This is a genomic window from Sphingobium sp. TomTYG65 (assembly GCF_055395525.1).
The window spans coordinates 111,378-167,317 of the sequence record NZ_AP027331.1; the positions used below are offsets into that span (position 1 = coordinate 111,378).

Genomic DNA, 55,940 nt, shown 5'->3' on the forward strand with positions numbered 1-55,940 from the left:
GTGCTGGCCGGCCATGCGCTGCGCTATGTGCGCCGTTATGTGGCGCCGATCGATGATGGCGCGCCCCTGCCCGATTTCGACGTCGTGATGGAGATCGACTTTGCCGACCGCGCCGCGCATGACCGCTGCCTTGCCGCGCTGGCCGAAACGGCGGTGGCGCAGGAAATCGCGGAGGACGAGGAAAGGCTGTTCGACCGCGCCGCAATCTTGTCTTTCACCGTCGAGGAATGCGAAAGCGTGCTAGGATCGAATGATGCTTGATCGAACATCTTCAACCAGGATCGAAACAGGAATGTCGCAGAATTTCTACCGGGTGACCAGGGCGGGGGAGATTGCCGACCGATCGTTGCAGGCCTTCATCGTCAATGGCTGGCCGGTGCTGATCGTGCGGGACGAGGGCAAGTTGCATGCGCTCATCAACCGCTGCTCGCATCAGGCGGCGAGCTTCGCGCCCGACGGGCGGGTGCGGCGCGGCGCGATCATGTGCCCGCTGCACGGCGCCCGGTTCAAGCTGGAAAATGGCGAATGCATGGGCGGCGCGGATTACAAGCCATTGATGCGCTTCGACCTGCGCGAAGATGGGGAAGGCTGGATCGAGGTGGCAGTACCCGATGAAGCGCCCGGCGCGGAACATCTGCCGGTGACGCCGCTGGGTTGAGGGGAAGGTCAGCTGTCGGACAAAGAGGGGCGGGGTTATTCTCCGCCCTTTTTCCTGTCCTTCGCCCATGCAATACCCCGGCGCAGCAGATCGGAAAAGACCGGCAGGTCCCAGGCGCAGCGGTCGATCTGCGGCCACCAGTCCAGCGCGGGCTGCATGTCATAATGGCCCCGGCAATGGCCCAGCGTATTGTAGAGTACGGCGCCTTCGCCCTGCGGCTTGATATAAAGCACCGGATGCCGGTCATGCGCCCAGACATGTTCGTCAAAGCCGGTGGCGTCGCCCTCGAACTCCGTTTCCAGCAGGACGTGCAGGTCGCCATGCCGCTCCATCAGATAGAGTTCGTCCGTCGTCTCGAACGGCTCCACCCCCTGCGTCAGCAGATGATCAGGATCGGCAACCGTCACCTTATAGGGCGCGATCGGCGGATGGGCGATGAACTGCGTCCCCAGCGTCTCCATCATCAGCGGCGCCCAGCGCGGGCTGCCGTAAAGGCCGTTGTCGAAGAGGCGCAGGACCGAATTGGTGCCGTGCAGCGCATACCAGCGCCCACCATCCTTCACCCAGTTGCGCAGCGCCTCCTGCACCTCCAGCGGCGGGATGACGTCGCAGGTGTAGGTGATCAGGAAATCCGCCTCGCGGATCGCGTCGATATTCGCATAATCCTCAAAAACGCGGGTGCGCACGCGGGGGTCTTCGCCGAGCAGTTTCAGCAACTCCAGCCGGGCGAAATCGAAATCGTGATACAGCCCGCCCGCGATCAGGACGCAGTTGATCCGCGCCGGTCTTTCCTCGCTCATCCCATGCTCTCCGGTCAGAACTGCACCCGCTTGGTCAGGCCGCCGTCGACGACCAGGCTGGCCCCGGTCATGAAGCGGCAGGCGGGCGAGGCGACGAAGGCGATCGCGCGGCCGATCTCTTCGCCGGTGCACATGCGGCCCATGGGAATTTGCGAGAGGATGCTGTCATAAAATTCCGTCATATTGGCCTTGATCGCGGCCCATGGACCGTCATCGGTATAAATGGGACCGGGGATCAGGCAGTTGACGCGTATACCCTCCGCCGCATGTTTCTGCGCCAGCGCATTGCTGTAGTTGATGACCGCGGCCTTCAGCGCATTATAGGGCTGCGGCCCCATGAAATCCTCCACCGCGCCGGTCGAGGACAGGGTGACGATCGACCCCGCATCGGACTGTTGCAGGAAGGGAAGCGCCGCCCGGATGCCCCGTGACAGGGGCAGGATGTCGGCGTTCATGACTGCCTGCCATCCTTCGTCGCTGTCGACGCCCAGATTGGTGGAGACGAAGGAAATGAAGATGTCGCAGCCGCCCAGCGCATCGGCCGCCTCCTCGATGAAGGTGGGCAGGGCAACTGCGTCGCTGGCGTCCACCGCCTTGCCGAAGGCCTGCACGTCGAATCTCCTGACCGTCTCGATCACCCGGTCGACCTTTTCCTGCGTGCGGCCGCACAGGGCGACATGACAGCCCTCCTGCGCCAGAACCTCCGCCGCGTGGCGTCCGACGCTGGCATTGGCGCCGATCAGGATCGCTTTCCTGCCCTTCAGTCCCAGATCCATTGCACTCTCCCGACCGTAAAACCGCTTGTCGCCCGGCAGCATAATCGCCCTGTCGCGGGAGGGCACTGACGATTTCGCCAGTATAAGCGTCAAACCATGGAAATTGAGAGGGGGCGAAAGCGGCGCGAAGCCCTAAGGAAGGCGTGAGGAAGAGGAGGCATTGCTTCGCATGAAGACGATCGGCGGATATGTGCGGGACCATGGCGCCCGGCGGAGCAGCGCCGTCGCGCTGGTCTTTGAGGGGGGGGGAACCAGCTATGGCGAGTTGGACCGCCGCGCCAGCCGCATCGCCAACGGCCTGGCGGCGATGGGTCTTCAGCCCGGTGCACGGGTCGCCTACCTCGGCAAGAATCGGGACATTTATTTCGAATATTGGATGGGCGCGATCCGCGCAGGAATGGTGCTGGTGCCGATCAACTGGCGGCTCGCCCCGCCGGAGGTCGCCTATATCCTGCATGATTGCAGCCCCGCGCTGCTGCTGGCCGATCCCGAATTTCTGGCGCGGCTCGATCCCGCGCCCGGCTGCCCGGTGCTGCTGACCGAGGCCGGGGAGGGCGAACCGTTTGCGCAGTGGCGCGACCGGCAGGCTGAGGGCGATCCGCAGGCCGACGGCGGCTATGAGGATGTGGTGCTGCAACTCTACACCTCCGGCACGACCGGCAATCCCAAGGGCGCGATGCTGACCAACCGCAGCCTGCTCGCGCTGCGGGACGCGGTTCCGGCGGAGGCGCTGCCCGACTGGTATCGCTGGAGCACGGAGGATGTCGCGCTGGTCGCCATGCCGATCTTCCATATCAGCGGATCGGGCTGGGGGCTATGGGCGCTCCAGCATGGCGCGAAGGCCATTGTGGTGCGCGACTTCGACCCGCATCAGGTGCTGGACCTGCTCGTGCGCTATCGCATCACCAAGCTGATGATCGTGCCCACCGCGCTGCGGATCGTATGCGACGATCCCAAGGCGGCGGGTACGGATTTCAGCTTTCTGGAAACCATCTGCTATGGCGGCTCCGCCATTCCGCTCGACCTGTTGCGGCAGGCGATCGGCGTTTTCGGCTGTGGCTTTGCGCAAATGTACGGGATGACCGAGACGGCAGGCACCATCACCGGCCTGCCGCCGCAGGATCATGATGTGGACGGCAATCCCCGCATGGCCAGCGTCGGCCTGCCTCTGCCCGGCGTCGAGATCCGCATTCTCGGCCCCGACGGCGCGGAACTGGCGCGCGGCGAGGTGGGCGAGATCGCGATCCGCTCCGCCGCCACCATGACCGGCTATTATAACCGGCCGGAGGCAACCGCCGAGACGATCGACGCCGATGGCTGGCTGCGCACCGGGGACGCCGGGCGGCAGGACGCGGACGGCTATGTCTATCTGGCCGACCGGATCAAGGACATGATCATCACCGGCGGCGAGAATGTCTATCCGGCCGAGGTCGAAAATGCGCTGTTCAGCCATCCCGACGTGCATGACGTCGCGGTGATCGGCGTGCCCGACCCCAAATGGGGCGAAGCGGTGAAGGCGATCATCGTGCCGGTGGAGGGCCGCCAGCCCGATCCCGCCGCCATCATCGCCTGGGCGCGGGAGCGGATCGCGGCTTACAAGGCGCCCAAGTCTATTGCCTTCTGCGAAGCGCTGCCGCGCAATCCGTCGGGCAAAGTACTGCGCCGCCTGTTGCGGGACCAATATCGCTGACCTGCGATTTTCGGGAGTATTGGGCAAGGGCGAAGCCGCCTAGCCTGACAGACAGCAAGAAAAGGAGAGGGGCGTGAGCCGCAACTATTCAGGACCGCTGGAAGACCGAATCGCCATCCGCGAACTGATGGAAAGCTATGCCGATGCGGTGAACCGGCATGATCGTGAACTGATGACCAGCCTCTGGGCCGAGGACGGCCATTGGGACCTGTCTCACTATCCGGATCTGGGGATCGTGTCGGGCCGCGACAATGTGATGGACCTTTGGTCGAGCGCAATGCCGGGCTATCCCGAACTTTCCTTCATCGCCATGCCGGGCATGATCCGCGTGGACGGCGACACGGCCGAGGCGAGGACCTATTTTTCTGAAGTCTATACCGACCCCGAAAGCGGCAGGGATAGGCGTGCGCGCGCCTGCTACAATGACAAGCTCGTCAAGCGCGACGGCCAGTGGCGGTTCCAGGAGCGCATCTTCGGGATCATCCACCAGACCTGATCGCCTTTTTCGTTCCCCTTCAGCAGGAGATATGGCCCATGATCGTCGTGACCGGCCTTATTCACACCGACCCTGAAACCCTGCCGCGTCTTCTTGCCCGCCTCCAAGCTCTGTGCGAACCCTCGCGCGCGGAGGATGGCTGCATCTTCTATCATATGGGGGTGGAGGATGAGCGGAAGGGCACCATCATGGCGATGGAGGCGTGGCGCGACATGGATGCGCTGAACGTTCATCTCGCGCAGCCCGCCATCCTTCAGCTGCTGGCCGATTTCGAGGGCAAATACAGCAACGACGTGTCTTTGCATGCGGTCAGCGAAACGCAGAAGTTCGGCGCCTGAACGCAGGCAGGACACCACCGGTATCGATCTCTCCATAACCGTGCCGGTGGAGGGAAGGCCCGGGTCCTGGCCAGGACCTGGGCCTTCTTTCCAGCCTTCTTTGCTAGGGGCGCGACAGCCCCCACTTCCTCAGTGCGCGGTCATGCCGCCGTCGATCACCAGTTCGGATCCGGTCATGAAGCTGGCCGCAGGGCTGGCGAGATAGGCGATGCCCGACGCGATCTCGTCCGGCTGACCCATCCGGCCCAGAGCATGGCCGGCTGACACCGTCGCCCGCGCCGTTTCCTCATCCGGGAACACGCCCTCGGCCACGTAGCGGGCATAGATGGTGTCCATCATGCCCGTGTCGATGCCGCCGGGATGGACACTATTGACGCGGATCGGCTGCTTGAGCAGAGCAAACTCCAGCGCGGCGGACTTGCTGAACAGCTTCACCGCGCCCTTGCTCGCGCAATAGGTTGCCATCCAGGCTGCGCCGCGCAGACCGCCCACTGACGACAAGTTGATGACAGAGGAACCGCCTGCCCGATCCGCGCCGCTACGCGCCAGGATGGCCTGCGCGGCGCGGGTGCCCAAAAACACACCTTCGACATTGATCGTCATGCATTTGCGGAATTCGGCCAGGGTAGTGGCGGCAATGCTGTTGGTGACGGAAATCCCGGCATTATTGACGAGGATGTCGAGCCGGCCGAACTCTGCGTCAATCCTTTCGATCATGCCCGCCCATGCCGCCTCGTCCGTCACGTCGAGCGGCGCGTAGAGCGCCGCGCCCGGCACATCAGCCTGCGTTCCGATGTCGGTGGCGATCACCTTTGCCCCCGCTTCCGCCAGTGCGGCCACCGTCGCGCGGCCGATGCCGCCGGTGGCGCCCGTCACCAATGCGACTGCGCCGCCAAGGTCGGTCTTACCTGTCATTCTGTCTCTCCTGCTCTCAGCGCGCGGTCCAGCCGCCATCTACCACCACTTCGCTGCCGGTCATGTAGCTGGCATCGTCGCTGGCAAGGAAGGCGACCACCTTGCCGATCTCCACAGGTTGCGCCAGCCGTTTCACCGGCGTCGTTTCCGCCATCTGCGCGATCAGCTGGTCGGCGGTGACGCTGCCGTCCCGCTCTGCCCAGCGTTCGAACCCCTTGCGCAGCAGCGGCGTCTCGACAAAGCCGGGATGCACGCTGTTGACGCGGATCGGGATGCCCGCATCGGCAAATTCCAGCGCGTTCGATTTGGAGAATAGGCGAACCCCGCCCTTGGACGCATTATAGGCCGCGACCTCGCCCATGCCGACCAGCCCCATGATCGAGCTTATGTTGATGATGCTCGCGCCATAGGGTGTCGCTGCGCCGCCCTTCGCCAGCAGCGGCTGGAAGGTCTTGGTGCCCAGAAACACGGTGTCGAGGTTTAGCGTGATCAGCCGCCGCCAATCCTCCAGCTTCAGATCCTGGACCTTGCCGGTCAGGTCCGCGCCGACATTGTTCACCAATATATCGAGATGGCCGAAATCCAGCTCCACTTGCGCCCGCGCCTGCTGCCATCCCGCTTCACTGGTGGCATCCAGCGACAGATAGCGGGCGGCGGGCATCCGCTCGGGGACGGCCCGCGCGTCGGGCGAGTCGGGTGGGTCGAGATCGGTCACATAGACGATCGCGCCATCTGCGCTCAGACATTCGCAGATCGCCCGGCCGATGCCACGCAGCCCCCCGCTGACCAGCGCAATCCTGCCTTCCAGCCTGCCTGCCATACCGCATCCTCTCATACTTCTTTCTTACCCTTTCTCCTCGCCTGAGCGCGCACAAGCACCTGCTCTTTTTTGCAGGGTGACGGCGGCGGACGAAGGCTGCATGGATCGGACCTCACAAAAAATGGAGAGGACCGCCATGGACATGGAGCGTTATGCCGACATCAAGGCGATGGTGGAGCGCATCTATCAGCTGACCGGCACCGGCCAGTGGGACGCGGTGGAAACCATGCTGACCGACGATTTCGCGATTTTGGAAGCGGACAGCCTGCCCTATGCAGGCACCTATGGCGGCAAGGACGCGCTTCAGAAGCTCTATACCAAGGTCTTTGCCTATTGGGAGGATGCGTCACTGGAAACTGGCGACATCTGCGTGGGTCAGGACCATGCGATCGTGCTGGTGAAGGTTACGGCCACGTCCCGTCACAGCGGCGAGCGGCTGGAAATGCCTTTGGCGGAAGTTTTCCATATCCGCGGTGATAAGTTCAGCGGCATTACGCCATATTATTTCGACACGGCTTCGATCGCACGGGCCACCGGGCTGCTGCCCGCCTGAAGGAAGAGAGGAAGGCATGGCTAATTTGAGCGGCAAGGTCGCGCTGGTCACGGGCGGCACGGCAGGCATCGGGCGGGCGACAGTTGCGCGCCTTGTCGCTGATGGGGCCAAGGTCGTCTTCACCGGCTCCAACGCGGAAAAGGCCGCAAGCCTCGAACACGAAACCGGCGCGACTTTCGTGCGTGCGGCGGTGCAGGACCCGACCGACTGGGCAATCGTCGAACAGCTGATCCGGCGCGATTTTGGCCGGCTTGACGTCGCCTTCGCCAATGCCGGAACCGAAAAGGGCGACGGCGATATAGAAGCCGTTTCGCTGGAGGCGTGGAACGACATCCTCGCGATCAACCAGACCGGGGTGATGCTGACCATCAAGTCGGCGATCGCGATGATGAAGGACAATCCCGGTGGATCCGGCGGGTCGATCATCGTGAACAGTTCGATGAACGCCAATCGTGCGCTCAGCAATTATGTGACATACAGCGTCAGCAAGGCGGCGGTGATTGCGCTGGTGAAATCGGTCGCCATCCATTGCGGGCTGCAACGGCTCCATATCCGCTGCAATGCGATCCTGCCGGGCGTGGTCGAAACCGAACTGATCACCAATATCATCGCCAGCTGCCCCGATCCCGCCGCCGCTCGCGCGGCCTATGAGCGCATGTCGCCGATGGGGCGCATGGGTCGGGTGGACGAGATTGCCGGGCTGGTATCCTGGCTCGCCTCGGATGAGGCGGCGTTCGTGAACGGGGCCGAATATGCGATCGACGGCGCCACCACTGCCGGCATGACTGGAGTTTGATGCGCTGTGCCTGAGCTGCCGAAAAATCACGTCCTTTCGTCGAAGTTCCGGGGGGCAGTCCAGCTATGACTGCCCCGCAAAAGGAGAGCGCAATGGGACAGATAAATATTCACCCGCTGACGATGGACGGGCGCGATCCGTCCGCCCTGCGGGGCGATCCCATAACCGGCGACCGTTATACGTCTCGCGATTTCGCGCAGAAGGAGTGGGACCATATGTGGACCCGCATCTGGCATGTGGCGGGCCGCACGGCGGAACTGGAGGAGCCGGGCGACTATGTCGTTCATGACTTCATGCACGAAAGCGTCTTCTGCGTGAAACAGGAGGATGGCTCGATCAAGGCGTTCTACAATGCCTGCCGTCACCGCGGGCAAAGATTGGTATGGGACAGCAGTTCGGTTAACAGCTTCCAATGCCCCTATCATGGCTGGGTCTGGGGCAAGGACGGCGTGCTTCAACAGGCGCAGGACGCGCATGACTTCCCCCAGGGCAATCCCTGCGGAAAGCTGAAGCTCAAGGAATTGCGCTGCGCGACCTGGGGCGGCTTCGTCTGGTACACGATGGACGACAAGGCGCCGGAACTGCTCGACTATCTGGCGCCGATGCCGGACCTCTACAAAAATTATCCGATGGACACGGCAGTGCGGGTGTTCTGGATGAAGATCGACCTCAATACCAACTGGAAGTTCGCGACCGACAATTTTTCTGAAAGCTATCACACCCGCACAGCCCATCCGCAGGTGCCGCCGTGGATTGATCAGGATGTCGATACCGCCCGGCATGAAATGTATCCAGGCGGTCACGGCCGCACCGTACAGCCTATGCGCCCGTCGCTATCGGACCGACTACCCGAGGGTGTGCCGCATCCCTTCGATTTCATCCTGAGCGAGTGGGGCATCGATCCGGACGCCTATCCCGATTATGAAACAAAGGCGATGCAGGGCTGGCTCGACCTCAAGGCCGCCAAGCGCCGGCTTTGGCAGGAGCGCGGTTATGTCCATTATGCGCATATGGACGATGAGGAGATCACCGACAGCCCACATACGGTCATCTTCCCCAATGTCACCATATCCTTCCTGCCCGACAATCTGATCTTCTTCCGCACCGAGCCGCATCCCGACGATCCAAACAAATGCACCTTCGACCTGTGGTGCATGGCCTTCCCTGTTGCCGGGCAGACGGAGGTGGAATCGATCATGGCCGGGCGCCAGCCGTTACGCGAGGCGGAGTTCCAACATCGCGCCTTCGACAACGGCCGGGGCGTACCGGAAATCGAGGGACAGATCGTCTATCAGGACATGATGCTGGCCGAGGGGCAGCAGCGTGGCATGTATTCACGCGGTTATGAGGACGCCTATTTGACAGGACAGGAAACCCGCGTTCGCTTCTTCCACGAAGTGCTGAACGACTATCTGGAGGGGCGGCGCTAGGCGCGGCTGCAATTGCCTGGCCCGAATATCGCTCATGATATGCCAACTGTGCTATCTTGAACTTGAGAGTTATCGAGCTGGCGATAAGAGCAGCCCTCCTGCTCATAAAAGGGACCTTATCTAACGCCGCAGGATCACTCCGCGCGGGCAGGCACCGGGACGATGATGAAATGGTCGTGAACTTGCCGCTGATCCGGTGTGTCTAGCGGCTCTTTCAGGCCAGTCTGAAGCTCGCCGATGGTTTGTGCCGGCAAGGGGAGGGGGTGTTCGTGCGGATGTGTGGGCGCTTCGTGCCCATAGTCGCCGCCTGGCTCGGATGTCATCTCGATATGCGCCCCCATGACAGCGCAGATCGGATGCTTCATCGCAAAGGCTGCCACGCGGTCGACGCTGGCCCGATTTTCGTCGAGGAAATTGATTGGCACGTAAAGGCGACCGGGATAGAGCGTGTCGCCCGACCACAGGATCTTGAGGCGGGGATCGTAGATCATGATCGCGGCCGCCTGATGCCCGGGTGTTGGGATGACGCTGAGCGCGCGGTCGCCCAGATCGAATGTGGCAACCTCGTCGGGCCAGTTGGGGATGCCAAAAAAGCCGGCGACATCGGACGGTTTCAGGCCGACAATGATCGTGTCCGGGCGATCACGGAAGGCGGCGTCTCCGGCAACATGGTCGCCATGGCTGTGGCTATGGGCGACCACCAGCGGTATCGAGCGGCGTCCGTGAGCGGCTAGCCACTGCGCGATCAACCGGTCGATCGTTGGCCTGATCCTCCCACCTTCAGCTCCGGTGTCGATCAGCAATGCCCTGTCGCGCCCGAAGAGGAGATAGAGGAAGGGGGCTTCGAAGTTGGTCTTGACTGACTGACGGATGATGAAACTATCCTTGTCGAGCTGTTGGACCTGAGTGGCCGGCTCCTCGGGAAGCGTGCCGTCGATCCACTTCTCGGCCAGCAGCTTTGGCAGCGCTACACAGGCTGCCTTCGCGACAGGGGCATAGCCCGAGCCGCTCGCCATCAAGAGCGCCGCACTCAATCCAAGTCGAATCCTGCGCGCATCCGCGGCCATCGCCTTTTTCCCTTTCATGCAAAGGCAGCATCGCGATGATGCCGTCCACTCGCCGGGGCGCCATCCTTTCGGAATAGCGCCCCGGCAGCATTGTCAGATCAATATTTGAAGCGCGCTTCGATACCGAAGGTGCGCGGATTGATGACGGTCTGCTTATAGTAGCGCAGCACTACTCCATCGTTGAGGCCGACGCGCGAGCGGTCATTGGAGACGGAGGCCACTGCATATTTGTCGAAGATATTGTTCGCGAATAGGACAAGGCTGTAACGATCCGTCTCATAAGCGAGCGAGGCGCGGTGCAGCACATAGCCCGGGAGCTTGTCGCCATAGGCGCGATCCCAGCCGAGCCGCGTCACGACGTTGCCGCGATAGGTGGCCGTCCAGTCAGCCACCAGGTTACCGGCCATGAAGGGCATCGTGTAGGTTGCACCCAGGCTGCCGCTGTTCTTCGCTGAACCCGGAAGGCGATCACCCGACAGCGCGTCCAACTGGATCGGGGAGCTAGGATATGTGCCAGCTGGGTCGTTGACGGCAATGATCCCGGGAACATCCTCGGTCAGCTTGGCATTGGTATAAGAATAGGTTCCTTGGATCGACAGTCCTTCGATCGGCTTCGCTTGGAAAGATGCTTCGAACCCCTCCGACTTGGCCTTGCCGCCGTTGACGATGATGCCCACGATGCCATTGATGGTGGCGGAATTCACCTGAATACCGTCCCATTTGATATGGAAGACGTTAAAGTTGAACGTCAGCTGACGATCGAAAAGCTGGGTGCGGATGCCTAGTTCGGCGTTTTTCGTTGTGTCGGGCCCGTATTGGATTTCGTTAGGCAGCGCACACACATTCTGCTGCGTCAGATCGAGGGGCAAAACGCACGGCGCAACCGTGTTCGGACCGCCGATGCGATAGCCCTTGCTGTAGGTGGCATAGGCCATGATGGCGGGAGTGAAGTTGTAGGATGTATTGAATTTCCACACCCAGCCGCTCTTCTTGGACTTGCCGCCCGCAGAGGGTAGGTCATAAGGGCTGACGGGGTCGCCGAGCAGCGGGAGTACCGCCCGGCCGCTGACGTCAGACGTATAGCCGAAATAACGCACGCCTGCCGTCACCTGCCACTCGGGCATGATCCTCAGCGTGCCTTCTCCGAAGACCGCCTTCTCCGTTACCTTGGACTTGTTGAAGCTGTTATATTCGACCTCATCGGGATTGGGCTGCGTACCGAATGCCACCCAGGGGTGATTGGGCACATGTTCGGTATATTCGCGCAGGCGCTTCTGCTGATTATAGAAGCCGCCCAGCACCCAATTGAACGGGCCGCCATGTCGGGAGACGAAACGGACTTCCTGGTTGAACTGCTTGCGGCGATCATGACTTTCGTTCCAGCTCGAGAAAGCGGGGAAGGCTTCATAGCCATAGTCGAGGTCGAGCAGGAGGTCGGTATTGTCTGTCCGATCGTCGTTCTTCACGTCCGTATAAGCAGTTGTAGATACGAGATCGGCAATGTCTGCGATATTCGCGTTGATTTCCATTGCTCCCAAGTGCGCGCGGCGTTTCACCGGTTCGATATAGCGCCCCGCGCTTTGATATTTGCCCGTTCCGAGTACGCCGTCGCTGTTATATTGGCCGCCATCGGTTTTGGTCTGCTGAAACGCATAGGTGAAGTTGACCTTTAAATCCTCGCTCAACTGAAACAGCAACTGATTGCGCGTGGTGAAGGTCTTCTCAAAATTGAGGTCCTTCTCCTTTCTCAGGTTCGCGGCGTAGCCTGCGGGCGAGATGCTCGTTGGGCCATCAGGCTGCGGCAGCGAAACGCCTGGCGTCTGAAGCAGCAGTGGATAGTCGATGAAGCCGGGATCGTAGAAATAGCCTGTGGCCGATCGGAAGGCGATATGATCCCTGACGATCGGGATGTTGATAACTCCATCCAACTGATAGCCTAGCTTGCCGCTGTGGCTCTTACCGTACAGGCGGCTATGCACCTCGCCCTCGATCTTGTCGGTGTTGGGCCGGTTGGGAATATTGCGGATCGCGCCGGCCAGAGTGCCCAGGCCATAGAGCGTCCCCTGCGGCCCGAGCAGCGTTTCGACGCGTGCGATATCGAGCAATTTGAAATCGTAATAGAGCGGGACCTCGCCAAGATAGACGCCCAACGCAGTATCATAAGAGTTGCCAGTGGAGCTGGAATCCGAGGCGTTGAGGCCGCGCAGCACGATCGTTCCGGTCGAGCCTGGACCAGTGTCCGATATCGTCACGCCGGGCGTGAAATCTGCAATGTCGCGGATGTCGTCGATCCGCTGGCGGGCCAGTTGCTCCTGGCCGACGGCGCTGATGTTGATCGGCACGTCCTGGATGGAAACGGCGCGGCGAGTGGCTGTCACCACGATCTCGTTACCATCGCCGCTTGCGCCGTCAGCACCGTCCGCGGCGCCCTGTGCGAAAGCCGAAGTGGTCCCAACGCCCATAAGAATGGTGGCGCCAAGCAGTGTATTGCGAAACAATTTCCTAGTCACTTCGACCCCCTTTCAGTTGAGCCTCAAGTGACATCCTTCCCCTTGGCGCTCTGGCTAGGCCGGCACCTTGTGAGCCGGTTTCCGGCAAGTCTTCATCGTCATTCCCTGATGTGCGCAGTCTTTAATAAATGGAGCAGATCGGTCATCATTTGATCAGTTCGAACATCGTGCGACGGATCGGCAAGGCCGCAATCGGGGGCAGCGCTGGCGACTGGTGGCATAGCACCCGAGAGAGCAGAATTGCGAGCCGGCCTTCGATCCACGAACCCTCACTTCAAGCCGGTGGTTACCCGACCATTCACCCTTGGTTCCGCCGCTTCGATGAGCAGTCGCCTATACGGTATGGATATTACGTAACGCGTCAAGCGTAATAATTTTGCACTTGCTCAGTATGAACGCGACACTTGGGTGCAACGCACAATATGGCCATTTTCTTGCAGTGCGCGTCCGATCGAAAGTCAGCGGGGGAGTGGTGCCCGAGACAGGGACGGAGATTTTGAGGGGTCCCCTAAATGGCGAATCACAATATCGAGCGATAGATCGCGTGGGCACCGCCTAAGAGCCCGAATCGACCTATTTTGTTTGGTTCGCGCTTCGGGGGCGGGCATGTGGCGCAGTCGTAGCGCGGAAGCCCGGTGGCTACCAGAGCGCCGAGGCCCGGATTATCCGCCTTCGTGAACAGTATTACCTAAAATTGCAAAGGTAATAAATCCTAGTGGACAGGCTCATGCTGCTTTGCAATAGTATGCCTCGAAAGGGGACGAACGATGATCCGAATGTTCTGCAACGCAGGCCGGGCTGCTCTGATGGCCGGAGCGCTTTTGCTTGTATCCTGCTCGCAAGCGCCGGATGCCCCCTCCAAGCCGAAGACAGAGTTCAACATTGGATGGTCGATCTACGCGGGCTGGATGCCGTGGCCCTATGCCCAGCAGGCCGGAATCGTGAAGAAGTGGGCCGATAAATACGGCATCAAGATCAATATCGTTCAGGTCAACGACTATGTTGAATCGGTGAATCAATATACCGCTGGTAAATTCGACGGCGTGACAGTCACCAATATGGATGCTCTGACCATTCCTGCCGCTGGAGGAAAGGACACGAGCGCAATTATCGTCGGTGACTATTCCAACGGCAATGATGGCATCCTGCTCAAGGGTGCCGACAATTTTTCGGCGATCAAGGGTCGGCAGGTCTATCTGGTCGAACTTTCCGTCTCTCACTATCTTCTCGCCCGCGCGCTCGAAAAGTCGGGGATGAAGCCCACCGACATCAAGACCGTGAACACATCCGATGCCGATATCGTCGGCGCCTTTTCCAGCCCGGACGTAACCGCGGCCGTCGCATGGAACCCCCAGCTTTCGGTAATGAAGGGGCAGGCCGGTGCGAAGGAGGTCTTCAGCTCGGCCCAGATACCCGGCGAAATCCTGGATCTGCTGGTGGTCGATACGGCAACCCTGAAGGCCAATCCGAATCTGGGTAAGGCGCTGACCGGCATCTGGTTCGATACGATGGCGCTGATGAAGCGGCAGGATGCACAGGGCAAGGCGGCCCGCGCTGCCATGGCGAAACTGGCAGGCACGACGCCCGAAGTATTTGAAAGCCAGCTGGCGACCACGCACCTCTATGCCGATCCTAAATCCGCCGTAGCGGCAACTTCTGCCCCGGCACTTGTTCAGAGTATGGCGCAGGTGCGGGACTTCAGCTTCGCCCATGGCCTGTTCAAGGGCGCCGCTTCAGCCGATGCCGTCGGCATGAGCTTCGCCGGCGGAAAGACGCTCGGCGACGCGCAGCATGTGACACTACGGTTCGATGAAAGCTTCATGAAATTGGCTGCCGACGGAAAGCTTTGAGCCGTCCCGATCGATCCCCTCTGTAGGACGATGATGATATGCGTTGGGTGAATCGACATGTCAGCCGAGGCGATCGGTTGCTGCTGGGGGCGGTGCCGATCCTGCTGCTAGTCTTGCTCTATCTGTTCCTGGCGGCCCAGCGCCACGCCGTCAACCAATTTGACAAGATATTGCCACTGCCCGACGGCATGGCGAAGGCGATGGCAGACCTGCTTTTCCAGCCGGACCAGCTGACGGGACAGCTGCTCTTTTGGGCGGATACGCTGGCCAGCTTGGAGCGGCTCGGTATCGGCCTTGGCGTAGCGACGCTGGCGGCTCTTCTCGTCGGCCTAGTGCTCGGCGTCCTTCCACCAGTGCGAGCGACCCTCGGGCCCCTTGTAACGGGCATTGCCGTGATCCCGCCCATCGCCCTGCTCCCTATCCTCTTCATCGCCCTTGGCCTTGGCGAAACGGCGAAGATCGCGCTGATCGTCATCGGCATAGCGCCCGTCATGGTGCGGGACATCGCCGCTCATGTGGCCGCCTTACCGCGCGAACAGATCATCAAGGCGCAAACGCTGGGCGCGAGCAGTTGGCAGATCATGATCAGGGTCGCCCTCCCGCAGGCCATGCCGAGGCTTCTTCACGCGATCCGCTTGTCGCTGGGACCCGCCTGGGTTTTCCTGATTTCAGCCGAAGCGATCGCGTCGGACGTAGGCCTTGGCTATCGCATATTCCTCGTCCGGCGGTATCTCTCGATGGACGTGATCATTCCCTATGTCGCCTGGATCGCACTGTTGGCGGTGGCGATGGACCTCACCCTCACTTTCTTTAGCGAGCGCCTGTTCCCTTGGGCTCACGGAGCCAACCATTGAGCGCGCTCCTCTCCCTCCGCGACGTGTGGGTCGAATATGGCGACAAGATCGTGCTCGAACGGGTGTCGATCGATATCGAAGAAGGATCCTTCGTTTCGATCATCGGGCCTTCGGGCGCGGGGAAGAGCAGCCTGCTGCGCCTCGTCCTCGGCCAGGAGGCGGCGAGCCGGGGTTCGGTGCTTCTCGACGGGACGCCGCTTACGCCCGAGTGCGGGCCCGATCGGGGCGTGGTGTTCCAGCGCTACTCGGTATTTCCGCACCTGTCGGTCTTGCGGAACACGGTATTCGGGCTGGAGTGCGCCCAGTCGCCGCTGCTGGCGCGCCTGTTCGGTACGGCGCGTCGGGCGGCGGTCGAAGAGGCGACCGAAATGCTGAACGCCGTCGGCCTAGGAGATAGCCTTCACCTTTATCCAGCTCAGCTGTCGGGTGGGATGCAGCAGCGCCTGGCGATCGCACAGGCGCTAATCAAACGACCTCGCATCCTGCTGCTCGACGAACCGTTCGGCGCGCTCGATCCCGGTATCCGCGCCGACATGCACCGGCTGATCACTCGACTCTGGCGCGACTATTCGCTGACGATCATCATGGTGACGCACGACATCCGGGAGGCCTTCAGCCTCGGAACGCGGGTGCTCGCCTTGGACAAGCGTCGTCACGATCCGCATGCCCCGCACCGCTTTGGCGCGACCGCAGTCTATGATCTGGCTCTGCGCAAACCCGCGCCCGACACGGCCGTTGAAACGGAAGAAGCGGTAGTTTCGCCGGACGGCGAAAAGGACAATAAGGAGAAGATAGGACATGGTTAGCGAGCCTGCAGGCCTTGCGAGGCTGAGCATGAGCCTGCCGGCGGATCTGTTCCGGCAGCTCGACATGATGGTGGAAGAGCGTGGCCTGCCGTCGCGCTCGCAGCTGATCGCCGAACTTATCCGTCATGCGCTCGCCGAACATGAGGCCTTCACCCGTCCCGACGAGATGCTGGCCGGCACCATCACGATCGTCTATCGCGGCGACCGCGGCCGGGTGCGGCACCAGCTCGCCCAGACTCAGGCTGACTATCTCAAAGAGGTCATCTCCTCCCAGCACGTCTTCCTGGAGGATGACCAGTCACTCGAAGTCCTGCTGGTGCAGGGGCCTGCATCGCTGCTGAAGGAGCTGTGTGATGCGCTGAGGCGAGTGCGCGGCGTTCACCAGCTTCAGCTTGTAACGACGACCGCCCTGCTGCCCCCGCTCTATGACCAGAAATCCGTCAACCAAACAAACGGAGTTATGGCATGACGACTCTTGCCAACCCCAACGCAGCCCGCGACCACGCCCGCGCGATGGCGGGCACGGTGGTCGAAGCCATGCCGGTGCTTCCGCCGATCGCCCACGACTTGCCGGACGGCGTTTCCGCCGACGATCTTGTGTGGGAAGAAACGATCGCGGCAGGCGGCTATGCGACGCGGCGGCTGCCGCGGGGCGCCCGCCTGAGGCTGATCGACCTCAAGGGCGATGCCTGCGCTTCCCTGCTCATCTTCAATGCCGAAATGCCGACCGAACGCCTCAATGTCGCCGATACGGTGAAAGTGCAGTGGAACGCCTATCTCGGCCAGGGCAAGCTGCTGCTGTCGGACATGGGCCGTGTTCTCATGAGTTTTCTCGAAGACGGCGCGGGGACGCACGACACATTTTGCGGAACGTCGAATGTCACGACCAACGCCGCCAAATATGGCAATGGGGCCAATAGCGGCCCGGCGCCCAACGGTCGCGACCGCTTTTTGCTGGGCGCCGCCAAACATGGCCTTCAGCGGCGGGACGTTCACCCGTGCGTCAATCTGTTCAAGGGCGCGCGGATCGACGGCGACGGCAGTATAGTGCCGCAGATCGGGCCGTTTGCTCCAGATCGAAGCCTGGTGCTGCGCGCCGAGATGGACGTGATCGTGGTGATTGCGAGCTGCCCGCATGTTCTTGACCCGCGCCCGACCTGGACCGTGACGCCGCTTCGCGCGACCGCGTGGCGCGGTCCCGTCACTCCCGCGGACGATCCGATCCGGGTCGCCACGCCAGAAGGCCTGCGCGCCTTCGAGAATGTCGAAGACTATTTCCGCCGTTAAAAGGGGAACGCCTCAATGAGCGCCGATATTCACCTGTCCGGTCTTCCGGGCGCCGTCCTCCATGACGTTATCGTGCCAGCGCGAGCGCCTTGGCTGCATCATGTCGCAGCCGGCCAGACCCTTCGGATCGTCGATCTGGAAGGTAACCAGGCGGTCGATTTCCTCCTCTATTCCGCGCAGGACGATGCGGAGCGTTACAGCGCGCAGGATACCATCTCCGCCCAGCGCAATCTGTTCCTTCGCGAAGGCACCGTGCTGCGGTCGAACGAGGGGCGGGCGATGATGACCATCACCGCGACTTCGGTCGATTATCACGACACGATCGGCGGCGCCTGTTCCTGCGAGTCCAATACTTTGCGCTACGGCCACCACACCAAGGCCGAGCATGCCTGCGTCGAAAACTTCCTGGAGGCCAATTTGCGGGAAGGCAGGGGCAAGCGCGACATTGTTTCGAACATCAATTTCTTCATGAACGTGCCGGTGGAGGCCGACGGATCGCTGGGCATCGTCGACGGTATCTCCGCGCCCGGCCTGACCGTGGACCTGCGAGCGGAGATGGATGTCATCGTGGTGGTTTCAAACTGCCCGCAGATCAACAACCCGTGCAACGGTTTCAACCCGACCCCCGTACGCATGATTGTCGCCGCATGAGCTTCGATACCGTCCTCATCGCGAACCGGGGTGCGATCGCCACCCGCATCATCCGCACGCTCCGGCGAATGGGCTTGCGCTCCGTAGCGGTCTATTCGAAGGCTGACGAGGATTCCCTCCATGTTGCGCAAGCCGACGAAGCCGTCTGCATCGGCGGGGCGCGCGCGTCCGAAAGCTATCTCAACATCGAGGCCATATTGGATGCGGCCCGCAGGACGGGTGCGGGCGCCATTCATCCGGGCTATGGCTTCCTTGCCGAGAATGTCGAGTTTGCCGAAGCTTGTGCGGAGGCCGGCATCATCTTCATCGGCCCCACGCCGGACAATATCCGCACCTTTGGCCTCAAACATAGCGCGCGCGCTCTCGCGGCCGCGCACGATGTTCCGCTCGCACCCGGCACGGACCTGCTGAAGGACGAGGCGCAGGCGGTGCTCGCCGCGCGCGACATCGGCTTCCCGGTGATCCTGAAGGCGACGGCTGGCGGCGGGGGCATCGGCATGCGCGTCTGCGAGGACGATGCCGCCGTCCGTGAGAGCTTCGCCGCCGTCGCGCGTCTGGGTGAAAGCAATTTCGGCGACGCCGGCATCTTTCTCGAGCGTTACATCCGGCGCGCGCGGCATATCGAAGTGCAGATATTCGGTGACGGAGAAGGGCGCGTACTGCCGGTCGGGGAGCGGGACTGTTCACTCCAGCGCCGCAACCAGAAAGTTGTCGAGGAAGCGCCCGCGCCCCTGCTGCCCGAAGCGGTGCGCAGCGAATTGATCGCCGCCGCCACGCGGCTGGGAGAGGCCGCGTGCTATCAGTCGGCCGGAACGGTCGAATTCCTCTATGATGCGGAACGAGAAGAATTCTTCTTCCTGGAGATGAACACTAGGCTCCAGGTCGAACATGGCGTCACCGAGGAGGTGATGGGCATTGATCTGGTCGAATGGATGATCCGTGGCGCAGCCGGAGACTTCTCCTTCCTCGATAGAGAGCCGCCGCGCCCCAATGGACATTCCGTGCAAGTGCGTCTCTACGCCGAAGATCCTGCGCTCGATTATCGCCCGACCTCCGGCACCCTGACGGCAGTCACGTTTCCGCCCGACATTCGAGCCGAAACCTGGTGCATGGCGGGCAGCACCGTCAGCGCCTGGTATGATCCGATGCTCGCGAAGCTGATCGTCCACGCGCCCACCCGCGCGCAGGCCGTCGCGGCCATGCAGGCGGCACTCGACCAAAGCCGTGTCGACGGGATCGAGACTAACCTGCGCTGGCTCCGGGAGGTGGTGCGTTCGTCTCCATTCGTCAGCGGGGAAGTTTCGACCCGGCTACTTGATGGCATTGCCTTTCATCCGCGCAGCATCCAGGTCGTCAGTGGCGGCACGGCGACGACCGTTCAGGATTGGCCCGGCAGGCAGAAATTGTGGGCCGTGGGCGTTCCGCCATCCGGTCCGATGGACGATCAATCGTTCCGCCTCGGCAACCGGCTGCTGGGCAATGCGGAAGGCACGGCCGGTCTGGAAGTCCTCCATACCGGCCCGACGCTGATCTTCACTTCGCCTGCGCGCATCTGTCTCACCGGGGCTGATTTCAGCGCCAAGCTAGACGGGACGCCGGTGCCTCGCGGGGTCGCCATCGACGTCGGAGAGGGAAGGACGCTTACCCTTGGCCGGGTGACGGGCGGCGGCATACGCGGTTATATCCTCTTTGCTGGTGGTCTCGACATCGCACCCTATCTCGGCAGCCGCAGCACGTTCGAGCTTGGCCAGTTCGGCGGCCACGCCGCGCGCCGGTTGCTGGCAGGCGATACGCTGCATCTGGCCGACGATGCGGTTGGGCCTGCGCTAGCGGAAGTGGCCCTGCCCCCACTGACGAACGAATGGACCTTGCGTGTGCTCTATGGTCCGCATGGAGCGCCAGATTTCTTCACCGACGAGGATATCGATGAGATTGTCGCGGCGGAGTGGCAGGTCCACTATAACAGCAACCGGACCGGGGTCCGGCTGATCGGTCCCAAGCCCCGGTGGGCGCGCGCGGACGGAGGCGAGGCGGGTCTGCATCCGTCCAACATTCACGACAACCCCTATGCGATCGGGGCCGTCGACTTCACCGGCGACATGCCGATCATCCTGGGCCCGGACGGCCCTTCGCTCGGAGGTTTTGTCTGCCCCTTCGTGGTGATCGCCGCTGATCGCTGGATCATGGGTCAACTCGCGCCCGGCGACAGGCTGCGCTTCGTGCCAGTCGATGTCGAGGATGCGCGGACGGCGGATCTGCATCAGCGCAGGCTGATCGCGTCGGGCGCGGCGCATGGGGTTGGCCCGGCGCGTCCGATCGGCGCGCTCACGCCCATTCTCGCGGAAATTCCGGCCACCCCCGATCGCCCACGCACGGTCTATCGCCAGCAGGGCGACCGCAATATCCTGGTCGAATACGGCCCCATCGTGCTGGATATCGAGCTGCGGATAAGGGCGCACGCGTTGATGGCGGAACTTGAGCGGCTCGCTCCCGCCGGGATTATCGATATCGTGCCCGGCATCCGCTCCCTCCAGTTGCATTTCGACGGCGAGATCATGGATCAGCGCGCCGCCCTCGACATGCTGATCGCGGCGGAGGAGCGGCTTGGCGATCTGGCGGATTTTGTCGTCTCGTCGCGTATCGTCCACCTGCCCCTCAGCTGGCGCGATCCCGCCACGATCGAGACGATCGAGAAATATATGAGTGCGGTCCGCGCCGACGCGCCATGGTGCCCCGACAACATCGAATTCATCCGGCGTATCAACGGCCTTCCCGATGCCGCTGCCGTGGAGAATCTGATCTTCGAGGCGAATTATCTCGTTCTGGGCTTGGGTGACGTTTACCTGGGCGCGCCGGTGGCGACGCCGGTCGATCCGCGGCATCGGCTCGTCACCACCAAATATAATCCCGCGCGCACCTGGACGCCGCCCAATGTGGTTGGGATCGGCGGGGCTTATATGTGCATCTACGGCATGGAGGGGCCGGGCGGCTATCAGCTGTTCGGCCGCACCATCCAGATGTGGAATACCCATCGGCAGACCGACGCTTTCACCGAGGGAAAGCCCTGGCTGCTGCGCTTCTTCGACCAGATCCGCTTCTACCCCGTCAGTGCAGATGAACTTGTCGAATGGCGCCGGGACTTTCCCAGCGGCCGACGCTCGATCAGGATCGAGCCGTCCGAATTTCGCCTTTCCGATTATCGCGCGTTCCTCGCCGAAAACGCGAAGTCGATCGGCGAATTTGAGGCGCGGCGACAAACGGCCTTCGATGAAGAGCGCGCTGAGTGGCAGCGGAATGGCGAGTTCGACCGCATCGCGCATCTTGTCGAAGCGGAGCAGCCACCGTCGGATGCGGTCCAGATTCCGGATGGGACCGATCTGGTCGAAGCGCCGTTTGGCGGCAGCTTGTGGAAACTGCTCGTTGAGCCCGGCGACGAGGTCGATGCTGGCGAAACGATCGCGATCATAGAGGCGATGAAGATGGAATGTGCCGTTCATAGCCCCGGAGCGGGCAGGGTAGAGGCGCTCTATGTGCAGGAGCGGCAGTCGCTGCAGCCTGGCGCGCCGATGATGGCGTTGAGGAGGCACGCATGAGCGCTCTCGCCGGAAGCCAGCTGAGCCGCCGCAGCGCATCGGCGATCGCCGATGCGGTGAATGCGGCACGCATGAGCGCTGTTGCCGTGGCCGAGGAGACGATCGCGCGTCTGGCTCTTTATGATGCGATTCAGCCCCAAATCTGGATCAGCCGGGTCGCGCCGGATGCTCTGATCGAGGCCGCCCGCGCGGTCGATGCGCGAGTGGGGGCAGGCGAAGTGTTGCCTCTTGCTGGCGTCCCCTTCGCGGTGAAGGACAATATCGATGTCAAGGGGCTCGATACGACCGCGGCCTGCCCTGCCTTCACCTATCGGCCGAAAGCTTCGGCCACGGTCGTTGAGCGGCTGATCGCGGCGGGGGCGATCTGCGTCGGCAAGACCAATCTCGACCAGTTCGCCACCGGGCTTAACGGTACCCGAAGCCCGTATGGCAGCCCCAGAAACGCTTACAACCTCTCCTATGTGAGCGGTGGCTCCAGCTCCGGTTCCTCGGTCGCCGTGGCGGCGGGACTGGTCGCCTTCGCGCTCGGCACCGACACCGCAGGCTCGGGCCGCGTTCCGGCAGCTTTCCAGCATTTGATCGGCTTCAAGCCCAGCAAGGGTCGATGGAGCAACAACGGCCTCGTGCCAGCCTGCCGCACCCTCGATTGCATTACCGCCTTTACGAGCGACACAGCGGACGCACGATTGATCGATTCTGTCGTAGCCGGTTTCGACGCGGCCGAGCCCTATTCCAAACCGCTTGCCGACCGGGCAATCGGGCGCAAGCGGATTGGCATCCCCCGGCGCGATCAGCGCGCCTTCTTCGGCGATGCGCAGTCCGAATATCTCTACGATCAAGCGCTCGACAAGCTCGCCACCCTCGCCGAACTGGTGGAGATCGACTATGCGCCGCTACAGGAAGCGGCGCAGCTCCTCTATAGCGGCCCATGGGTGGCGGAGCGATCCGCGGCCATCGCGGACCTGCTCGCCGACCATCCCCACGCCATCGATCCCACGGTGCGCGAAGTGGTCGAGCCGGGACTGACAATAAGCGCCGTCGATCTGTTCAACGGCATCTACCGGCTTGCCGAACTCAAGCGCCACGCCGACACGCTTTGGGGAAGTATCGACCTGCTCGCCTTCCCCACGACCGGCACGACATACCGGGTCACCGAACTGAAGGCTGCGCCGATCGCGCTTAACAGCGCTCTGGGCTTCTACACTAATTTCGTGAACCTGCTGGACATGGCCGCTGTCGCCGTCCCCGCCGGCATAAGGTCGAATGGGACCGGGTTCGGCATCACCCTGATCGGTCCCGCTGACAGCGATGTTGCGCTGCTCGATACCGCCGACGCCTACATCTCGGCCGCGGATATTCCGCCGCCGCCACCGCTCGATCTGGAGGGCAAAATGGAAACCGTAAAACTCGCTGTGGTCGGTGCTCATTTGAAGGATATGCCGCTGCACTGGCAACTCACCTCCCGCGAAGCGAAGTTCGTGGGCGCGTTTAAAACCGCTCCCAACTACCGCCTCTATGCAATGGCGGACAGCGTGCCGCCCAAGCCAGCACTGGTACACAGCGAGGATGGCGGATCGATCGCGCTGGAGGTTTACGAACTGGGTATTGCCGAGTTCGGCAGCTTCGTGGTCGAGGTGCCCGCCCCACTCGCGATAGGCACGGTGACGCTGGCCGACGGCAGCAGCGTCAAAGGCTTCGTCGCTGAGCCGCGCGCGCTGGCGGGGGCCGAAGACATCACCTCCCTGGGCGGATGGCGCGCCTATATCGCGCAGCGCGCCTGATCTTCGCAAGGAAAGGTCAAAGCATGAAACGGCTCAGGAGATTGATCATGACAGTGGCGGCAGGATGTGCGGCGTCCACGGCCCATGCGGAGCAGGTGATCGAGGTGCCGGGCTTTGCGGATTTCCTGGCGGTCGATGGCGACAGCGTCTGGGCGACCAATGACGGACGGGTCGAGCGCTGGTCGCAGCAGGGCAAGCTGGCCGCCGTTACCATGGCGAAGCCATGTGGCGCGATGGCTTTGTCCGGCGGAGCGCTATGGGTAGCCGATTGCCATGACAATGCGCTGGTGCGGATTGACACGCAAACCGCGCAGAAGACCGCGACGATCCCCACCGGCATCGCCAACCCCAAGGGCGAACTGAATGTGGTCGCGGGCGCAGGATCGATCTGGGTCGCCAGCGATCAGAAGGGCATCGTGTCCCGCATCGACCCGGCGACCAATCAGGTGACGGCCACCATCCCCGTCAATCTGGGCACCCATTATCTGGCGTTCGGCTTCGGATCGCTCTGGGCGGTCAGCAGCGAGAGCCGCTCGATCCAGCGCATCGATCCCGCCACCAACAGCGTCGTCAAGACGACCGCACTCGGCAAGGAGCCTGGTTTCCTCGCCGCCGGGGAAGGCGGGGTCTGGGTTCAGGAACAGGGCGACGGCACGGTCGTCCGCATCGATCCGGAAACAGGCGAAGTGACTGGTCGGGTCAAAGTCGGCGCGGTTCTTAAATGGGGTGACATCGACACGGGCGGCGGGCTTGTGTGGCTGCGCACCACGGAGGATCAGACCTTTGTAGTGATCGATCCGAAGTCGATGAAGATCAGGGCGCGCGTGGGGAAAGCGGAGGGCAGCGGGGCGCTGCGCTTCACAGATTCAGGAATCTGGACCTCCGCGCATGATGTGCATACGCTGACGTGGTGGCCCGATCCCGCCAAGCTCGCGAAATAAGGGCGTCCGCGGCGTCACCGAGCGCCGCGGAGCAGAGTCTCAGCGAGCAGAAGCCAGTCGGACGGACGAGCCATCGCCAGCCTTGGCGAGCCGCGCTTCGATCTGAGTACGGATATCAGCCGCAACTGCCGTGCGGCAATCCCGCGCCTTGGATTCAAGAGCAAGGTGCACGCCCGCCATATGATCACCGCACACGGCCCGCGCTGCTTGATCCATCCGGATGGCGAGGCTCTGCTGGCCAGCGGCGGTCGAAAGGTCCAACCCTTTGAGATCCAGGATGGCCGCGTCCTGAGCGAAGGGGTTGCCACTGGTCGTGCCAGCGATTGCCGGGGTCGCGAAAGCGAAAACCGCCAGGCACATGAAGCCAATTTTCATCATCTTCTCCTGCGCGAGAAACGAGCGCCGCTCTTCGGCGGCCGGCGCGTAGATAAGCCCAGGAGAGAAAACTTACAATATCTATTCCGAAAATGTTATTTTATTACTTTCATGCGGTCGAGTTATTACTTGGCTCTGACTACAAGCATGGCGAGGTCCTCTGCATGGCCTAGCAACCCGATCGGTAGATCGGCGTCTTGGCTCGAGTCATCGACGGCGACCGTGATGGTCCGTGCCAAAGGCGCCGACCAGGAACGGACGACGTGGACGGGCAAGCGGATCCGCCAGTTACGGCGGCCTTCGACCTGCACCGTGTGACCATTGATGCTGACGTTGGAAGAGATGTTGTTCCGATCACCAGAGATTAGCAAATAATTTTCCGACTGAAGCTCCACCAGACGCGTCTGTGGTGAGGAGGTGGCGGCCGCTGGCTCCGCGAACGCCGAGGCTAACGCGATGCAGAAGGCGAAAGTCTCCAATTTTGGCATGGTCGCGCGCTTCCTTTCAGTCGATGGAGATGCCGGATCGTTCGAAGAAGCGCCGGACCGGCTCCAGAACCTGCTCATGCCGCTTCCACCGGGCGACGGAGTCGCGGTAGATGGGCCGGCGGACCTGCGCGGCGCTGGGAGTGGAGACCGGCGTATCGTTGGTGTGGAAGGACAGGCATTCATCCGCCCATTCCAGCCGGCAATGGGCGAGCAGGCGGCGGCTCTGGCCCTCCTGGTCCGCCACAAGATCCTCGTAGCCTACTTCGATGATCCGCCCGGGCAGGGCTTCGCGCCACAGGGTCATCAGCCGGTCGAAGCGGACATAATAGGCGGCAATGTCGAGAAGGTCGTAGCTATAGTCGTAATAGCGCGAACCGACCGCAAAGAGATTGCGGAAGTTGCTGAGCACCGTGTCCATCGGGTGGCGACGGAGGCAGACGATCTTGGCCGCCGGGAGAGCTTGCGCGATGAATCCGGCATAATGGAAATTGCCTGGAAACTTGTCGATGAACCTACGGCCAAGGTCGCGCCGGTGGTAGCTGGCGCGTTGCAGGAAGTCGCGGCCGATCGCGCCCATGTCGCTCTGGGCAGCCGCGACGATCGTTTCGGGGTCCATGACCGTGGGCGTGCGCGAGCCTGCCGCCTTTTTGACAGCGAGTGGCATGGCCTGCAGCTCGCCCGCGCTTTCGACGTCCGGATGAGACGAGAGAATACGATCGACCAGCGTCGTGCCGGTGCGCGGCATCCCGATGATGAAGATCGGCGCATCGCGGGGGGCGTTTTCCGCAGGCGCGGCTGCGACGCTGGGCCAGTTCGCCTCTATCGCGTCGAAGATCGCGGCATCGCGCGCGAATTCGTAATGCATCGTTCGGCGATGTTCGGCATTGACCGCACAGAGCCGGTCCAGCGCTTCGTCCTGCCTGTCGAGATCCTCGAGTTCCTTCGCCAGCGCATAGCCGAGCAGCAGCCTGTCCCGCACGTCCACCGTCACTGAGTGGGTGCTGGCCAGCCGCTCGACATGATTATGCGCCGGCGATTGCTTGCGCAGGCTGGAAAGAAGGTGATGGGCGCGAGCATGATCCGGCGCCAGGGCGATCAACGCTTCCAGCGCCGCTTCGGCCTCCTCCGTCCGACCGAGGAAGTTGAGCGTCACGGCCTGGTTGTAGCGGAATTGCCTGTTCTGCGGATCAAGCATCGCCGCTGCTGAAAAATGGCCGAGCGCCGCAGCATGGTCCCCAAGGCGAGCATAGACGCAGCCCATCGTGTCCCGGCTCAGGGCGTCGGCGGGCAGCGCCTGCTCTGCCTCCCGGAGCACCGCAGCAGCTTCCCCATCCTGACGGACGAGGGTGAAGAGCTTGGCCAGCTGCGCGCGATATTCGCCCTGGGGGCTGAGTTTGATCGCGCGGTCAAGATGCCGGATGCCGGCATGAACGCGCCCGACGCTCGATTCCGCGACGCCCAGGAGAAAGTGACCCTCTGCGTCGCCGGGATTTTCAGCGATCAGCGTTGCCGCCAAGCGTTGAGTGGCGTTGATGTCACCCCGGGCGAGCGCTGTGCGCGCTGCGATCGCTTGACCGGAGCGCGTCGCCGTCATGCCGCTGCCTTCACTCCCCGGGCTTCTCTATCCAGATCATTTGCCGGTCCGTCCGGGGCTGGCTGACTCGCCGCGCGTCGCGCCCTGTATTTCTCGATCATCGGCGCGAATGGGAATAGCGTCTGCTCCCAGATGGTCAGCCGCTTGCGGTCATCCTGCCCGACGAGAATGCCCTCACCCTCGCGATAGGTGCCAAAGATCCGGTCCAGCAGGATCAGGGAGTTGCCGTAATTGCAACGAGTGCTCTCATAGTCGGTGGAATGATGCAGGCTGTGATGCCTGATCGTTGTGAAGAAGAAGGAGTACCAAATCGGCGGGTCGGCGCGCACATTGGCGTGGGCGAAGGTCGAAATAACGCCGGTGGTGTTCAAGGCGGCGAATATGGCCGTCTTGTCCAGATCGAACAGGGCGACGACGCTCAGGCTGATCAGGAACAGTTCGATCGGGTTGCCGACGGCGCCCTTGGCTGCATTAAGCTGGGTGATGTGGTGATGCGGCGCATGGGTCAGCCAGAAAGGCGTCCAATTATGCATCAGCCGGTGCATCCAATATTGGCCGAATTCGATCAGGAAGATCACCAGGGCGACCTGCGCCAGCCAAGGCATGTGCGCCGCCCATGCCGTGTTCAGCCCCAGAGAGGCTTTGATCGCGGCGAGCGGCTCCTCAGCCAGCTTTTGCGTCAGCCAGGCGATCACGGTCGCGCTGAGGACTGAATAATAAAGGTCCGTCACGAACGCCCGCTTGTTCATGCGCCAGCCGGCATGACGTTCGTGCACCGCCTCCAGAAGAAGGACGGCGATCACGATGAGCGGAGAAGTCACGGTGAGAGCCCAGGGATGATCGACCAGAGCCTGGGGGCCGAAAGCCCAAAATCCCAGAACGATCGCGATCATGACAGGGGGGATCAGGCTGAATAGCCGGTCTTTTAGGCTCGTTTCCATGCCGCAGCTCCTGACAGTACATCTACACTGCGCTGCGCTGCGTCATGAAGGGAGGTGGAAAATCCAGATGAAAGCCATAGATCATATTTATGCCCTCTGCGCACGCACGCGTCGAATGACCTCATCCCAGAAAAGCTGCGTGGCTGTGTCGCGGGCGGGCTCCGACCGGGCGAGCAGGAAGATGTCGTAAGCGGGCTCGAAGTCCGCATACAGCATCGGCCACAAGCGCCCGCTTGCCACGTCGCTTGCCGCAGCCGCGATCGGAAGGAAACCGATCCCTACGCCCATATTGATAAGCCGCCGCGCCTCGTTGATGTCCTCCGCCAGGCCGCTCACCACGGTGCCGAGCCGATAGCGCCGCCGCAAATGGGTGATCGCTTCTATTTCATCATCTCCGGTCAGGACGAAGCCCTGATCCTTCAGCTCACCCAATCGGCTCACGCGATAACCGAAATAGGGGTTGCTGCGCGAACAATAGAGCTGCTGCCGTTCGATCAGCAGTGGCTCGTACATCAGGCTTCCGCGAACACTGCTGTCATAGCCTACGCCAATCTCCACTTCGCCTTGCTCCAAGGCGTCGAGAAGCTGCCGCCAGGGAGACACCCGGATTTCGATGTGGATGGCCGGATTGCGCCGGTGAAAGCTGGCGATCGCCTCGTCAAACTCGGCCGACACGAGGCCCGACACGATCTGGATGCGGACGATGCCTTCAACCCGCTTGGTTGCCTGCGCGATCACATGCGGCATCATTCGGGCCGATTCCAGCATGTCTTCGCACAGCGCCATCATCGCCTTGCCGGCCGCAGTCATCTCCACGCCGGTGGCGGTGCGGTGGAGCAGCGGCGTTCCGACATGGTCCTCCAACCGTTTGAGCGCCGCGCTGATGCTCGGCTGTTGTCGATTGAGCCGTCGCGCCGCCGCGCCAATACCGCCGGCGCGAACGATATCCACGAAGGTTCGCATGAGGTTCCAATCGACGCGATTGGCGAATTTCCTGTCGATCAGCGGCGTTCGATCGTTCATGCGCGTGTTGCCCCAGTGATAGAAGATCGCGGCTCGGCCTTAAAATAGGGGGTCTGTGACCCGACTCATAGATCAAATCGATGGAAATCATAGCATCGGCCCATCTATCGCTATGCCCGGGGTGATCTACGCTGCCCAGCCATGACACAGTCCCACATCCTGCCCCTCGTCGATATTTCGGATCTTGCCAGCCCCAGGCTTGAGGATCGGCTCGCCGTCGCGCGCGAACTCGACCGTGCCTGCGTGGAGGCGGGGTTCCTCTACATATCGGGGGCACAGATGGATGACGCCTTGTTCCGCAGGATCGTCGCTCGCGCGCAAGCCTATTTCGCGCTCGATATCCATACCAAGATGACAAGCTATATTGGCCGTTCGGAAAACCATAGCGGCTATGTGCCGGTGGGCGAGGAGCAATTCGCCACTGGCCAGTGCGATCTTAAGGAGGCGTTCGACGTCAATTGCGACTATATGTCCTCCGAAGGGCGGCGACCGCTCCTTGGTCCGAACCTGTGGCCGGAAATGCCCGGATTCCGCGAAGATGTTGAGGCTTATTATCGCCATGTGACAAGCATCGGGCGCCAGATTTTTGGCGCCTTCGCCCTGGCGCTCGGCCTCGACGAAGATCATTTCGACGCGCATCTGCGGAACCCGCCAAGCCAGCTCAGGCTGATCCATTATCCCTTCGACGCGACGGCGGAGGATCGTCCCGGCATTGGCTCGCATACCGATTACGAATGTTTCACCTTGCTGTTCGCAACGACGCCCGGCCTCCAGATCATCGACAGGCAGGGCCAATGGATTGACGTTCCCTTGGTCAAGGGCACGATGATCATGAACATTGGCGACATGATGGAGATACTCTCCAACGGCCGCTATGTCGCGACACGGCACCGCGTGAAGAAGGTCAAGGAAGAGCGCTATTCCTTCGCGCTCTTCCATGCCTGCGACTATGACTATGTCGTTGCCCCGGTCGTAAGCGGGGAGCCGCCCCGTTATGCCCCGCTCAAGGGCGGCGAGCATCTGTTCAACCAGACCGCGCAAACCTTCGCCTATCTGAAGCGCAGGATCGCCAGCGGGGAAATCGTGCTGAACAGCCCCTTGCCCCTCGATTCCTTTGGATTGAACAGCAGTGCAGCCTAGCGGCGGGCCAGCTATGAATTTAGCAGCCTCTTTCTGAACAGCGATTTGACCAGCCGAGCTTCAAGGACACGTCCTACCACATAGAGTGCGGCGAAGAGCGCTGCGAAGACGTAGGCGGCCGTCGGCTTGGGCTTCTTGCCGTCCTCCTTGCTCTTGTCGTCCTTCTTAGGCTTTTCAGGCGCGGGTGCGCCCAGCGCTTTGTCGATCCAATGCTGCGGCAGTAGCTTGTCTTTCTTGTCGTCCTTCTTGCTGATTTCATGCGCCGGGGGCTTTGCGAGTTTGCCAGCGACTATCGTCAGCCCGGCGAAGCTGAGAAACAGCAGTGGCGCCAGGAAGCAGAACAGCAATGCCCGGCTGGTCAGGTGATAGCGAAGCACCGGCCCAGCCGGCCCCTTCTCGATCTTGAGAATACCGCCGTCGAAGACAGACATCTTGTCCTGAGCGGCCTGATCTTTCTTGCTGAAGGTCAGTGTGTCGCCGGTCCAATCATGGCTGGTGCCGGCTTCACGGAAGAGGGGGGTGAGCTTGCCGAAGGCCTCTTCGCTCGATTGCCCGGAGGCGAGCGCGAGGCTGCCCTTTATATGCCAGATCCAGTCCAGGAAACGCGCTGTCACATGATCTCCTTTTCGCAAGAGCGACCGCGCCGTTATTCGGCGGGCACCGCCAAAGGTCGGCCGTAGTGTTCCTTGATCGTCTTCCAGCCTTCGGTGAAAGGATAGGTCATCTGTTCGCGGATCGACATGCGCCGCCCGCCCTCCATGCCAAGCAGTTCCGCTTCGCCATCAAGGCAGGTCCCGAACATACGATCGATGAAGATATATGTGTTGGAATAATTGCTGCGCGTCGCTTCGAAATCCTGCGAGTGATGCAGGCTGTGATGCTCGGTGGTGTTGAACAGGAAGCGCCACCAGCGAGGGGTGTTGAACCGAACATTGATGTGCTGATAGGTGCCGATCGCCAGACCGATGGTGCCGGCAAGCAGGGCGGCCCTTGGCAGGAAGTCGAAGAACCCGCCGATGCCGAGCCCGATCAGGAAAAGCTCCAGTGGGTTGCCCACCGCGCCTTTGTTGATGTTCAGCTGGGTGATGTAATGATGCACCGAATGGGGCAGCCAGAGCGGATACCAGTTGTGCATGCCCCGATGCATCCAATATTGCCCGAAGTCGAAGATGAAGGAAATCAGGAACGCCTGCACCAGCAGCGGCAGGCCCGTGAACCACGCCAGCTTGTCCCAATCGAAACTGTGCTGGACCGCCTCGATCGCGGCATCGCTGCCGATATAATGTTCGACAAGGTTCAGGATGGTGTAGCCCAGCCCGACATAGAACAGATCGGTGACCAGCTCCTTCCAGGTCAGGCGCCAGCTCTCATAGCGCGGGCTTACCCATTCGAGCGCCAGCAGCAGCATCTTGAAGCCGATGCCGATGCCGATCGCGGTGGATGCCTTGGCGATGGAGTTCGGGGCGTAATACCAAAAGGCGATGAGCGCGAACAAAGCCGCGGGCTGGAACCAGGTGAAGATGAACTGCTTGAGCGGTCCACCTTCCACCCGGCCTATATTTTCCCACCCGATAATGACCGGCGCCTGTGCGCCTATCACTCTTTTGCCTACGCGAACGCCGTCCATATGCTGTCCCCGAAATGCTGCCTCGTCCCTGCAGGCGTGCCAGCCACGCCAGGCAACGAAAATGATGTTCGCAGGTCATCGAACTCATGTCATTTCAGCATCGGGAAGACGCACCCAACGCGCCAGATGCGATTAAGGTATATGCCCCATAGATGCTGCCTATGCCTCCCGGTGAATGGCGATAGCGCGGGTTGGGAGATAATATCGGCACGTTTAAGCCACTTGCTAGCCAACCATTCCGACTTGACGGTGGAGCCCGTCAGCGTGCTAGTGCTAAGGGCCCAGCCTTCTTGAACGTCACGTCTTGTCTCGTGATGACGCGAGCATGGAAGGTGATCGCCTGATCGAGTTTGGGAACATCCCTACCGTTTGCCGTCGGACGTCCAGGCTTCGAAATCGGGATCGCAAGTCCTCTCGAGTCATCTTCAATTTGGCCTCAAGAGATTACAACATTGATGTATATTCTGGTCGCATTTTCGTGGATGACAAACCGGTGAAATCTGCCGAATGGAGGGGGATGACGGAGACAGCAACGCGCAGAGGCCGACCCACCGCCGAGGACGCTCGCCAGAAGCAGGAAAATATTCTCGCCGTAGCCCGCGAAATGTTCAGTGATCTTGGCTATCGCGCCGTCACGATGCGTGATGTCGCCGATCGAGCGCGCGTGTCCACGCGAACACTCTACAATCGTTATGCCGACAAGGTCAGCCTGTTCAGCGCGTGCATCAACTTCCATGCGACAGTCTTCCCTCAGTTAGAGCTGCAAACTGGCCAGGATTTGGAAGGCACATTAGGGCATTATGCCGCGGAAATTGTTCGGGCGTTGTCTGAGGGAGCGGCACTGCGCATCGGCACGCTTGTTTTCCGGGAGGGTAGCGAAGTGCCCGAGCTTGTTCAGGCGGCCGATGCCAACCAGAATCGGTATCTGATCCAGCCGCTAGCCAAATTCCTGCGCGGCTGTGGACTGGAGAAGCCGGGATCGGTCGCCATGGCCAGGCTGTTCATCGCAATGGCGCTCGCAGAATGGCAGAGATCTGTTGTCTTTGGACACCCGCTACCTGCAGAACAAGAAATTGCCCTTCATTCTCGACGGGTTGCAGCGGTTTTTCTCAAAGGGGCCGCCACTCCCTAATCTATGGGCGTGGTCGAGGGCGCCGCCGACCGTCAACGGCGCACGCCCTCCCCGGGCTACAATGTCAATCGCCCAGATCAGGGGTCCAGGCGACGCCGTTGATGTGTGAGCCGCCGCCGACATGCAGCGTATTGCCTGTCAGATAGCGCGCATCCTCACTGGCCAGGAACAAGGCCACGCCGCCAATGTCCTTTTCGGGATCGCCCAGGCGCCCCATGGGGTTCGCGGCTTCGGCAGCGGCGGCGAGTTCGGGCTGCATTTGCTTGAACGTCAGGAACCCCGCGGTGGCAGCGCCGGGGCAGATGATATTGGCGCAAATACCGTAGGGCGCCCATTCGCGCGCCGCGCTGCGGGTATAGGCGCGCAGGGCCTCCTTCCCGACATTATAGTCGGCTGTCCCCATGTGGGCGTTCACGCCGTTCAGCGAACACATATTGATGATGCGTCCCCAATGGCGTTCCTTCATATGCGGGAACGCTGCTTCCATCGACCACTTCCCCGCATAGAGGGAGATGGCGATGCTCTGGTCGAACTCCGCGTCGGACTTCTTTTCGATGCGGCTGATCTGACCGCCCGCATAGGCATTGTTCACCAATATATCGATCGATCCCAATTGATCGACGCACGCCGCAACAGCGGCGTTGATCTCATCGCGCTTCGTGACATCGCAGTGGAAAAATTCGGCGCGCGCGCCAAGTGCCCGTAATTCTTCGGCGGTCACCTGGCCCTTTTCTTCGTTGAAATCGACGACAAGCACCGCTCCGCCTGCCTTGGCGAAACGCAGCGCCATGCCGCGCCCGATGCCCTCTGCAGCGCCGGTGACCATTGCGGTGCGTCCCGCGAGTAGTCCTTCAGTCATTTACTTGCTCTCCATTTGATGTTGCTGATTAATGTAATTTGCCACCCCCTCTCAGGGCACGTGCGGCCGCCTCCGCGCTCGTCGATGGCTGCTTGTCCAGTCACGGAAGAAAACAAGGGCCAAATCGGCGGTGGCTTTTCCTCCTGCTCGACCGAACGCACCGCTCAAGCCCCGAGATATTTGACCATCGTTTCCATTTAATTCTTGACAGAGGTGGCTCATATATACACCAAAGATGTAATTTGTAAATCAGCCGCAGCGCCTATGCCCACCAGTTTTTGGAACCGGGCTATGGCCGTCGTTGAGTTCCTTGCCTGTGCGTCCGCGAAATGCGTCGCAGGCGGACTTTCAGGCGCTGCTGGAGAGGAAGGCGCAAGACGCTGAAATGGTGGAGATATGGCGAATATGTTGAACCGTAATGATGGCCACTCCATGGCGGGGGCCGGAGCATGGGCCCTGCAATGCTCTAAACTATGGCGCCCAGTTCCATGAGCAAGGCACAGAAAGTAGCGCTCGTAACAGGCGCCACCCGCGGCATTGGTCGGGCGATCGCCGAAGCGTTGGGCAAGGCTGGCTTTGCAGTGATCGTAACCGGACGCACCATGTCCGCTGGGGAGGGACGGCATGATGGCATGGGTGTTCCCGTGCCAGGCAGTGTCGAGGAAACGGTCGCGCGCATATCCGCGGAAGGTGGCACTGCCTGTGGCTTGCGGCTCGATCTACTGGATAGAGCCTCGATCGATGCTGCCTTGGCAGCGGCAGTGGAAAGGTTCGGCAGATTGGACGTGCTGGTCAATAACGGCATCTACCAGGGACCGGCGGTGCGGCAGAAAATAGCCGAAATCTCGATAGAGGAGGCCGAGCGAAGCGTCCAGGGCAACTTCCTGAACCAGTTCTACCTGAGCCAAAAGGCCCTATGCATCATGCTAGGGCAGGGTGGCGGACGGATGTTGTTCATGTCCGCCCTGTCCTCTGTGCAACCTACGAGCGGCAGCAGTGGTCTTTTCTATAATGCGCCAAAGGCAGCGTTGAACAAGATTCCCGATTATATCAATTTCGAACATGGCAAGGACGGTATCTCGGCGTTTCTGATCGAGCCGCAGTTCACGATGACGGATACGCTCCGCGCGCTTCTTGGCGATAACGCCGAGAAGGTGGGGTTTGGGTTAGTGCCGCATGATCCGAGCGAGACGGCAAGCACGGTCGTCTGGTTGGCCGGCCATCCAGATGCGCCGGCCTATGCCGGGCCGAATATCATCAACGCTCCTGAATTCTTCCGTGAACATGATATCGATCCGGAAAGCTGGCCGGCCGTATCGCCTGGCTCGTGAATTCCACCCATTGCAATGGAGATAAATCATGACCGCAACTGCATTTGCCTACGCGAAAGTCGTCGTCGGCGACAGCGATGCGCTTAAGCCCTTTTACACGGATGCACTGGGGCTCACCGCGGTAACAAGGATAGAGGAAGGTGAAGGCGACCATGCCTTTGTTGAGCATTTCTTCTCGACAGGCGCAGGCGCACCTCCCCAGGTCGTGCTGATCAGCTACAAAAATCGACCTGCGCCAGCGGCCGGGGAGTCAATTGTGGCGCTGATGGTGGATGATGTCGATAAGACATTGCAAGCGATCGAAGCGGCGGGTGGCCGCACGACCATCCCCGCCTTCGACATTCCCGAGCACAAGATGCGGATGGCATATGCCGTGGATCCCGAGGGACATAGCATCGAGTTGATGAAAACAGGCTGACGATATTCAGCGGCCTCATTCGAAGCGTGGAAATCATGAAGAAAACCGAATATTTTGACATCGTCATTATCGGCGCCGGCTTTTCGGGCCTTTATGCGTTGCACAGGTTCCGCAACCATAATGTGATCTGTTTCGAAGCAGGCGCTGGAGTCGGCGGTACTTGGTACTGGAACCGCTATCCAGGGGCACGAGTCGATATTCCGAGCATGGAATATTCCTACAGTTTCGACGAGAAGCTGCAGCAGGAATGGCGCTGGCCGGAGATGTTCTCCGCCCAGCCCGAACTGGAACGCTATGTCAATCATGTCGCCGACCGCTTCGGGCTTCGCGAAAAGATCCGGCTTTCCAATGCCGTGGAACGCATGCGCTTCGACGAGGAGGCGAACCGCTGGCATGTTTACACGGCCCAAGGCGACCATGTCATATGCAAATATGTTGTTGCTGCCACGGGCGCGCTTTCCGTGCCCAATGCTCCGCCATGGCCAGGCCGGGCGCGCTTCAAGGGAGAAATCCTGCATACGGCGGCATGGCCCAATGACGGCATCGATCTCACCGGCAAGCGTGTAGGGCAGATCGGAACCGGATCCACCGGGATACAGCTTGCTCCCCTCATCGCTGAGCAGGCCGAGCATCTCCATGTCTTCCAGCGTACGCCCGCTTTCAGCATGCCGTCGGGTAATCGCCCGATGGACCCGGAGCACGAGCGGGAGTGGAAAGAAAATTATACCCAGCGCCGCGAGAAGATGCTGCAGACGCCAGGGGTTTCCTTGCTCGAACTCTCCGATGTTCCATGCAGCGCCTATACGGATGACGAACGCCAGGAATTGCTGGAAGGAGCCTGGACATCGCAGAGCGCGTTCCAGCTTCTGCTGACCTTCAGCGACGTCATGACCAATAAGGACTCCAATCAGGTCGTAGCGGATTTCGTACGTCAAAAGATCCGCAAGATAGTCAAGAATCCCGAAACGGCGGAATTGCTCTGTCCCAAGGATTATCCGCTCGGGGCCAAGCGCTTGTGCATCGATAATGGCTATTTCGAGACGTTCAATCGTCCGAACGTTACGCTCGTGGATGTGAAATCCGCTCCCATCATCGAATTTACCGAGGCAGGTCTGCGCACCGCCGAAGCGGAATATGAACTCGACGTCATCGTCACCGCGACGGGTTTCGACGCAATTACGGGCGCGATGACGCAGATCGACATCGAAGGCGTTAGCGGCCGCAAGCTTACGGACAAATGGGCCGATGGGCCTACCGCTTGGCTGGGCCTGATGGTGGCCGGCTTTCCCAATCTCCTGATGATACATGGACCTCTTACGCCAGGCGCGCAGGCGCAAATGCTCATGGTCGGTGAATGGCAGGTCAACTTCGTAGCCGACATCATCGAGTCGCTGGAGCGAGATGGCTATTCACGGATCGAAACGTCGGAAGAGGCGGAGGGCTGGTGGGCCGAAGAAGTGGACATGGTCTCGCAGCATACGCTGCATCGGCTCGCGAATTCTTGGTACAACGCCAAGAATATTGAGGGTAAAAAGGGCGGCTTTATGATCTATGTAGGGGGCTTCCCACGCTTTGCCCGCCTGAGCAAAGAGGCGATCCAGGACGGATTTAGAGGCTTCATTCGATCCTGATCGCACCGCGGAATTCTCACTGCCGCGCCCAGACGGGTGGGGCAGGCTCACCTTCAAATAGTTCGCTCCTGACTTATCCCGTATTTTTGTAAATGCAGACTAAGGCTGGCGGTGAGTTGTGATGAGTGGAAAGGTGAGTCTGTTCTTAAGCCGTATCCAGACTGCTTGAGCCATCACCGCATGGGCCAGAGCGTCGGGATGAAGATTCGGATGCAAGCGCCAATGCTGATCGAGAGGGACGATCAGGTTCGGAATCCCGGCGCCGTCGAAGATCGCCTTCCGAAGCGCCTTCTCCCTTGATTGTTCGGGCTGGAAAACAGGAACAAGTATCAGCGGTTCGGCGCCTCTCGCCCGAACCAATGCCACATCGCGCAGCAGGATCTGGCGGTCGGCAGCCACTGCTTCTTCAATCGCGGTCGGGCTGCGATATGGGAAGAGGACACGTCCCAGACGGCTGAGATACCAGGATCGCTCCGCCGGATGCCATTGGCCTGCGCGGTCGATCCAGGGTCTGTTGCGATCAAGATCGCGGACCAGCAGAGTGGGGCCAAACAGGATAATAACTGCAATCGGGCGGTTGAATTTCGGCAGTTCGCTTTTCAGCCAAAGATATGTCTGTCCCGCCGAATAGGCGGTGACCGCCAGGTTGGCGCTGTGGATAGCGCTTAATGCTTGAATCCGGCCAGCAAGTGTTTCTTGCCAGTCGAGCCCCTTGCCAAACATGATCGATTCCCCGGCAAACAGGACGGAAGGAGCAGTCCTGTCCAGGGTGCTGATCCTGGGCGGGACACGGTAGCCATGACTGTCGATCACATAGAGGGGCCTGGACGGAAATTCTGGATCGATGACTCTGCGCGATGGAACATAGCTCCAGCCAAGTCGCGGATCGATCCGGCGCAGAGGTTCGTCGCGGAAATTCCAGCTGTTGCCCCTGCGGCCGGAGAAGATCTGCATGCCAACCTCGCTGGCGGGAAGCGCGAGCGATATTGCGACACCTATGATGAGGGCATGCAGAGCCGCTTTGCCGCATTTGGCCGCGCTGCGTCCCGGGCGCGGGATGATGAGGAGCAGTAACAATAGGCCAGCCAGCGCCATGATAAGCCGCTCGGCCTGGACGATGGTCATCAGCCAGTCGCTGCGCACCAGAATGTCGGGCAACAAGTGATTTTCGGCCCAATCGTGGGTCATGCGTGCGGCGAAAACCAAGAAGAAAAGCGCGATAGCGCCCACCAGCAGAAGCGCAGCCATATGCCGCTTTTTTGGGCCCGCTTCTGGCAGGGCGCGGGACGAAAGGAAAAGCTGCGGAGAAGGGTCGAGCATAAGGGCTACCGGACAGACGGGCATGTTCTTTGTGCCGGGGAAAGCCCGTCAGGTTCAAAAGTCTAGCCCCAGAGCTGCGACCAGCACATTTCCGTCGCGTTCCGGCGTGCCGTAAGGTCGCTCACTCTCCGTGTGGCCGATCCAGGAAGCGTCCAGGCTAAAGCGGCCGATCTGGCGGCGCAGGCCAACCCGCCAGTCAGTTATGGTGTCAGCACCATAATGCGGACGATCATGCAGATAGGTTAAGCGCCCGGCATGAACCAGGAGGGCCCATTCGCGGCTGAGGTCCAGATTGCCGTTCACTTCAGCATAAAATGTCGGTTCCTTGCGACGAAAATAGCCGGGAGAAAGGAAGATGCGGGCTGACAGGTTTCGGCCCGTCACGCCGACATAGGCTTCGGTATAGCTGCCCCCGCCCGCTATGCCGGAATATTCCGTATAGCCGCTATGAATGATGCCAAGGTCAATGGCGGCTGAGGGTGAAATGCGGCGGACAATGCCCGCATATTGGCTGAGGGACAGAGGCTGGAGGCCCCCGCCGCGCGTGGTGGCGAGGGCCGCCGATCCGCCAAGATAAACGCCGCTGTCGCTGTCATGCAGCAGTTGCAGTTCGGCGACGGGGCGGTGTTGGCTAACCGGTCGCCCGCGCAACCGCGCTTCGCTGGACAGGGTGACGCTGCCGCTCAATTGTGCTGCGGCGGGATGCAACGGACCTATGGCGGCGACGAGGAGATATAGGGGCAGCAGGGCGTTACGAACGCTAGTTTCGGCTGGCGGCCACCTGAGGTGAGGGGCAGGCTCCATCACATCCTATCGTTCTTCCCCCTACCGTGGCGAGAGCATCGATCATGCCGCCGGACATGACAAGGGCCGGCGTTCCCGCTTTGCGCCCCCGTGCCTGACGGGCGAGGGCGACGAGGCCGCTGACCTGCGCCGCCGCATAGGATGCGCCATCGACCAGCGCCCATTTTCCGCCTGGTAGAGGCGCCGGAATTCCCCGCGAGGGTGCGGTATAGACGCTGCGCTCTGTTGCGTGCAGACGCGCGCCCGTAACCGGGATGACCCCCGGGTGGGACGCGGGGAAGCCTCCATCGGACTGATGCGAGTCATAGGCTGCGACTACCGATGTGCCGCGCGCCATAGCTACGTCAAGGAGCGTGCCGAGCAGCCGGTCGGGCGGACCGCCGAGGCTGAGATTGATGATCGCCGCGTGCTGCTCAATCGCCTGATGCAGCGCCTTGGCGAGGCTGAGGCTGTCGCATGACGCCGCGGCGCTTGCAGGGCCCGTCTGCCAGCAGGCGCGCAGCCCAAGCAGCCGTCCGCCGGGCGCTATCCCGGCGATGCCGATCCGGTTGTCGGCCTTCGCCGCGATGATACCGGCGACAGCTGTGCCATGGCGCTCGACAGCGAAGGGTCTGCCGCTGACGAGGTTGAGATTGGCCCGGAGCTGCCCCGCAAGATCGGGATGACGCGCGTCGATGCCGCTGTCGATAACGGCGATAGTGACGCCCCGGCCTGTTGCCAGCCGATGCAGCCTGTCGAGTTGCCAAAGAGATTTGGCAGGTTGAAGCGGATAGAGGGCGTCGTCGTGCCCGGGCTTGGCTGTCAGCGTCTGATAATCGTGGATCGGCTGTGACCATTCGACCCGCCGGTCGCTCGCAACCTCTTGTGCAGCCGTTGATGCCGATATTCCGGGCGGCAGGCGCATGACAAAGCAGTCGAGATGAAGGACAGGCATGGGCCAGTCGGTCACCAGCGCCAGATGATGATCGCGCGCAATACGGCTTGCCTGTCGCTTTAGCTGGCTTCGACCTGCATCATAGCCTCCGTCATAGCCCCCGCCCGGCTGGAAATGCCGGGGCGGGACGCGCAACATGACTAATATCTGCTCGCCACCGGGCTCCTCTGCGGGCCGCGAGGCACTTGGAAGGCCCAGCAGCAGGAGCGCGGCAAGCAAGCGGAGGAGGGGCTCCGTCATCGGATGACCGCTCGGTCGATGGGCTGCGCGACAAGAACGCTCGAATGCGCACGTAGCGCCTCCAAAGCGGCACTGCGCTGAACAGGATTGACGAAGAGCATATAGGCTCCGGCGTCGGTAGGGCCGCCAACCAGCCGCGCACCCGTCTGGCTGAGCGCCTGGCGAAACTCTTGTTCTGTCGTTTCCGGACGGAAAAGGACGATCAGATTGCCAGGCGCTGGCTGGGTTGGGGCTGCCAGCGCCCGATAGGACGCGGGCGGGGCGGCCGGACGGAAGAGGAGCGCTGAGGTCAGCACCGCAAGCTGCACACTAGCGAAGGCGGTGATCGCGACCGGCCAGTTCAATGAGAAGCTCCGGTGTCTGGATGGCTGAAGAGGCCGATGAGGAGCAAGGCGTCGCTGCAGCTTTTCCCATCCCAGGTGAGCGTTTATCGGTAAGCCGCTTACCGCAGCTTTCAACCGACGCTCCTGTTCCAAGAGTATCCGGCAGTCGAGACAGTCAGCCAGGTGCTCGTCGATAAGTGCGGCGTCTGCCGAGTCGATCTGCCCGCTGGCATACCAGGGGATCAGCAGCTCGACACTCCGATGGGGGCCGTCGCGAAGTGAGATGATCTCAGCCATTCGCCCTAGATCCAGTCGTCAAGTTGGCCGGCAAGTTCACGCCGCAGGTGCCGCCGGGCATGGAACATCCGCGTCTTCACCGTATCCACGGGGCAGTTCATGATCTGCGCGATCTCGCGATAGCCGATCTCGTGGAAATAGGTGAGATCGACCACCGCCCGCTGCTCTGGCGACAGGCTGGCGAGCGCGTGAATCAGGGCGTCGTGCACCCGATGGTCCCCCGCAGATTGTTCGGGTGAACGGTCGGTGCTGATCCGCGCCTCTTCCAGAAAATCTTCGATCGGTTCATCCTGTTTGCGCTGCGCCTTCATCGCCTTGCGCCAAGCGATGGTGAAGAGCCAAGTGGCCAGCTTGCTGCGACCCGAAAAGCTGTCTGGTCGGTCCCACAGCACCATCATCGTATCGTCCAGCACCTCCTCCACCAGTTGTGGCCGGTGTATGATGTTCATCAGGAAGCGCGCGAGACGAGGTTGATAGGATCGGTAAAGCGCCTCGAACGCCTTGAGGTCGCGGTGACGCACCCTGGCCGCAAGGCGCAAATCCTCCTCATCGCGCGAACGCGTCCTGGCGGCTTCGCCGCGGGCCGTGGGATCGAGGGCCTGCAAGGGCGACTCCCTTCGCACCGTCCGCTTATGAGTGTGCGCCCTACCTCGCGCCGGTTCAAAATATTTTCTGACGCGGTGAACCGGGCGGCAGGCCCCGGCCACTTATTTTCATCCAAAAGCGATGGAGGCATCATCATGTCTCGTTTGCGGCTGCTCGCGATATTGATCGCGCTCGCCATCCCCTCATCTATCGGGGCGCAATCGACAGCGGACATGTGGGGAATGGCGCGCCCACTGACGCTCAAATTGTCCAGCTTCAAGTTCGAACCTTCAGAGATCGTCCTGCAGCATGGGGTTCCTTATGAACTGCATCTGGTGAACACATCGTCCGGCGGGCACGACTTCGCCGCCAAGGACTTTTTCGCCCGCGCCCAGATCAGGCCGCAGGATATGGCGAAGATCAGGAATGGTGGGGTTGAGGTGGGCGGCGGCGAAAGCGTCGAGTTGCGCCTGATTGCGCCTGCGCCGGGCAGCTACAAGCTGCGCTGCACACATTTCATGCACGGCGCCTTCGGCATGAAGGGGCGGATCATCGTGCAATGAGTCAGATCAATGGTCACAGCTGGCGGACGCCGATCGACCGGCTGGTCTGGGCCGATCCCCGCCGCCGCGCGCGCAAGCTGCTGCAATTTGCGGAAGTGGAGGCCCAAGGCGCACGCGACCTGTTCCGGGCTGCGGAACTGGCGGAAGATCCGATGCTGCGGCGGCGCTTCTTCGCCCACGCCAGGGATGAGGTGCGCCATGCCGGACTGTTCCGCACGCGGGGGCTGGCGCTGAGGTGCACCCTTTCCGATCCGGGGCCGGACTATGTTCTGGGCGACGCGCTGGTCCCCGGCGAGCGTGGGTTCGACCGGCTCGACATCGAAAATGAAAGCATATCTGGGTTGCTGGCGTTCATCCACCTGTCCGAAAGCGCAGCGGCGCGTGCCTTCGCAGGCTATGGTGCAGTGTTGGACCATGACCCTGAAACCCGCGCCGTGATTGACCGGATCGCGCGAGATGAGGAGGGGCATATGCGTTATTCGCATGCGGAACTGGACCGCCTGGCTCCCGAAAAAGCTTGGCGAGCCTTGTGGGCCGCGCGGCTGCGCCGTTTGTGGCGCGCCTATCTACGTTTTGCTCTCATCCTTGCGGACATGATTTCGCACATCATCCTGCTGCTCTTCTATTTCCTAGTGATGGCGCCTTTTGCCTGGATGGCGAGGCGGGCTGAGGAACACGGGAAGACCGGCTGGTACGCTTGCGAAGACGAGACACGCGGAGGCAGAGGAGGGCAATATTGATGAAGATACTTGGGCTCTCCGCCTTTTATCACGATAGCGCCGCCGCATTGCTGATCGACGGCCTCCCCGTCGCGGCCGTGCAGGAGGAGCGGCTGTCGCGGCACAAAAATGACGCCGGCTTCCCCATGCGGGCCATTGAATGGTGCCTCGACAAGGCTGGGCTGGAGCCTGAACAACTGGACGCCGTCATCTTCTACGAAAAGCCGGCGTTGAAGTTCGACCGGGTGCTGATGACGCTCCTCCGCAGCTATCCGCACAGTTGGCGTATCTTTCCCAAGGCGATGAAGAACATGGTCGGGGAAAAGCTATGGGTGCGCGGCATCATAGCGGCGCAACTCGGTATCCCCGCACGCAAGGTGATGTTCACCCAGCATCATCTGTCGCATGCCGCCGCCGCTTTCCTGACCGCGCCCACAGAGGCGGCGGCCATCATGACGGCGGATGGCGTGGGAGAGTGGGCGACCATGACGGTAGGCCGCGGCCGCAAGGAGCCCGGTGGCGCGGCGGAGATCAAGCTGCTGCGCGAAGTGCGCTTCCCCCATTCGCTGGGGCTTTTCTATTCCGCCTTCACCGCCTGGCTGGGGTTCAAGGTGAATGAAGGCGAATATAAGGTGATGGGCCTTGCCGCCTATGGCGTTCCCCGCTGGGCAGACGAGGTGAGGGGCATATTGCAGCGGACGCCCGACGGCGCATTTAGCCTCAATCTGGATTATTTCGATTATCATCGCGCGGTTGATTCCGCTTATTCGCGCCGTTTCATCGATCTTTTTGGGCCTCCTCGCGACCAGTTTGAGCCGATCGACCTCGGCATGCCGCAGGGTCAGCACTATGCCGATGTCGCCGCGAGTGCGCAGCTGGTGCTGGAGGAGGTGATGGTCAATATAGCGGCTGCGCTCCGCAAGGAGACCGGGCTTGCCGATCTCTGCCTTGGCGGCGGTGTGGCGCTGAACGGAGTGGCCAATTGCCGGATCTTGCAGGAAGCCGGGTTTGAACGGCTTTTCGTACCTCCTGCCCCTGGGGACGCAGGGTGCGCCTTGGGCGCGGCGCTCTACGCCGACCGCATCCATTTTGAGCAGCCGCACCGCGATTGCCCGGATCATCCTTTCTGGGGACCGGCAGTTAAGCCAGAGAGCCTCGCCCGCCTCGCCTCAGAGGATGGGCTGTCGTTCAGCCGGGTAAGCGAGGGTGCGTTGATCGGCCATGTGGCCGATGCCCTGAGCGAGGGCGCAATCGTCGGCTGGATGGAGGGGGCGGCTGAGTTTGGGCCGCGCGCTTTGGGTCATCGCAGCATATTGGCCGATCCGGCCGATGTGGCGATGCGCGACAGGCTAAACCGCGACATCAAGTTCCGCGAAGATTTCCGGCCCTTCGCTCCCGTCGTACCGGCGGAAGACGCGGAGCGATTCTTCGACCTGCCACCTGGAGGGGCGCGGCTCGGCCGACTCATGTCCGGTGTGTTCCCTGTGCGGCCCGAATGGCGCGACAGGTTACAGGCAGTCACCCATGTCGATGGCACCGCCCGAGTGCAGGTGCTGGAACAGCCAATGGCGCCGCGGCTTCATGCCCTGCTCGCAGCCTATGGGCGGCGGCGGGGCGTTCCGGTGCTGCTCAATACATCCTTCAACCTGGCTGGCGATCCGATCGTAACCAGCGCAGCGGAAGGATATTCGACCTTCCGCCGGACAGGCATGGACCTGCTGGTTGCAGAAACAATCATCGCCCGGCGCGAACACGTCCAGCAAGAGCGACAGATGGAGGCGATCGCATGATCCGGCGGAAAGGACGCCTGCGGCGTCAGCTCATCATCGCCGGCAGCGCATCCGGCACGATCGCGGATCTGGTTCGGGGCCTGTGGCGTTCGCCGGGCGGCCGCCGCTGGACGATCCCGCTGGTAGTTTTTCTCTGCTCCGTAGGCGTTATCCTGACGCTTGCCGCAGGTGTCGAAGCCCTCGCCCCCTTCGTCTATTCGATATTCTAGCGATGGACCCGCGTGCACTAGCCTTACTCGCCTGTCCTCGCTGCAGCGGAGGGCTGGACAGTGCGCTTCGCTGTGAAGGGTGCGCGGCGGGTTACGGGCAAGCCGGTGGCATAGTGGACCTGCGCCTCCCCGGTGATCCGCGCACGGAACGGGTGCGTGCCTTCTACGCCGAAGCGCCATTCCCCGGCTATCCACCGCGCGACAGCATCGATTGGCTGAGGGCCCGCGCGGAACGCAGCCCTTTCGCCCGGATGCTCGATGCGGCGATCCCCTATGACGCCCGCATCGTGGAGGTCGGGTGCGGCACCGGCCAGATGAGCCTATACCTCGCGCGCGGCGACCGTGTCGTGATCGCGGCCGATCTGTGCCGCGCATCGCTTTCATTGGGAAGGGCCGCGGCAGATCGACTGGGGATCGGCCAAATCTATTTCGTCGAAACGGACGTGTATCATCCGGGCCTTTGCGCGAAGTCGTTCGACATCGTCTATTGCTCCGGCGTGTTGCATCATACGCCGGACCCCCGCGCGGCCTTTGCCCCTGTGGGGCGGCTGGCGCGGCCCGGCGGCCTCATCATCCTCGGCCTCTACAACAGTTATGCGCGGTTGCCGCACCGCTTGCGCCGCTTCGCTGCCCGAGCGAGCGGAGGTCGCTGGTTTCCCGGCGACGTGGCGCTCACGGAACGATGGGAGCAAGCCGAACGGCGAAGCGTGTGGCTGCGCGATCAATATCACCATCCTGAAGAGCATAGGCACCGTGTGTCTGAAGTGCGCCGCTGGTTCGCCGAGAACGGCATCGACTATGTCCGCACTGTGCCGAGCTCCCTACTAGGAGGTGATGGCGAGGATCAGGCGCTGACCTGCCCCGAAAAAGGCGGGTGGTGGCTGGAGGACACATTGGCGCAGCTTGGCTGGATGCGTCAGCTGGGCGGTGAAGGGGGATTGTTCGTAACGATTGGCCGGGCGGCTGCGTGAACCTGGCGACGAACAGGGGCAGGATATTGTTTATGCTATCTTTATCCCCGCTCATCCAATTCCCCGTGGAACCTTAACGGTGATCTCTCCCACATCAGCTTCGCGCAATGATGCGCGTGGAGCTAAGCATGGGGACGATCCTGCACCGACTGGAAAGCGGTAAGCGGTGGTGGCCTGCAGAGATTGGATTGCGGTTTCTGGGGCTGTGCCTTCTGCGCCTCTGTGCGGCCGCTGTCGCCTTTCTCAGCCGCCTGATCCATCAGTCGCCGCTGCATGCAGCCAGGCCGATCGAGATGCTGATCGCAGCCGTCGTCTTCCTCAGCTGGAGCCTCGGCTGCGCCCTGCTTTTCCAAGGGCCAGAGCTTTTCAGGCTGGCTGATCTCCCGGTGCGGCATTGGCGATCGCCCCTCCGATAAAGGCTATTCGAACATGCATGACCTTCTATGGCTCAGCGTGCTGGGAGGACTGTTCCTGCTGACCCTGGCCTTCTTACGTTTAAGCGACACGGCTTGAGGATGGCGCTGCAATGACCCTCCAACTCAGCATAGCGGCCGCCACGGCGATTGGCCTTCTCCTCTATCTGGCCGCCGTCCTGATCCGTCCGGAACGGTTCTGAAGGGATAACCCATGACCCTGCAAGGATGGAGTTTGATCCTCCTTTTCCCTATTCTCACGCTTACTCTGGCGAAGCCGATGGGCCTGTGGCTCCACGGGCTGTATGAAGGGCGGCGGACCCTGCTGCATCCGCTATTGGAGCCGGTGGAGCGCGGATTTTACAGGCTGGCACGCATCGACCCCGCAATCGAACAGGACTGGCGCCGCTATGCGCTGCACATGCTGTTGTTTCAGATGACGGCGCTGCTCCTCACCTACGCCATAGTGCGGCTTCAGGGTGTGCTTCCGCTGAATCCGCGCGGTCTTGCCGGAATGAGCGCGGACGGCGCGTTCAACACGGCAATCAGCTTTACCACCAATACCAACTGGCAATGGTATTCGGGCGAGGTCGCGCTGTCGAACCTCAGCCAGATGCTAGGCCTTGCCACCCAAAATTTCTTGTCGGCCGCGACGGGTATCGCCATCGCCTTCGCTCTGTTCCGCGGCTTCGCCCGGCGTCAGGCGAGTGGCATCGGCAACTTCTGGGCCGACATTACTCGCGTCACCCTTTATCTGCTCCTGCCGATCAGCGTCGTCTATGCAGTCTTCCTTATCGCGAGCGGGGTGCCACAGACTTTCACGAGCATGGTCGATGCCACGACGATGGAAGGTGTGCGGCAGCATATCGTCCTCGGCCCCGTCGCCAGCCAGGAAGCGATCAAAATGCTAGGCACGAACGGTGGCGGCTTTTTCAACGCCAACAGTGCTCATCCGTTCGAAAATCCGACCGCCCTCACCAACTTCGCGCAGATGCTCTCGATATTCGCGATTGGCGTCGGTCTTGCCTGGTGCTTTGGCAAGGCGGTCGGCAATACGCGCCAAGGTTGGGCCATCCTCGCGGCGATGATGATCCTCTTCCTCGCCGGCGTTTCCATCGTCTATGCCCAGGAAGCGGCAGGCAATCCGGTCCTTCATCAGCTGGGCGTTCCCGGCGGCAATATGGAGGGGAAGGACATTCGATTCGGCATCGCCGCATCCGCGCTCTTCTCCGTCGTGACGACGGCAGCGTCCTGCGGCGCGGTCAATGCGATGCATGACAGCTTCACGGCGCTCGGCGGGTTGGTTCCCATGTTCAACATCCAGCTGGGCGAGATCGTCGTGGGTGGGGTGGGTGCAGGTATTTACGGCTTTCTGCTCTTCGCGTTACTGGCGGTATTCGTCGCCGGTCTCATGGTCGGCCGCACCCCCGAATATGTCGGCAAGAAGATCGAGGCTAGGGAGGTGAAGCTCGCCGTACTGGCCATCGCCGTATTGCCGCTCTGCATCCTCGGGTTGACGGCGCTGTCGGCGGTGATGCCACAGGGGCTAGCCGGTCCACTCAACAAGGGACCGCACGGCTTCTCAGAAATCCTCTACGCGTTCAGCTCCGCCACGGGCAACAACGGTTCGGCCTTTGCGGGCATCAGCTCCGGGACGCCCTGGTATAATGGATTGATAGGGGTCGCGATGTGGATCGGTCGGTTCTTCGTGATCGTGCCGGTGCTGGCCGTCGCAGGCAGCCTCGCGGCCAAGCGCTACACGCCCGAAACCAGCGGGTCCTTTCCTACAACGGGGCCGCTGTGGATCGGACTGCTGGTCGCGATCATCCTGATCGTGGGCGGCCTCACATTCCTTCCCAGCCTCGCCCTCGGCCCAGTCGCGGATCATCTCGCCATGATCCACGGCCAGCTTTTCTGAAGGCACCTCCTCCATGACAAGCGCAACTTCCATCTTCTCCCCATCGCTCATCTTCCCGGCGATCCGCGAGGCTGTCCGCAAGCTCACGCCCCGCCACTTGGTGCGCAATCCCATCCTCTTCACCACGGCTGTCGTCGCTCTGCTGCTCATGTTATTGCTCGCCATCGGCGGCGAACCTTTGCCTTTGGGATTTCAACTGCAACTCATCCTCTGGCTGTGGCTGACGGTGCTGTTCGGCACTTTCGCAGAGGCGCTGGCAGAGGGGCGGGGGCGGGCGCAGGCGGCTTCGCTCCGCGCGACTAAGTCGGAACTGGTTGCGCGTCTGCCGGATGGGCGCTCCGTGCCCGCCTCGCAACTGAAGCGCGGCGACACCGTACTCGTGCAAACCGGCGACCTTATACCCGCCGATGGGGAAGTGATCGAAGGCGTCGCCTCGGTCAATGAAGCGGCCATCACCGGCGAAAGCGCACCGGTAATCCGCGAGGCGGGAGGAGACCGTTCTGCCGTGACTGCGGGCACTCGTGTCATTTCCGACCAGATAAAAGTGCGCGTCACGCAGGAACCAGGACAAGGCTTCCTCGACCGCATGATCGCGCTGGTGGAAGGCGCGCAGCGGCGGAAGACGCCCAACGAAATCGCGCTTACCATCCTCCTCGTCGGGCTGACTATCATCTTTCTGATTGCGGTTGCCACCATCCCCGGCTTCGCCAGCTATGCGGGTGGCCATATTTCGGTGGCCGTTCTCGCGGCGCTGCTCATCACCCTCATCCCCACCACGATCGCGGCGCTGTTGTCGGCGATCGGGATTGCGGGCATGGATCGGCTCGTCCGCTTCAACGTACTCGCCAAGTCGGGTCGCGCTGTCGAGGCCGCTGGCGATATTGACGTGCTGCTACTCGACAAGACCGGCACGATTACGATTGGGGATCGGCAGGCAAGCAGCCTGCATCCTCTCGCCCGCGTGGACGCCGCGGATCTGGCCGAAGCAGCACTGCTGGCGAGCCTTGCTGACGAGACGCCCGAAGGACGCTCGATCGTCGCGCTCGTCCGGGATCAGCTGGGCGGCGCGGAGGCAAGCCTGCCGCCGGAAGCGGAGATCATCCCTTTCACCGCCCAGACGCGCCTCTCCGGCATCCGCTTCGCCGGGTCGCTTATTCAGAAGGGCGCAGTCGATTCCATCCTGCGTGTGCACCCCGGAACATCAGCTGATGAGCTTCGCCGCATTACGGATCAGATCGCCCGCCAGGGTATGACGCCACTGGCAGTCGCGCGGGATGGCCGCATCCTCGGCGCGGTCGCGCTTAAGGATGTCATCAAGGCAGGAGTGCGCGAGCGCTTCGCACAGCTCCGCCGTATGGGCATCCGCACGGTGATGATCACCGGCGACAATCCGCTGACCGCAGCTGCCATCGCTGCCGAAGCGGGTGTCGATGATTTCCTTGCCGAAGCAACGCCGGAGGACAAACTCGCCCTCATCCGCAAGGAACAGCAGGGCGGCCGCCTTGTTGCCATGTGCGGCGACGGCACGAACGACGCGCCGGCCCTCGCTCAAGCCGACGTCGGTGTCGCGATGAACACCGGCACCCAGGCCGCGCGCGAGGCGGGCAATATGGTCGATCTCGACAGCGACCCGACCAAGCTGATCGAGATCGTGGGCCTGGGCAAGCAGTTGTTGATGACAAGGGGGGCGCTCACCACCTTCTCGATCGCCAATGACGTGGCGAAATATTTCGCGATTCTGCCAGCCATGTTCGTGGCGCTCTATCCAGGTCTGGGCGCCCTCAACATCATGGGCCTTGCTTCCCCAGGCAGCGCGATCTTGTCCGCGATCATCTTCAACGCGCTGATCATTCCTGCCCTGGTGCCCTTGGCGCTCAAAGGCGTGCGCTACCGTGCGGTCGGTGCGGGGCCGCTTCTCGCCCGTAATCTCGCCATCTACGGGCTCGGCGGCTTGGCTGCACCATTCATCGGCATCAAGCTGATCGACCTTGTCGTCGCTGGCCTCGGCCTTGCCTGAGAAAGACCATCATGCTGAAAGACATCACCTCCGCCCTGCGCCCGGCCATAGTGCTGACGCTGCTCTTCGCGGTTCTGCTGGGGCTCGCCTATCCGGCGCTGTTGACCAGCATCGGCCAGCTTGCCTTTCCATTCCAGGCAAATGGCAGCCTCATTCGCGATGGCGACCAAGTTATCGGATCGGAATTGATCGCACAGGGCTTCACAAGCCCCCGCTACTTCCACCCGCGCCCATCCGCCGCGGGGAAAGGATATGAGGCGGACAACAGCTATGGCTCGAATCTCGGGCCGGCATCCAAGGCGCTGCATGACCGCGTCAAGGCCGACGCCGACGCGCTGCGCACTTCACCAGATTCTTCTGTTCCGGCCGATCTGGTGACAACCTCCGCTTCAGGGCTGGACCCCCATATCAGCCCCGAAGCGGCCTTTTTTCAGGTGGACCGCGTGGCAAGAACCCGTAGCCTCAATGCCGCGCGCCTTCGCGCGCTCGTCACTTCCCGTATCGAGCAGCCGTTGCTGGGCTTTCTTGGCGAACCGCGCATCAATGTGCTGTTGCTCAATCGAGCGCTGGATACTTTGGATGCGAAAACCGCTATCAATCCCTCGTGAGTTCGCAGCCGCACCCTGATGCACGCCCCCGTCCGGAAGCCTTCTTGCGCCAGGCAGCGCAAGAAGGACGTGGCCGTCTTAAGGTCTTTCTCGGCGCTGCTCCAGGCGTGGGCAAGACTTATGAGATGTTGACCGAGGCGGCAGCCCGCAAACGCGCCGGTGCCGATGTCGTGATCGGCGTTGTCGAAACCCACGGCCGTCCTGAAACCGAAGCACTCATCCACACGCTGCCGATCATGCCGCGCCGGAAGATCGACCATCATGGGCGCACACTCAGCGAAATGGACATCGACGCTATTCTTGCCCGCAGACCCGAACTGGTGCTGGTCGACGAACTGGCGCACAGCAATGCGCCCGGCTCCCGTCACGACAAACGATATCAGGATGTCGAAGAATTGCTCGCCGCCGGCGTTGACGTCTTCTCGACCGTCAATGTCCAGCATCTGGAAAGCGTCAATGACATCGTGGCTTCCTTCACCAAGGTCCGCGTACGCGAAACATTGCCGGACCGCGTGATAGAAAATGCTGATATCGAGGTTGTCGACATACCGCCCGACGAATTGATCGAGCGGTTGAAGCAGGGCAAGGTCTATGTACCCGAGGAGGCGACCCGCGCGCTCGGCAATTATTTCTCCAAATCCAATCTGACGGCACTGCGTGAACTCGCCCTGCGCCGTGCTGCTCAGGCTGTAGATGCCGAGATGCTCGACTATCTGCGCGCTCACGCTCTCGCCGGCACCTGGGCTGCGGGTGAGCGCATCCTGGTGGCTGTCAGCGAGCAGCATGGGGCCGCCGAGTTGATCCGCGCGGGCAAGCGCCTGGCCGACGCACTGCGCGGTCCATGGACCGCTCTCCATGTCGAAACGCCGCGCTCGCGCCATTTCACCGACGCCGAAAACGCTCGCCTCGCCGCGACGCTGCAACTCGCCACCCAGCTTGGTGGACAGGTCGCGACCGTGCCGGCGGAACGGGTAGTGGAGGGACTTATCCGCTTCGCTACCGAAGCACGCGTGACTCAGCTGATCGTTGGCAAGTCGATCCGCTCGCGCTGGTTCGAACTGCGCTACGGCTCTGTGGTGGACCGGCTTGTCCGCGAAACGCCGGGCATCACCGTCCACGTCCTCCCTGTTGAGGCTGATCGCGGTTCACGCAAGACGGGCGGGCGCACGGCAGCAGCAAGCCCGAGGGCGCGCGCCCTCGATTATCTGGCGTCGCTGGCGCTCGTCGCGCTGGTGACTCTGGTCGGCACGCTCATCTTTTCGGCACGTAGCATCACCAATGTGGGGTTGCTTTTCCTCCTTCCCGTAATGGTTGCATCGACCCGCTACGGCCTACGGGTAGGGATTTTCACTGGCCTTGCTTCGTCGCTTGCCTATAATTTCTTCTTCATCCCGCCAATTCACACCTTTACGATCCAGAACCCAGAAAATATCCTCACAGTCCTGGTACTCCTGGGCGTGGCCGCGGCCAGCAGCCATCTTGCCGCGCGCGTACGCGATCAGGCGTTGCTTGCAGAACGGAGCGCAAGCCAGAACAGCTCGCTTGCCGGTTTTGCGCGCCAGCTGACCGGTATCAGCCACACTGATGAATTGGCGCACCTGCTCTGTGCTGAAGTGCACCGCCTGCTAGGCGTAAGCACGATACTCCTGCTACCGCACGGCAACCAGCTTGCGATACGCGGCGCCGTACCGCCCGATGCACGGTTGGAGGCGCTTGACCAAGCGGCGTCGCGCTGGACCTTCGATCACAGACAACCGGCCGGGCGTAGTTCCGACACGCTGACCGTTTCAGAATGGCTGTTCCATCCGGTAGCCGCTGGCGACCGGACGCTTGCGGTCTTTGGCCTTTCACGTCCGGATGCCGGCACGCCCATACGTTCGGATCAGTTGCCGCTGCTCCTCAGCCTGCTCGATCAGGCGGCGCTTGCGCTCGAACGCATAAGCCTTGAGTCAGAGATGGCGATGGTAACGCAGTTGAAGGAACGCGACCGCCTGCGCGCTGCTCTTCTCTCCTCCGTCAGTCATGACTTGCGCACACCGCTCACCACAATACTCGGCACGTTGGGCGAGATCGCACCCGCCACAAGCGAACAGGAGCGGCAACTGACGGAAACGCGTGGAGAAGCTGAGCGCCTGAGCCGTTTCGTCGCCAACCTCCTTGACATGGTGCGCATCGAAACCGGGGCATTGCACCAGTCGATCGAACCCGTCGATCTTGCCGAAGCCGTGGCGACGGCGGTGCAGGACCTTAGCCGGGTCCTACGCGATCACCGCATCGTCATGGACATTCCCCCGGACCTGCCTTTCGTATCGGTTGACCCGCAACTGTTTCACCACTGCCTCATCAACCTGATCGAAAATGCCGCCAAATATGGCGACCCCGCAGCGCCCATCAGCATTTGGGCAAGGCGTACCACACACGGGCTTTCTCTGTCGGTCGTTGACGAAGGGCCAGGGTTTCCCCCCGGAGAGGAGCAGCGCATCTTCGAAACATTTACTCGCATCGAGGGCTCTGACCGCAAGGGCGGCTCCGGCCTCGGCCTCGCCATCGTCAAAGGCTTTGCCGAGGCGATGGGCATCAGCGCGCGGGCGAGCAATCGGGCCGATCGCAGCGGTGCAAGTTTCGAACTCCACTTCCCCTCATCCAAGCTGGTGAAAGGCCCGTCCATCGAATGAGCGCAAAAGCTAAACTGCTGATTATCGATGACGAACCTGCCATTCGCCGTCTTCTAGCGGCCGGGCTTACCCGCGCCGGCTATCAGATTACGGAAGCGGGAACTGCGCGTAATGCCCTGTCGGCTATGCCGATAGACAAACCGGACGCGGTACTGCTGGACCTTGGCCTTCCGGATCGTGATGGGCTGGAGCTTGTTCCGCTCATCAAGGCGACCGGCGCTGCGCTGCTGATCATTTCGGCGCGAGACACTACGGAGGAGAAGGTTACAGCACTGGACCTGGGTGCCGACGATTATGTCACCAAGCCCTTCGATACGGAGGAGGTCCTCGCACGTATCCGCACCGCCTTGCGCCATCGTTTTTCAACGATGGCAGAGCAGCCCCTAGTGGTTCTCGGCGACATCGAAATCGATCTCACGGCCCGCATTGTTCGCCGGTCCAAAGAGGAAGTGCATCTGACGCCCAAGGAGTTCGCATTTCTGGCGCAACTGGCCCGACATCCTGGTCGCGTTGTTACACATGCGCAGCTTCTGCTGAACATTTGGGGACCGGGGCATGAGCGCGATGTCGAATATCTCCGCGTGGCAGCGCGCGGCGTTCGCCGGAAGCTCGAAGGCGATCAGCTTGAGACCTCAATCATCCGTAATGAGCCAGGTGTGGGTTACCGCCTTGTGAAGGTGTAGTGAACGGCTTGATGATGTTGATGAGGTTTCATATGTTCACTGCACCCATTGGCTCCGAACAAGCGATATTCCGTAGTGCCATCGCCGGACTCGTGAGCCAATGGATGCGCCTTGGATCAGTAATTCAACCGGACGTTTAAGCCGATCGTGCGCGGTGGGATGCTGAAGGAGAGGTTGCTTGCTCCAAAGGTGGAGACGCGGCTTGCCACTCCATTCACATTACCAACATTTTGGACGAACAGATATGCGCCAACGCGCTTATTCTGGACGCCGGTTCTAAGGTTCAGCGTCGCGAAATCGCCCTGCGTGGTGTAATAGGGATCGGCGGGGTTGAAGCCGCTGCGCCCTTTCCCGGAATAGGTGAAGTCCGCGCGAACCATCCCATCCAGATCAGGCGTCAGTCCCCAGTCGTAGGATGCACTCGCGGACACGGACCAGGGGGCGATGCCAAGCCGGTCGCCTTTCTTTCCACCTGCACTGGCATTTTGGAAGCTGGCGATCACCTGGTCGGAAGTCAGCTTGCCATGCACATAACCAACGGCCGCCGTTAAGTTCAGGTTCTTGATCGGCTCCGCGGCAAGTTCCAGTTCCGCGCCCCGGATGCGGGCGCCACCAGCATTGGCCAGAAAGGTGAAGAGGCCGTCGGCAGTACGCGCAGCAACCTGAATGTCCTGCCAATCGATCTGGAACACTGCGGCATTCACGGTCAGCGCATTCCCAAACCAGCGCGATTTCACGCCGAGCTCGTAGTTCCACAGGCTGTCCGGTGCATAGGTAACCAACTGGCCTTGAAGCGATGGGATGTTGTTCGCTCCGCCCGGACGATAGCCCTGGGCCGCATTCCCATAGGCCATGATGGTGGGAGAGAACTCATAGCTGGCGTTGAGCTTGACGAGCCACCCGTTGCTCTTGGCCGTACGCTCCGTATAAGGCGCGACGATGCTGCTTGTCAGCACGCTGCCTAGCAATGCCTGGCCGCCCGTCACCTTTACGTAATCATAATAGCGCAAACCGCCGGTCAGTGTCAGCGCTTCTACCGGTTTGACCGAAACTTCAGCGAAGCCGGCAAGCTGGCGCAGGTGATTAGAAATGAATCGATAACTGATGTCCTGCAGCGGATCAGGAGCAGACCCGTTGGGCGCCGCCTTGGTCACATGGCTGTCGATATAATCGCGACGGCGCTCATAGAATGCGCCTGCTGTCCATTGCAGCCAGCCATCCCCATCAGACGCGAGGCGCGCTTCGGCCGTTTCGGTGCGCAGATATCCGGGCTGGTAGCCAAGCGCCGGGGTGCGGCTGAGGCCATAGGCATTATAGGCGGCATATTGTGCGCTGCTGCACGGAACTGCCTGCGCATAATAGCCCTGGCATGCGGCAGGTGAATAAGAGATCGCAGTCACGCTGGGTGTGAAATCCAGTGTTCGCAAGATGTCATAGCGGTAGATCGCACCCGACATCGTCAGCGTCACTGCACCGAAGTCGTGTGAGCCGGTCAGGTTGTAGAGCTTGAATCGATTGTTGAACGGCAGGACGACCGGAGTGTTGGTCTTCAGATCGCCGACCGATGGAAACCATCCTTGAGCGTCATCGGCATCGCTGCGCTGGTAGATAAAGGTGCCAGTCACATTGGTGTCGGGGTCGGGCTCGAAGCCAACCACTACACGCAGCCCTTGTGCGGTCATATCGTTGATGTTCTTACG

Annotated in this window: 54 protein-coding genes (2 of these 54 cut by a window edge); 33 read left to right on the plus strand and 21 right to left on the minus strand. The window is 61.6% G+C overall.

The genetic code is table 11. The annotated features are described in order from the left end of the window. On the plus strand, positions 1–261 hold the 3' portion of the coding sequence (locus ACZ5Y5_RS14415; protein WP_464811189.1) for an EthD domain-containing protein. 99 nt of this gene lie to the left of the window's left edge; the window shows 261 of its 360 coding nt (coding positions 100–360); its start codon lies beyond the left edge, outside the window; its stop codon occupies positions 259–261. A gap of 31 nt (positions 262–292) precedes the next feature. Next, entirely contained in the window at positions 293–658 is a 366-nt protein-coding gene (locus ACZ5Y5_RS14420; protein WP_464811190.1) for a Rieske (2Fe-2S) protein, read from the plus strand. A 35-nt stretch (positions 659–693) separates the two neighbouring features. Here the strand turns inward: ACZ5Y5_RS14420 and ACZ5Y5_RS14425 are convergent, their stop codons facing one another. Together ACZ5Y5_RS14425 and ACZ5Y5_RS14430 are read right to left on the minus strand one after the other, a co-directional pair. After that, positions 694–1,458, minus strand: coding sequence for a ThuA domain-containing protein (locus tag ACZ5Y5_RS14425; protein ID WP_464811191.1), 765 nt, complete (start codon positions 1,456–1,458; stop codon positions 694–696). 14 nt (positions 1,459–1,472) lie between these two features. Beyond that, entirely contained in the window at positions 1,473–2,234 is a 762-nt protein-coding gene (locus tag ACZ5Y5_RS14430; protein ID WP_464811192.1) for an SDR family NAD(P)-dependent oxidoreductase, read from the minus strand. Between the two features lie 169 nt (positions 2,235–2,403). Here ACZ5Y5_RS14430 and ACZ5Y5_RS14435 point away from each other — a divergent pair, with 169 nt between their 5' ends. From ACZ5Y5_RS14435 to ACZ5Y5_RS14445, 3 genes are all read left to right on the plus strand, one after another. Further along, positions 2,404–3,924, plus strand: a complete 1,521-nt coding sequence (locus ACZ5Y5_RS14435) for a fatty acid--CoA ligase (protein WP_464811193.1) — start codon at positions 2,404–2,406, stop codon at positions 3,922–3,924. A gap of 73 nt (positions 3,925–3,997) precedes the next feature. After that, positions 3,998–4,420 carry a nuclear transport factor 2 family protein gene (locus ACZ5Y5_RS14440; RefSeq protein ID WP_464811194.1) on the plus strand — a complete coding sequence of 141 codons (423 nt, stop codon included), beginning with the start codon at positions 3,998–4,000 and terminating at the stop codon, positions 4,418–4,420. 38 nt (positions 4,421–4,458) lie between these two features. Further along, on the plus strand, positions 4,459–4,758 hold the full coding sequence (locus tag ACZ5Y5_RS14445) for a putative quinol monooxygenase (protein ID WP_464811195.1): 300 nt from the start codon (positions 4,459–4,461) through the stop codon (positions 4,756–4,758). 129 nt (positions 4,759–4,887) lie between these two features. On the opposite strand, the gene ACZ5Y5_RS14450 is transcribed toward ACZ5Y5_RS14445, so the two are convergent. Beyond that, positions 4,888–5,673, minus strand: coding sequence for an SDR family NAD(P)-dependent oxidoreductase (locus ACZ5Y5_RS14450; protein ID WP_464811196.1), 786 nt, complete (start codon positions 5,671–5,673; stop codon positions 4,888–4,890). Positions 5,674–5,689: 16 nt separating this feature from the next. Beyond that, positions 5,690–6,493 carry an SDR family NAD(P)-dependent oxidoreductase gene (locus ACZ5Y5_RS14455; RefSeq protein ID WP_464811197.1) on the minus strand — a complete coding sequence of 268 codons (804 nt, stop codon included), beginning with the start codon at positions 6,491–6,493 and terminating at the stop codon, positions 5,690–5,692. A 136-nt stretch (positions 6,494–6,629) separates the two neighbouring features. Between ACZ5Y5_RS14455 and ACZ5Y5_RS14460 the strand changes: the two genes are divergently transcribed. From ACZ5Y5_RS14460 to ACZ5Y5_RS14470, 3 genes are all read left to right on the plus strand, one after another. Beyond that, on the plus strand, positions 6,630–7,046 hold the full coding sequence (locus ACZ5Y5_RS14460; RefSeq protein ID WP_464811198.1) for a nuclear transport factor 2 family protein: 417 nt from the start codon (positions 6,630–6,632) through the stop codon (positions 7,044–7,046). Positions 7,047–7,062: 16 nt separating this feature from the next. Beyond that, a complete protein-coding gene (locus tag ACZ5Y5_RS14465; RefSeq protein WP_464811199.1) occupies positions 7,063–7,842 on the plus strand; it encodes an SDR family NAD(P)-dependent oxidoreductase in 780 nt (259 codons plus the stop codon). Positions 7,843–7,934: 92 nt separating this feature from the next. After that, positions 7,935–9,272 (plus strand): aromatic ring-hydroxylating oxygenase subunit alpha, encoded by a 1,338-nt coding sequence (locus tag ACZ5Y5_RS14470; protein WP_464811200.1) that lies wholly within the window; start codon positions 7,935–7,937, stop codon positions 9,270–9,272. A gap of 134 nt (positions 9,273–9,406) precedes the next feature. Here the strand turns inward: ACZ5Y5_RS14470 and ACZ5Y5_RS14475 are convergent, their stop codons facing one another. Both ACZ5Y5_RS14475 and ACZ5Y5_RS14480 read right to left on the minus strand, forming a co-directional pair. Next, positions 9,407–10,288: an MBL fold metallo-hydrolase gene (locus tag ACZ5Y5_RS14475; protein ID WP_464811623.1), complete on the minus strand. Its 882-nt coding sequence runs from the start codon at positions 10,286–10,288 to the stop codon at positions 9,407–9,409. Positions 10,289–10,437: 149 nt separating this feature from the next. After that, positions 10,438–12,801 (minus strand): TonB-dependent receptor, encoded by a 2,364-nt coding sequence (locus ACZ5Y5_RS14480; protein WP_464811624.1) that lies wholly within the window; start codon positions 12,799–12,801, stop codon positions 10,438–10,440. An 815-nt stretch (positions 12,802–13,616) separates the two neighbouring features. On the opposite strand from ACZ5Y5_RS14480, the gene ACZ5Y5_RS14485 reads away from it, so the two are divergent. From ACZ5Y5_RS14485 to ACZ5Y5_RS14525, 9 genes are read left to right on the plus strand one after another with little or no spacing between them, the layout of a single operon-like run. Beyond that, positions 13,617–14,699 (plus strand): putative urea ABC transporter substrate-binding protein, encoded by a 1,083-nt coding sequence (locus ACZ5Y5_RS14485; RefSeq protein ID WP_464811201.1) that lies wholly within the window; start codon positions 13,617–13,619, stop codon positions 14,697–14,699. A gap of 38 nt (positions 14,700–14,737) precedes the next feature. After that, positions 14,738–15,553 (plus strand): ABC transporter permease, encoded by an 816-nt coding sequence (locus ACZ5Y5_RS14490; RefSeq protein WP_464811202.1) that lies wholly within the window; start codon positions 14,738–14,740, stop codon positions 15,551–15,553. Beyond that, positions 15,550–16,359, plus strand: coding sequence for an ABC transporter ATP-binding protein (locus ACZ5Y5_RS14495; protein ID WP_464811203.1), 810 nt, complete (start codon positions 15,550–15,552; stop codon positions 16,357–16,359). The genes ACZ5Y5_RS14490 and ACZ5Y5_RS14495 overlap by 4 nt, the downstream gene beginning before the upstream one ends. Before the next feature lie 28 nt (positions 16,360–16,387). Continuing rightward, complete coding sequence (locus tag ACZ5Y5_RS14500) at positions 16,388–16,828, plus strand: CopG family ribbon-helix-helix protein (protein WP_464811204.1); 441 nt, start codon at positions 16,388–16,390, stop codon at positions 16,826–16,828. Further along, a complete protein-coding gene (locus tag ACZ5Y5_RS14505; RefSeq protein WP_464811205.1) occupies positions 16,825–17,646 on the plus strand; it encodes an urea amidolyase associated protein UAAP1 in 822 nt (273 codons plus the stop codon). The genes ACZ5Y5_RS14500 and ACZ5Y5_RS14505 overlap by 4 nt, the downstream gene beginning before the upstream one ends. 15 nt (positions 17,647–17,661) lie before the next feature. Next, positions 17,662–18,297, plus strand: coding sequence for an urea amidolyase associated protein UAAP2 (locus tag ACZ5Y5_RS14510; RefSeq protein WP_464811206.1), 636 nt, complete (start codon positions 17,662–17,664; stop codon positions 18,295–18,297). Further along, complete coding sequence (uca, locus tag ACZ5Y5_RS14515; protein WP_464811207.1) at positions 18,294–21,890, plus strand: urea carboxylase; 3,597 nt, start codon at positions 18,294–18,296, stop codon at positions 21,888–21,890. Before ACZ5Y5_RS14510 ends, uca begins: the two co-directional genes overlap by 4 nt. Next, the gene (atzF, locus tag ACZ5Y5_RS14520) at positions 21,887–23,671 is read left to right on the plus strand and encodes an allophanate hydrolase (RefSeq protein WP_464811208.1); all 1,785 of its coding nucleotides are present in this window, start codon (positions 21,887–21,889) and stop codon (positions 23,669–23,671) included. Before uca ends, atzF begins: the two co-directional genes overlap by 4 nt. A 23-nt stretch (positions 23,672–23,694) precedes the next feature. Then, positions 23,695–24,612 (plus strand): Vgb family protein, encoded by a 918-nt coding sequence (locus ACZ5Y5_RS14525; protein ID WP_464811209.1) that lies wholly within the window; start codon positions 23,695–23,697, stop codon positions 24,610–24,612. A 39-nt stretch (positions 24,613–24,651) separates the two neighbouring features. On the opposite strand, the gene ACZ5Y5_RS14530 is transcribed toward ACZ5Y5_RS14525, so the two are convergent. The 5 genes from ACZ5Y5_RS14530 to ACZ5Y5_RS14550 all read right to left on the minus strand — a co-directional run bounded on the left by ACZ5Y5_RS14530 (position 24,652) and on the right by ACZ5Y5_RS14550 (position 29,033). After that, positions 24,652–24,987 carry a UrcA family protein gene (locus ACZ5Y5_RS14530; protein ID WP_464811210.1) on the minus strand — a complete coding sequence of 112 codons (336 nt, stop codon included), beginning with the start codon at positions 24,985–24,987 and terminating at the stop codon, positions 24,652–24,654. Positions 24,988–25,112: 125 nt separating this feature from the next. Further along, on the minus strand, positions 25,113–25,475 hold the full coding sequence (locus ACZ5Y5_RS14535; protein WP_464811211.1) for a hypothetical protein: 363 nt from the start codon (positions 25,473–25,475) through the stop codon (positions 25,113–25,115). A gap of 16 nt (positions 25,476–25,491) precedes the next feature. Next, a complete protein-coding gene (locus ACZ5Y5_RS14540; protein WP_464811212.1) occupies positions 25,492–27,069 on the minus strand; it encodes a tetratricopeptide repeat-containing sulfotransferase family protein in 1,578 nt (525 codons plus the stop codon). Further along, positions 27,066–28,010: a sterol desaturase family protein gene (locus ACZ5Y5_RS14545; protein ID WP_464811213.1), complete on the minus strand. Its 945-nt coding sequence runs from the start codon at positions 28,008–28,010 to the stop codon at positions 27,066–27,068. The genes ACZ5Y5_RS14540 and ACZ5Y5_RS14545 overlap by 4 nt, the downstream gene beginning before the upstream one ends. 87 nt (positions 28,011–28,097) lie before the next feature. Beyond that, positions 28,098–29,033, minus strand: coding sequence for a LysR family transcriptional regulator (locus tag ACZ5Y5_RS14550; protein ID WP_464811214.1), 936 nt, complete (start codon positions 29,031–29,033; stop codon positions 28,098–28,100). Between the two features lie 141 nt (positions 29,034–29,174). On the opposite strand from ACZ5Y5_RS14550, the gene ACZ5Y5_RS14555 reads away from it, so the two are divergent. After that, on the plus strand, positions 29,175–30,173 hold the full coding sequence (locus ACZ5Y5_RS14555) for an isopenicillin N synthase family dioxygenase (protein WP_464811215.1): 999 nt from the start codon (positions 29,175–29,177) through the stop codon (positions 30,171–30,173). Positions 30,174–30,184: 11 nt separating this feature from the next. On the opposite strand, the gene ACZ5Y5_RS14560 is transcribed toward ACZ5Y5_RS14555, so the two are convergent. Together ACZ5Y5_RS14560 and ACZ5Y5_RS14565 are read right to left on the minus strand one after the other, a co-directional pair. Then, positions 30,185–30,787 carry a hypothetical protein gene (locus tag ACZ5Y5_RS14560; RefSeq protein WP_464811216.1) on the minus strand — a complete coding sequence of 201 codons (603 nt, stop codon included), beginning with the start codon at positions 30,785–30,787 and terminating at the stop codon, positions 30,185–30,187. Positions 30,788–30,819: 32 nt separating this feature from the next. Further along, positions 30,820–31,800 (minus strand): sterol desaturase family protein, encoded by a 981-nt coding sequence (locus tag ACZ5Y5_RS14565; RefSeq protein ID WP_464811217.1) that lies wholly within the window; start codon positions 31,798–31,800, stop codon positions 30,820–30,822. 478 nt (positions 31,801–32,278) lie between these two features. On the opposite strand from ACZ5Y5_RS14565, the gene ACZ5Y5_RS14570 reads away from it, so the two are divergent. Further along, the gene (locus ACZ5Y5_RS14570) at positions 32,279–32,932 is read left to right on the plus strand and encodes a TetR/AcrR family transcriptional regulator (protein WP_464811218.1); all 654 of its coding nucleotides are present in this window, start codon (positions 32,279–32,281) and stop codon (positions 32,930–32,932) included. A gap of 64 nt (positions 32,933–32,996) precedes the next feature. On the opposite strand, the gene ACZ5Y5_RS14575 is transcribed toward ACZ5Y5_RS14570, so the two are convergent. Next, complete coding sequence (locus ACZ5Y5_RS14575; RefSeq protein WP_464811219.1) at positions 32,997–33,791, minus strand: SDR family NAD(P)-dependent oxidoreductase; 795 nt, start codon at positions 33,789–33,791, stop codon at positions 32,997–32,999. Between the two features lie 488 nt (positions 33,792–34,279). On the opposite strand from ACZ5Y5_RS14575, the gene ACZ5Y5_RS14580 reads away from it, so the two are divergent. The 3 genes from ACZ5Y5_RS14580 to ACZ5Y5_RS14590 are packed head-to-tail and all read left to right on the plus strand — an operon-like array spanning position 34,280 to position 37,171. Beyond that, positions 34,280–35,122, plus strand: coding sequence for an SDR family NAD(P)-dependent oxidoreductase (locus ACZ5Y5_RS14580; protein ID WP_464811220.1), 843 nt, complete (start codon positions 34,280–34,282; stop codon positions 35,120–35,122). A gap of 28 nt (positions 35,123–35,150) precedes the next feature. Continuing rightward, positions 35,151–35,540 (plus strand): VOC family protein, encoded by a 390-nt coding sequence (locus ACZ5Y5_RS14585; protein ID WP_464811221.1) that lies wholly within the window; start codon positions 35,151–35,153, stop codon positions 35,538–35,540. Positions 35,541–35,575: 35 nt separating this feature from the next. After that, positions 35,576–37,171, plus strand: a complete 1,596-nt coding sequence (locus tag ACZ5Y5_RS14590) for a flavin-containing monooxygenase (protein ID WP_464811222.1) — start codon at positions 35,576–35,578, stop codon at positions 37,169–37,171. Between the two features lie 99 nt (positions 37,172–37,270). Here ACZ5Y5_RS14590 and ACZ5Y5_RS14595 read toward each other — a convergent pair whose 3' ends face one another. The 5 genes from ACZ5Y5_RS14595 to ACZ5Y5_RS14615 all read right to left on the minus strand — a co-directional run bounded on the left by ACZ5Y5_RS14595 (position 37,271) and on the right by ACZ5Y5_RS14615 (position 41,694). Beyond that, positions 37,271–38,401 carry a hypothetical protein gene (locus ACZ5Y5_RS14595; RefSeq protein ID WP_464811223.1) on the minus strand — a complete coding sequence of 377 codons (1,131 nt, stop codon included), beginning with the start codon at positions 38,399–38,401 and terminating at the stop codon, positions 37,271–37,273. A 144-nt stretch (positions 38,402–38,545) separates the two neighbouring features. Continuing rightward, positions 38,546–39,295 carry a TorF family putative porin gene (locus ACZ5Y5_RS14600; RefSeq protein ID WP_464811224.1) on the minus strand — a complete coding sequence of 250 codons (750 nt, stop codon included), beginning with the start codon at positions 39,293–39,295 and terminating at the stop codon, positions 38,546–38,548. Continuing rightward, positions 39,252–40,469: a S8 family peptidase gene (locus ACZ5Y5_RS14605; protein WP_464811225.1), complete on the minus strand. Its 1,218-nt coding sequence runs from the start codon at positions 40,467–40,469 to the stop codon at positions 39,252–39,254. The genes ACZ5Y5_RS14600 and ACZ5Y5_RS14605 overlap by 44 nt, the downstream gene beginning before the upstream one ends. After that, the gene (locus tag ACZ5Y5_RS14610) at positions 40,466–41,089 is read right to left on the minus strand and encodes an anti-sigma factor family protein (protein WP_464811226.1); all 624 of its coding nucleotides are present in this window, start codon (positions 41,087–41,089) and stop codon (positions 40,466–40,468) included. Before ACZ5Y5_RS14610 ends, ACZ5Y5_RS14605 begins: the two co-directional genes overlap by 4 nt. Before the next feature lie 5 nt (positions 41,090–41,094). Further along, positions 41,095–41,694, minus strand: a complete 600-nt coding sequence (locus tag ACZ5Y5_RS14615) for an RNA polymerase sigma factor (RefSeq protein WP_464811227.1) — start codon at positions 41,692–41,694, stop codon at positions 41,095–41,097. A gap of 135 nt (positions 41,695–41,829) precedes the next feature. Between ACZ5Y5_RS14615 and ACZ5Y5_RS14620 the strand changes: the two genes are divergently transcribed. The 5 genes from ACZ5Y5_RS14620 to ACZ5Y5_RS14640 all read left to right on the plus strand — a co-directional run bounded on the left by ACZ5Y5_RS14620 (position 41,830) and on the right by ACZ5Y5_RS14640 (position 45,926). Continuing rightward, complete coding sequence (locus tag ACZ5Y5_RS14620) at positions 41,830–42,237, plus strand: cupredoxin domain-containing protein (protein WP_464811228.1); 408 nt, start codon at positions 41,830–41,832, stop codon at positions 42,235–42,237. Further along, positions 42,234–42,977: a ferritin-like domain-containing protein gene (locus ACZ5Y5_RS14625; protein WP_464811229.1), complete on the plus strand. Its 744-nt coding sequence runs from the start codon at positions 42,234–42,236 to the stop codon at positions 42,975–42,977. The genes ACZ5Y5_RS14620 and ACZ5Y5_RS14625 overlap by 4 nt, the downstream gene beginning before the upstream one ends. Further along, on the plus strand, positions 42,977–44,746 hold the full coding sequence (locus ACZ5Y5_RS14630; RefSeq protein WP_464811230.1) for a carbamoyltransferase family protein: 1,770 nt from the start codon (positions 42,977–42,979) through the stop codon (positions 44,744–44,746). The genes ACZ5Y5_RS14625 and ACZ5Y5_RS14630 overlap by 1 nt, the downstream gene beginning before the upstream one ends. After that, positions 44,743–44,955, plus strand: a complete 213-nt coding sequence (locus ACZ5Y5_RS14635; protein ID WP_464811231.1) for a DUF5989 family protein — start codon at positions 44,743–44,745, stop codon at positions 44,953–44,955. Before ACZ5Y5_RS14630 ends, ACZ5Y5_RS14635 begins: the two co-directional genes overlap by 4 nt. A 113-nt stretch (positions 44,956–45,068) precedes the next feature. Beyond that, positions 45,069–45,926 (plus strand): class I SAM-dependent methyltransferase, encoded by an 858-nt coding sequence (locus ACZ5Y5_RS14640; RefSeq protein WP_464811232.1) that lies wholly within the window; start codon positions 45,069–45,071, stop codon positions 45,924–45,926. A 122-nt stretch (positions 45,927–46,048) separates the two neighbouring features. Here the strand turns inward: ACZ5Y5_RS14640 and ACZ5Y5_RS14645 are convergent, their stop codons facing one another. After that, a complete protein-coding gene (locus ACZ5Y5_RS14645) occupies positions 46,049–46,321 on the minus strand; it encodes a hypothetical protein (protein WP_464811233.1) in 273 nt (90 codons plus the stop codon). Between the two features lie 131 nt (positions 46,322–46,452). On the opposite strand from ACZ5Y5_RS14645, the gene ACZ5Y5_RS14650 reads away from it, so the two are divergent. The 6 genes from ACZ5Y5_RS14650 to ACZ5Y5_RS14675 are packed head-to-tail and all read left to right on the plus strand — an operon-like array spanning position 46,453 to position 54,240. Beyond that, positions 46,453–46,542, plus strand: coding sequence for a potassium-transporting ATPase subunit F (locus ACZ5Y5_RS14650; protein ID WP_464811234.1), 90 nt, complete (start codon positions 46,453–46,455; stop codon positions 46,540–46,542). 11 nt (positions 46,543–46,553) lie between these two features. Next, entirely contained in the window at positions 46,554–48,257 is a 1,704-nt protein-coding gene (gene kdpA, locus ACZ5Y5_RS14655) for a potassium-transporting ATPase subunit KdpA (protein WP_464811235.1), read from the plus strand. A 13-nt stretch (positions 48,258–48,270) separates the two neighbouring features. Beyond that, a complete protein-coding gene (kdpB, locus tag ACZ5Y5_RS14660; RefSeq protein WP_464811236.1) occupies positions 48,271–50,274 on the plus strand; it encodes a potassium-transporting ATPase subunit KdpB in 2,004 nt (667 codons plus the stop codon). 11 nt (positions 50,275–50,285) lie between these two features. Beyond that, positions 50,286–50,882 (plus strand): potassium-transporting ATPase subunit KdpC, encoded by a 597-nt coding sequence (gene kdpC / locus ACZ5Y5_RS14665; RefSeq protein WP_464811237.1) that lies wholly within the window; start codon positions 50,286–50,288, stop codon positions 50,880–50,882. A gap of 44 nt (positions 50,883–50,926) precedes the next feature. Beyond that, complete coding sequence (locus tag ACZ5Y5_RS14670) at positions 50,927–53,557, plus strand: DUF4118 domain-containing protein (protein ID WP_464811238.1); 2,631 nt, start codon at positions 50,927–50,929, stop codon at positions 53,555–53,557. Continuing rightward, positions 53,554–54,240 carry a response regulator transcription factor gene (locus ACZ5Y5_RS14675; protein ID WP_464811239.1) on the plus strand — a complete coding sequence of 229 codons (687 nt, stop codon included), beginning with the start codon at positions 53,554–53,556 and terminating at the stop codon, positions 54,238–54,240. Before ACZ5Y5_RS14670 ends, ACZ5Y5_RS14675 begins: the two co-directional genes overlap by 4 nt. Positions 54,241–54,356: 116 nt before the next feature. Here the strand turns inward: ACZ5Y5_RS14675 and ACZ5Y5_RS14680 are convergent, their stop codons facing one another. Continuing rightward, a protein-coding gene (locus ACZ5Y5_RS14680) for a TonB-dependent receptor (RefSeq protein WP_464811240.1) crosses the window boundary here: on the minus strand, positions 54,357–55,940 show its 3' portion. It continues 723 nt past the right edge of the window; only the last 1,584 of its 2,307 coding nucleotides appear in the window; the start codon falls outside the window, past its right edge — the gene reads right to left on this strand; its stop codon occupies positions 54,357–54,359.

Coding starts and splice junctions, on each gene's coding strand:
- ACZ5Y5_RS14420 (WP_464811190.1), top strand. CDS start 293: ATGTCGCAGAATTTCTACCGGGTGACCAGGGCGGGGGAGATTGCCGAC.
- ACZ5Y5_RS14425 (WP_464811191.1), bottom strand. CDS start 1,458: ATGAGCGAGGAAAGACCGGCGCGGATCAACTGCGTCCTGATCGCGGGC.
- ACZ5Y5_RS14430 (WP_464811192.1), bottom strand. CDS start 2,234: ATGGATCTGGGACTGAAGGGCAGGAAAGCGATCCTGATCGGCGCCAAT.
- ACZ5Y5_RS14435 (WP_464811193.1), top strand. CDS start 2,404: ATGAAGACGATCGGCGGATATGTGCGGGACCATGGCGCCCGGCGGAGC.
- ACZ5Y5_RS14445 (WP_464811195.1), top strand. CDS start 4,459: ATGATCGTCGTGACCGGCCTTATTCACACCGACCCTGAAACCCTGCCG.
- ACZ5Y5_RS14450 (WP_464811196.1), bottom strand. CDS start 5,673: ATGACAGGTAAGACCGACCTTGGCGGCGCAGTCGCATTGGTGACGGGC.
- ACZ5Y5_RS14455 (WP_464811197.1), bottom strand. CDS start 6,493: ATGGCAGGCAGGCTGGAAGGCAGGATTGCGCTGGTCAGCGGGGGGCTG.
- ACZ5Y5_RS14460 (WP_464811198.1), top strand. CDS start 6,630: ATGGACATGGAGCGTTATGCCGACATCAAGGCGATGGTGGAGCGCATC.
- ACZ5Y5_RS14465 (WP_464811199.1), top strand. CDS start 7,063: ATGGCTAATTTGAGCGGCAAGGTCGCGCTGGTCACGGGCGGCACGGCA.
- ACZ5Y5_RS14470 (WP_464811200.1), top strand. CDS start 7,935: ATGGGACAGATAAATATTCACCCGCTGACGATGGACGGGCGCGATCCG.
- ACZ5Y5_RS14475 (WP_464811623.1), bottom strand. CDS start 10,288: ATGGCGAGCGGCTCGGGCTATGCCCCTGTCGCGAAGGCAGCCTGTGTA.
- ACZ5Y5_RS14480 (WP_464811624.1), bottom strand. CDS start 12,801: ATGGGCGTTGGGACCACTTCGGCTTTCGCACAGGGCGCCGCGGACGGT.
- ACZ5Y5_RS14485 (WP_464811201.1), top strand. CDS start 13,617: ATGATCCGAATGTTCTGCAACGCAGGCCGGGCTGCTCTGATGGCCGGA.
- ACZ5Y5_RS14490 (WP_464811202.1), top strand. CDS start 14,738: ATGCGTTGGGTGAATCGACATGTCAGCCGAGGCGATCGGTTGCTGCTG.
- ACZ5Y5_RS14500 (WP_464811204.1), top strand. CDS start 16,388: ATGAGCCTGCCGGCGGATCTGTTCCGGCAGCTCGACATGATGGTGGAA.
- ACZ5Y5_RS14505 (WP_464811205.1), top strand. CDS start 16,825: ATGACGACTCTTGCCAACCCCAACGCAGCCCGCGACCACGCCCGCGCG.
- ACZ5Y5_RS14510 (WP_464811206.1), top strand. CDS start 17,662: ATGAGCGCCGATATTCACCTGTCCGGTCTTCCGGGCGCCGTCCTCCAT.
- uca (WP_464811207.1), top strand. CDS start 18,294: ATGAGCTTCGATACCGTCCTCATCGCGAACCGGGGTGCGATCGCCACC.
- atzF (WP_464811208.1), top strand. CDS start 21,887: ATGAGCGCTCTCGCCGGAAGCCAGCTGAGCCGCCGCAGCGCATCGGCG.
- ACZ5Y5_RS14525 (WP_464811209.1), top strand. CDS start 23,695: ATGAAACGGCTCAGGAGATTGATCATGACAGTGGCGGCAGGATGTGCG.
- ACZ5Y5_RS14530 (WP_464811210.1), bottom strand. CDS start 24,987: ATGAAAATTGGCTTCATGTGCCTGGCGGTTTTCGCTTTCGCGACCCCG.
- ACZ5Y5_RS14535 (WP_464811211.1), bottom strand. CDS start 25,475: ATGCCAAAATTGGAGACTTTCGCCTTCTGCATCGCGTTAGCCTCGGCG.
- ACZ5Y5_RS14540 (WP_464811212.1), bottom strand. CDS start 27,069: ATGACGGCGACGCGCTCCGGTCAAGCGATCGCAGCGCGCACAGCGCTC.
- ACZ5Y5_RS14545 (WP_464811213.1), bottom strand. CDS start 28,010: ATGGAAACGAGCCTAAAAGACCGGCTATTCAGCCTGATCCCCCCTGTC.
- ACZ5Y5_RS14550 (WP_464811214.1), bottom strand. CDS start 29,033: ATGAACGATCGAACGCCGCTGATCGACAGGAAATTCGCCAATCGCGTC.
- ACZ5Y5_RS14555 (WP_464811215.1), top strand. CDS start 29,175: ATGACACAGTCCCACATCCTGCCCCTCGTCGATATTTCGGATCTTGCC.
- ACZ5Y5_RS14565 (WP_464811217.1), bottom strand. CDS start 31,800: ATGGACGGCGTTCGCGTAGGCAAAAGAGTGATAGGCGCACAGGCGCCG.
- ACZ5Y5_RS14575 (WP_464811219.1), bottom strand. CDS start 33,791: ATGACTGAAGGACTACTCGCGGGACGCACCGCAATGGTCACCGGCGCT.
- ACZ5Y5_RS14580 (WP_464811220.1), top strand. CDS start 34,280: ATGAGCAAGGCACAGAAAGTAGCGCTCGTAACAGGCGCCACCCGCGGC.
- ACZ5Y5_RS14585 (WP_464811221.1), top strand. CDS start 35,151: ATGACCGCAACTGCATTTGCCTACGCGAAAGTCGTCGTCGGCGACAGC.
- ACZ5Y5_RS14590 (WP_464811222.1), top strand. CDS start 35,576: ATGAAGAAAACCGAATATTTTGACATCGTCATTATCGGCGCCGGCTTT.
- ACZ5Y5_RS14600 (WP_464811224.1), bottom strand. CDS start 39,295: ATGGAGCCTGCCCCTCACCTCAGGTGGCCGCCAGCCGAAACTAGCGTT.
- ACZ5Y5_RS14605 (WP_464811225.1), bottom strand. CDS start 40,469: ATGACGGAGCCCCTCCTCCGCTTGCTTGCCGCGCTCCTGCTGCTGGGC.
- ACZ5Y5_RS14610 (WP_464811226.1), bottom strand. CDS start 41,089: ATGGCTGAGATCATCTCACTTCGCGACGGCCCCCATCGGAGTGTCGAG.
- ACZ5Y5_RS14620 (WP_464811228.1), top strand. CDS start 41,830: ATGTCTCGTTTGCGGCTGCTCGCGATATTGATCGCGCTCGCCATCCCC.
- ACZ5Y5_RS14625 (WP_464811229.1), top strand. CDS start 42,234: ATGAGTCAGATCAATGGTCACAGCTGGCGGACGCCGATCGACCGGCTG.
- ACZ5Y5_RS14630 (WP_464811230.1), top strand. CDS start 42,977: ATGAAGATACTTGGGCTCTCCGCCTTTTATCACGATAGCGCCGCCGCA.
- ACZ5Y5_RS14635 (WP_464811231.1), top strand. CDS start 44,743: ATGATCCGGCGGAAAGGACGCCTGCGGCGTCAGCTCATCATCGCCGGC.
- ACZ5Y5_RS14645 (WP_464811233.1), bottom strand. CDS start 46,321: ATGCCGCACCGGGAGATCAGCCAGCCTGAAAAGCTCTGGCCCTTGGAA.
- ACZ5Y5_RS14650 (WP_464811234.1), top strand. CDS start 46,453: ATGACCCTCCAACTCAGCATAGCGGCCGCCACGGCGATTGGCCTTCTC.
- kdpA (WP_464811235.1), top strand. CDS start 46,554: ATGACCCTGCAAGGATGGAGTTTGATCCTCCTTTTCCCTATTCTCACG.
- kdpB (WP_464811236.1), top strand. CDS start 48,271: ATGACAAGCGCAACTTCCATCTTCTCCCCATCGCTCATCTTCCCGGCG.
- kdpC (WP_464811237.1), top strand. CDS start 50,286: ATGCTGAAAGACATCACCTCCGCCCTGCGCCCGGCCATAGTGCTGACG.
- ACZ5Y5_RS14675 (WP_464811239.1), top strand. CDS start 53,554: ATGAGCGCAAAAGCTAAACTGCTGATTATCGATGACGAACCTGCCATT.